The sequence below is a fragment of the Streptomyces lacaronensis genome (assembly GCF_047337785.1).
Classification (GTDB): Bacteria; Actinomycetota; Actinomycetes; order Streptomycetales; family Streptomycetaceae; genus Streptomyces; species Streptomyces lycopersici.
Window position 1 is genome coordinate 1765813 of sequence record NZ_JBLHDK010000003.1, and the last position, 57671, is coordinate 1823483.

Here is a 57671-nt window from a genome sequence, read left to right on the forward strand (position 1 = left end):
ACCGCGCCGGTCGTGGCCCGGGGGAAGCCGTCCGGCACGGTGTTGACGACGAACGAGGTGGCCGCCACGGACACCAGCGCCCAGACGGTCGGCAGCAGCACCAGCGCCTGGAGGAACCCGGTGGCGGCGAACAGCATGAACACCTGGTCCCGCGCGATCAGCGCGGCGGAGAGGGCGAGCAGCCCCGCGAAGTAGACGGCCGTGCGCACCGTCCCGTACGGCTGTCTGCTGCGGCGGCCCGTGGGCAGGGTGTAAGTGCCCAGGATCCAGACGGCGGCCACGGCCGCGAGGCCGAGCGTGGTGAGCAGCCGCCGGGCCGGTGGCGGGCCGTGGACCAGGCTCAGGGCCGTGGACAGAAACAGCAGAAGGTAGGGCAGCCCTCCGAACAGGATGTCGGAGTGCCGCTCCCACCGTCCGCCGTCGTCCTTGGACGCGCTCACCTCACTCCCAGCGGAACAGCTTGGCCGCGGCCGCGGTGGCGGCCACCGCGATCACTCCGAGGACGGTCAGGTGCAGCGTCTGCGGCCACTGGTTCTCCCAGGAGTCGCGCAGCGCCTGGAGCGCGGCGCCCAGCGGGGTGTAGTCGCCGATGGTGGACACCGTCTCCGGCAGGTCTTCCTTGGGGAGGAAGGCGCCGCCGAAGAAGAGGCTGGGGAAGAGCAGGGACAGGCCCATCGCGGTGGCGGACTTGCTGCTCGGCGCCACGGCCGCGATCACCAGGCCGATGGAGAACAGCGCCCAGGTGCCCAGGACGAAGCTCACCAGGAAGGCGGGGACGTCGCCCGGGAGTTTGGTGTCGAAGGCGGTCTTGCCGACGATGAGCACCAGCACCGCGGAGACCGCCGCGGTGACCAGGTTGATGAAGAGCTGGGCGAGCAGCAGGTTCCCCGGGTGGATGGGGCTCGCGGCCATGCGCCGCAGGATGCCCTTCTCGCGGTAGGTCGCGAGGGTCGTGGGCAGCAGGTTGAGGGCCAGCATCGTCAGACACAGCGACATGGCCATCGCGGGGACGAAGGCGGCCATCGACGCCTTGGTGGCGGCGTCGTCGTCGGACTTGGTGGTGACGAAGTGGAAGATGGCCAGCAGCATGATCGGCAGTGCGATGACGAAGAACACCGCGGTGGGATCGCGCAGGAACAGCTTGCTCTCGACGTAGGTGAGCTTGGTGCGCCCGGACATGGCAGAGGTCTCCTCGGCGGCTTTAGTTGGCGGGCTTGGAGCCGGTCAGGGCGACGAAGGCGTCATCGAGACTCGCCTGCTCCAGGCGGAGTTCGTTCGCCACGATCTGATTGCGGGCCAGGACGGAGATCACGGCGTAGACGACATTGCCCTTGCCGACCACCGTCACCTGGGACTTGGACCGGGTCACACTGCTCACCTCGGGCAGCGAGGTGAGCAGTTCGTCGTCCATCGGGACGGACGGCTTGAAGCGGATGATCTGCTGCTCATCGACCCGGGACACCAGTCCGGAGGGGGTGTCGAGGGCGACGACCCGGCCGGATTCGATGATGGCGATCCGGTCGCAGAGCCGCTCGGCCTCCTCCATGAAGTGGGTGACCAGCAGCACCGTCACATCCTGCTCCCGGACCTTCTCGATCAGCTTCCAGGTCTCGCGCCGGGCGTGCGGGTCGAGCGCGGTGGTCAGCTCGTCGAAGACGGCGATCCTGGGCTTGCCGACGAGGGCGAGCGCGATGGACAGCCGCTGCTGCTGGCCGCCGGACAGCGATCCGTACGCCGTGTCGGCCTTGCCGGACAGGCCCCAGTCCTTGATGAGCTCGCGCCAGTCGACGGGGTCGCGGTAGAAGGTGCTGTAGAGCTCGAGCGCCTCCCACACCTTCATCTTGGGGGGCAGTTCGCTCTGCTGGAGCTGGATGCCGATGGACTCGCGCAGCTCGGCGAGGTCCTTGTCCTTCAGCGGGTCGAGACCCATCACGGAGATCTCGCCGCCGTCGCGCTTGCGCATGCCCTCGATGCACTCCACGGCGGTGGTCTTGCCCGCGCCGTTGGGGCCGAGGATGCCGAAGATCTCGCCCTCCTCCACGGAGAAGGACACGTCCTGTACCGCCACGTGATTGCGGTACTCCTTGCGCAGGTTACTGACCTCGATCAGCGGCATCGGCCCGGGTCCTCCTCGCTTTTGTTCCTTCACTCTTCCACCGTAGGAAGCGGATATCCCCGGGGGATCGGCCCATCGGCTGCCCACCGGGCTGATCCTCCCTCCACCGACCGGCCGATCGGCCGCATCAACCGATCGGTGGATGGGGGTACGCCGGGCCGGGTCAGCCGCGCCGGGCGTGCAGCGCCCGGCAGACCTCGTAGGACGGCAGCAGACCGGCCCGTTCGGCCTCGGCCAGTCCCGGGGCGTTCCGGTCGCGCGCGGAGACCAGGTATTCCAGATCCTTGGGCCAGGGCAGGCCGAGCGCCGGGTCGAAGGGGTCGATCTCGTGCTCGGCGCCCGGGTTGTACTCCTCCGAGTTGAGGTAGGCCGCCACGGTGTCGTCCCGCAGCGCGATGAACGCGTGGCCGAGGCCCTCCGCCAGATACACCGCCCGGTACGAGACGGGGTCGAGACGCACACTGTCCCAGCGGCCGAAGGTGGGCGAGCCCACCCGCAAGTCCACCACCACATCGAGGAGTTCGCCGCTGACACAGGTCACCATCTTGGCCTGGCCCGGGGGTACGTCCGCGTAGTGCACCCCGCGGACGGTGCCGCGCCGGGAGACGCTGTGGTGGTTCTGGCCCAGGCGCAGCGGATGGCCGACGGCCGCGGAGAAGGCCGATTCGGTGTAGTGGGCGACGAACGCGCCGCGTTCGTCGCGGTGGACGTCCGGGCTGAACTCGTAGGCGCCGGACACCGCCAGCTCGCGCACCTTCATCGGCCGTGCTCCACGGTGAGCTTCTCCAGCATCGGCACCACATCGTGCGGGGTGGGGGTGTGCAGGTTCTCCTCGCGCAGCCGCTCGGCGGCCTCCTTGTACGACGCGTCCTTCAGCAGCCGTTCGACGCTCTCCCGCAGCACCTCGGCGGTCAACTCCGAGGCGTGGACGACGAGTCCGGCACCGGCCTCGTGCAGAGTGGTCCCCTTGTTCCACCAGTCGGCGTAGCGGATGGTGGGGATGAACTGCGGTACGCCGCTCACCAGTGCGGTGCCCCAGGAGCCGAAGCCGCCGTGGTGGATGAGGACCGAGGCGCCGGGCAGCAGGGCGTGCAGCGGAACGAAGTCGACGACGCGGGTGTTGGCGGGGACCTCCTCCAGCGCCTCGACCTCCTCGGGCGGCAGCGCGGCCACCACGTCGATGTCCATGCTCCCCAGGGTCTCGATCATGTCGGCCACCGGCATGAAGGTTCCGCCCAGGGCCGCGCGCGCCGAGACCCCGGAGGTCAGCACGACCCGCGGCCGCTCGGGGGTCTCGCGCAGCCAGCCCGGGATGTCGGAGGGGCCGTTGTAGGGCAGATAGCGGACCGGGACCCGCTGGAGGGACAGCGGGAGCTGGAGGCTGGTGGGGATCTGGTCGATGGTCCACTGGCCGACCACGACCTCCTCGTCGAAGGTGCGGTCGTAGCGGGCGAGGATGGAGCCGAGCCAGTCGGCCATCGGGTCCTCGCGGCGCTCCTCGGGCTGCTCGGCGAGGCGGGCCAGGAACACCTCGCGCATCTTCGCGTAGATGTCGACGCACCACAGCAGCCGGGCGTGGGCGGCGCCCACCACCCGGGCGGCCACCGGGCCCGCGTAGCTGACGGGGTCCCAGATGACCAGGTCGGGCTGCCAGTGGCGGGCGTAGTCCACCAGCTCGTGCACCATGCAGTCGTTGTAGGTCTGGTACGCGAACATCACGCTGATCTTGAACTTCATCAGCACCTGTTCCCAGGAGTGCTGATCGAGCTCGGGGGTGGACCAGTCGGAGAGCGGGTTCTCCAGCGACTCGCGGTTCTGCGTCAGCATCTCGTGGAGATTGTGGTCCTTGCCGACCGAGACGGCCGTCAGCCCGGTGCTCTTGATGGCCTCGGTCAGCGCGGGGTTGCTGGCGACATGCACCTCGTGGCCGGCCGCGGCCAGCGACCAGGCGAGCGGGACCATGGTGAACAGGTGCGATTTCTCGGACACCGTCGCGAAAAGGATACGCATCGTCGGTTTCTCTCTCAGTCGATGGGTCGTCGGGGGCGGGCGGTGGCCGCCCGCAGGGTGTCCGTGATGACTCCGGCCACCGCTGCCTTCTGCTCACCCAGGTAGAAGTGGCCGCCGGAGAAGACCTCCAGCCGGAAGGAGCCCGAGGTGTGCTCCCGCCAGCCCGCCACTTCCGGGGCGGTGACGCGGATGTCGCTGTCACCGGTGAGCCCCACGATGTCGCAGGCCAGCCGGGCGCCGGGCCGGTATTCGTAGGTCTCGGCCGCCTTGTAGTCGCTGCGGATGGCGGGCAGGGCCAGCCGCAGCAGTTCGGTGTCGCCGAGGATCCGGGAGTCGGTCCCGCTGACCAGCTGGAGCTCGGCGATGAGCCCGGCGTCGTCGCGCCGGTGGATGCCGAGGCTGCGGTGGTGGGAGGGCGCGGGCCGGCCCGAGGCGAAGAGCGCCACGGGCACGGTCCCCATCTCCCCTTCGAGCAGTCTGGCCAGCTCGAACCCGACGCTCGCGCCCATGCTGTGGCCGAACAGCGCGATCGGCCGGTGTGCCGTGAGCGGCCTCAGCGCCTCGTAGATCGCGCGCGCCAGCTCGTGGATGTCCTCGATGGGCGCGTCATGGCGGCGGTCCTGCCGCCCCGGGTACTGGACGGCCAGCGCCTCCACGGTCGGCGGCAGCAGCTCGGAGATCGGGAAGTAGAAGCTGGCGGCTCCTCCCGCGTGCGGCAGGCAGACCAGGCTGACCTCGGCCTCCGGGCGCGGATGGAACCTGCGGAACCACAGGCTCTCATCGGTGACGGGCAACACCATGGTCGTCGTTCCTTGTCTGATGCGGGGATGGCGCCTGAAGCGAGGTGTCCGGAGGGGTCAGGCGCCCTCGCGCGGCAGTCGCTCCAGCCAGTCCTCGATGGCCTGGGCGGTGGGGAGGGAGTGGTCCTCCATCATGGTGAAGTGGTTGCCGCGCACATCGACGATGTCGTGCGGCAGCTCCCAGAAGGACCGCCAGTCGGGCAGCTCCTCCAGCTTGAGCGATCCGGTGGACAGCGGCTCCAGCGCGCGCACCAGGAGGGTGGGGGTCTCGATCGGCTCGGGGTCCCAAGCGCCGAAGAGGTTGAGATACCAGCCCATGGCCGACAGCCGGGCGTCGTCCATGGTGACGAACACGCCCTCGCGCTCGGTCATCCCGTCCATGAGCGAGAGCCCGAACTGGTTGAGGATGCTGCTCTTGGGCACGTAGGTGTCCACCAGGACCACCGCGGTCGGCCGGACGCCCATCCGCTCCAGGTGTCCCGCCGCCGCATGGGCGAACCAGCCGCCCGCCGAGGAGCCCAGGAGCACGATGGGCTGCCCGTCGGCGGCCTTCGCCACCGCCTCGGCCTGCGCGGCCACCACCGCGTCCGCCGTCTCCGGAAGGGGCTCACCGCGGCCGAAGCCGGGCAGCGCGAGGGCCGACACATCGCGCCGGCCCCGCAGCGAGGCCGCGAACCGCGCGTACTGGTGGATGCCCGCGACCGCCAGGCACGAGGAGAAGCAGAACAGGTGCTGCTCGGCCGGACCCTTGCTGAGCCGGACCGGCATCGGAAGCTTCTCCAGCTCGGAGGGGGCGCTGAACCGGGGCCGCAGCGCCGCCGTGGCGTGCAACAGGTCGAAGATCTCCTTCCATTTCCCGGTCTCGAACGCCTCGGTGTACAGCGTGCTCAGCGTGGTGGACTCCCCCACCGCGGCGGGCGCCGCACCCGAGGGCGTCGCCTCGGACGGGCCCGACTGCCGGGCCGTGGCCAGTTCGGAACGGAGCCGGGCGGCCAGATCGGTGGGCGTCTCGTGGTCGAAGACGAGCGTGGCGGGCAGCCTCAGCCCGGTGGCCGCGTTCAGCCGGTTGCGCAGTTCGACCGCGGTGAGCGAGTCGAAGCCGGAGTCCACGAACTCATGGGCCGGGCCGACGGCGGACGGGTCCGGGTGGCCGAGCACGGTGGCCACCTGCGTGCACACCAACTCCACCAGTACGGCGTCCTGTTCGGCCTCGGGCAGGGCGGCGAGCCGTTCCCGCAGCGCGGAGCCGCCGCCCGACGAGCCACCGCGTGTGGTCGCACCCGCCCGGCGTGCCGGTGTCCGCACCAGCCCGCGCAGCAGCAGCGGCACCGAGCCGGAACCGGCGCCCGAGCGCAGCGCCGCCAGGTCGATCCGCATCGGGATCAGCAGCGGAGTGTCCAGGGCGAGGGCGGTGTCGAGAAGTTCCATGCCCTGTTCGGAGGAGAGCGCGGCCACGCCCGAGCGGGCGGCCCCGGCCGTGTCCGCCGTCCCGGTCATCGTGCTGGCCTGGGCCCACAGTCCCCAGGCGAGGGAGTGGGCGGGCAGCCCCTGGGCCCGGCGGGCCTGCGCGAAGGCGTCGAGGAAGCCGTTGGCGGCCGCGTAGTTGCCCTGGCCCGCGCCGCCGAGCACACCGGCCGCCGAGGAGAAGAGCACGAACGCGGCCAGGTCCAGCCCCCTGGTGGCCTCGTGGAGATGGAGTACGGCGTCGACCTTGGGCCGCAGCACCGTGTCCAGCCGCTCGGGGGTGAGCGAGGAGATCACCCCGTCGTCCAGCACCCCGGCGGTGTGGAACACCCCCGTGAGCGGATGGTCTGCGGGCACCTGGGCCACCAGGGCGGCCACGGCGTCCCGGTCGGCGGTGTCACACGCCGCCACGGTCACGGTCGCGCCGAGCGCGGTCAGCTCCTCGCGCAGCCGCCCGGCCCCCTCGGCGGCCGGTCCCCGGCGGCTGGTCAGCAGCAGATGGCGGACGCCGTGGTGGGTCACCAAGTGGCGGGCGAGCAGCCCGCCGAGCATACCGGTGGCGCCGGTGATCAGCACGGTGCCCTCGGGGTCCAGCGCACGGGTGGCGCCGGTGGCGCCCTGGGCGCGGGCGAGCCGCGGGGTGTGCGCCTGTCCGGCGCGCAGCGCGAGCTGCGGCTCCCCGGAGGGGAGTACCGCCGGGAGGGCCCGTACGGACTTCTCGTGCTCGTCGAGGTCGACGAGGGTGAACCGGTCGGGGTTCTCCGACTGCGCCGAGCGCACCAGGCCCCAGACGGCGGAGCCCGGCAGATCGGTGACCTCCGCGCCGGGCGCGGTGGCCACCGCGCCACGGGTGACGAACACCAGCCGGGAGTCGGCGAACCGCTCGTCGGCCGACCAGTTCTGGGCCAGCTCCAGGGCGGTGCGCAGGGAGTCCCGCACCGCGTCGGCCGGTGCGCCGGGCCCGGCGGCGCAGGACACCAGGACCGCCGCGGGGGCGGCCGTACCGGCGTCGACGGCCGCGCCCAGCGACTCCAGGTCCACATACGACTCCAGGTGGACCCCGGCCGCGAAGAGGCTCTCCGTCACCTCCAGCCCGTCGTCGCCGACCAGCGCGGCCCGGGTCAGCGGGGTGGGCTGATCGGAGCCCGCGAGCGCGGGCCAGTCGAGCTGGAACAGCGACTCGCTGCTCGCGGCGCGGGCGCCGCTGAGCTGGTCGCCGGTCATCTTCCGCAAGCGCAGACCCCCGACGGTGGCCACCGGGCGGCCGGTGGGGTCGGCCACCGCGAGCGCCACGGTGTCCTCCCCGGCCGGGGAGATCCGCACCCGCACCTCGTCGGCCCCGGCGGCGTGCAGCGACACCCCGGTCCAGGAGAACGGCAGCCGCTCCTGCGCCGTCTCGGGGTCCTCCCCGGCGAAGAGGGTGCCGAGCGCGATGCCGTGCAGGGAGGCGTCGAGCAGGGCCGGGTGGATCCCGTACCCGGCGGCGGCCGGCCGCTGCTCCTGGGCCAGCCGCACCTCGGCGAACACCTCGTCACCGCGCAGCCAGGCGGCGCGCAGGCCCCGGAAGGCCGGGCCGTAGCCGAAACCGCCCGCCGCGTACCGCTCGTACATGTCGCTGACGTCGAGTTCGGTGGCGTCCGCCGGAGGCCACGCGGTCAGCTCCGCCGGGGCACCCGGCGGAGCGGTGGCGAGCGTGCCGGTGGCGTGCGGGGTCCACGGTTCGCCGAACCCGGCGCCCTCGGGGCGGGAGTGGACGTTCAGCGGGCGCCGTCCGCTCCCGTCGGATTCGCCGACCGTCACCCGGAGGGCGAGCGCGCCGCGCGCGGGGAGGATCAGCGGCGCCTGGAGGGTCAGCTCCTCGACCTGGTCGCAGCCGACCTGGTCACCGGCCTGGATGGCGAGCTCGAGGAACGCGGTGCCGGGGAAGAGGACCGTGCCGGAGACGGCGTGGTCGGCCAGCCAGGGCTGGGCGGCCAGGGACAGCCGACCGGTGAGCACCAGGCCGTCGGTGTCGGCGAGTTCGACGGTGGCGCCCAGCAGCGGATGCCCGGCCGAGCCCAGCCCCGCCGAGGTCACGTCGCCCGCCCGGTCCGAGCCGTCGAGCCAGTAGCGCTGCCGCTGGAAGGCGTACGTGGGCAGTTCGACCCGGCGGGCGCCACGGCCCGCGAACACCTTCTCCCAGTCCACCGCCCCGCCGTGGGCGTGCACCCCGCCCACCCCGGCCAGCAGCGACTCGGCCTCGTCGCGGTCCTTGCGCAGCAGCGGGATGAACGCGGCGGCGGGGTCGGCGACGCACTCCTGCCCCATCGCGGACAGCACACCGGACGGGCCCACCTCCACATAGCGGGTCACACCCTGGTCCTCGAGGAACCGCACCCCGTCCCGGAACCGCACCGGCTGTCGCACATGGCGCACCCAGTACTCGGGCGAGCACAGCTCCTCGGCCACCGCCTCGCCGGTCACATTGGACACCACCGCGATCCGGGGGGCGGCGTAGGTCAGCTCACCGGCGACCTTGGCGAACTCCTCCAGCACGGGGTCCATCAGCGGCGAGTGGGCGGCGACGCCGATCCGCAGCCGCTTGCTCCTGGCCCCGACCGCGTCCGCGATCCGCAGGACGGCCTTCTCCTCGCCGGAGATCACCGTGGCGGCCGGGCCGTTGACCGCGCCCAGGGACACCTCCTCCTCGCCCTCCAGATGCGGCAGCACCTCGGCCTCGGCCGCCTGGAGCGAGACCATCGCGCCTCCGGCGGGCAGCGCGTCCATCAGCCGGCCCCGGGCCGCGACCAGCGCACACGCGTCCTCCAGCGAGAACACGCCCGCCACATGGGCGGCCGCCAGTTCGCCCACCGAGTGGCCGACCAGGAAGTCCGCGGTCACGCCCCAGGACTCCAGCAGCCGGTACAACGCCACCTCGACGGCGAAGAGACCGGTCTGGGTGTAGAGGGTCCGGTCGAGCAGCTCGGCGTCCTCGCCGAAGACCACGTCGCGCACCGCGTGCCCGACATGGCCGTCCAGGTGGCGGTCGAGCTCGGCGCAGACGGTGTCGAACGCGGCGGCGAAGACCGGGAAGGCGGTGTGCAGGGCGCGTCCCATGCCGAGCCGCTGTGCGCCCTGCCCGGTGAACAGGAACGCCGTCTTGCCCGCACCGGCCACCGCGCCGGGGGTGACGCCGGAGGCCAACCGGTCGAGTTCGCCGAGCAGTTCGGCACGGCTCGCCCCCACGACCACCGCGCGGTGGGCGAAGGCGGAGCGGGTGAGCGCCAGCGAGTAGCCGATGTCCACGAGGGACGGCCCGGACGCGCCCGCCACGTAGGACCGCAGCCGCGCGGCCTGGGCCCGCAGTGCCTCCTCGGTCCGCCCCGACAGCGGCCACGGCACCAGGTCGGACGACACGGCGGCGGGCGCGGTGTGCGCGGGTGTTTCGTCAGCGGGCGTTTCGTCCGCGGCGTCCTCGGCGGGGGCCTGCTCCAGGATCACATGGGCGTTGGTGCCGCTGAATCCGAAGGCGGACACGGCGGCGCGGCGCGGCCGTGTCGCCTCCGGCTCGGGCCACGGCCGGGCCTCGGCCAGCAGCCGTACCGCGCCCGACGCCCAGTCCACGTTGGGCGTCGGCTCCTCGGCGTGCAGGGTCTTGGGCAGCACGCCGTGGCGCAGCGCCAGCACCGTCTTGATGACGCCGCCGACGCCCGCGGCGGCCTGGGTGTGGCCGATGTTGGACTTCAGGGAGCCGAGCCACAGCGGCCGGTCCTCGGGGCGGTCCTGGCCGTAGGTGGCGAGCAGCGCGCCCGCCTCGATGGGGTCGCCGAGCGGGGTGCCGGTGCCGTGTGCCTCGACCGCGTCCACATCGGCCGTGCTCAGCCCGGCGTCGGCCAGCGCCTGCCGGATGACGCGCTGCTGGGAGGGGCCGTTGGGGGCGGTGAGCCCGCTGCTGGCGCCGTCCTGGTTGGTGGCGGAGCCCGTGACGACCGCGAGCACCTGGTGGCCGCCTGCCCGCGCGTCCGACAGCCGCTCCACGAGCAGCATGCCCACGCCCTCGCCCCAGCCGGTGCCGTCGGCGGACGCGGCGAACGCCTTGCAGCGGCCGTCGGAGGCGAGCCCGCGCTGGCGGCTGAAGTCCACGAAGGCCACCGGTGTGGACATCACCATCGACCCGCCGACCAGGGCCAGGGAGCACTCCCGCCGGCGCAGCGCCTGCGCGGCGAGGTGCAGGGCCACCAGCGAGGACGAGCAGGCGGTGTCCACGGTGACCGCGGGCCCTTCGAGACCGAAGGTGTAGGCGATACGGCCGGAGGCGATGCTGCCGGAGCCACCGCTGCCGACGTACGCCTCGACATCGTCGGGCACCTGGCGCAGCCGGGTCGCGTAGTCCTGGTACATCACGCCCGCGAAGACCCCGGTGCGGCTGCCGCGCAGCGTGGCCGGGTCGACCCCGGCGCGCTCCATGGCCTCCCACGCGGTCTCCAGCAGCAGCCGCTGCTGCGGGTCCATGGCGAGGGCCTCGCGCGGGGAGATGCCGAAGAAGGCGGGGTCGAAGTGGTCGGCTTCGGTGACGAAGCCGCCTTCCCTGGCGTAGCTCGTCCCCGGCTTGTCCGGGTCCGGGTCGTACAGGGCCTCCAGGTCCCAGCCCCGGTCGGTGGGGAACCCGGTGACCGCGTCACGGCCGTTCGCCACCAGCTCCCACAGATCCTCCGGCGAGGCCACGCCACCGGGGTAGCGGCAGGCCATCCCGACGATGGCGATGGGCTCGTGGTCCTTTGTCTCGGCCTCCTGGAGGCGCTGGCGAGTGCGGTGCAGATCCGTGGTCACTCGCTTGAGGTAGTCGCGGAGCTTTGCCTCGCTCACCGTTTACCGCCCATCTCTGTGAATTCCAACTCCGTGCCCTACAGGCCGAGTTCGTTCTCGATGAAGTCGAAGATCTCGTCGTCCGAGGCGGCGTCGATGCGGCCGGCGACCGCGTCCTCCGCGTCCTCCGGGCCCTGGCCGAGCCGTACCAGCAGGTCCTGCAAGCGCGAGGCGAGCGTGGTGCGGGCCTCGTCGTCGGCGGCGACCTCGGCCAGGTTGCCTTCCAGGGCGTCGAGTTCCGGGAAGGTCATCGACGCGGCGGTGAATGCCTCCGGGGCGATTTCCGCTTCCAGGTACGCGGCGATCGCCGTGGAGGTGGGGTAGTCGAAGAGCAGGGTCACCGGCAGGCGCCGGCCGGTGGCCTTGCCCAGCTGGTTGCGGAGTTCGACCGCGGTGAGCGAGTCGAAGCCGAGGTCCAGCAGACCGCGCTCCGCGTCGACGGCCGCCACCGACTCGAAGCCCAGCACCCCGGCCACGGTGGTGCGGACCAGGTCCAGCAGGAACCGGCCGCGCTCGGCCTCCGGCAGGCTCGTCAGATGCTGCTTGAGCCCCTCGGGCCGCGCGGGCGCGGCCCCGGCTCCGGCGGCCGTCCGCCGGGCGGGCCTGGTGGCGGGCGCGGCCCTCACCAGTCCGCGCAGCAGCGCCGGTACGTCACCGGGCCGCGCCCCGAGCCCCGCGGTGTCGAGCCGCATGGGCAGCACGACGGCGGTGTCCACGGCGCGTGCGGCGTCGAAGAGCCCGGCGCCGTCCTCCGAGGAGAACGGGACGATGCCACCGCGCGCCAGCCGGTTCAGATCGGCGCCTTCCAGCTTGCCGGTCATCTCGCTGCGCTGGGCCCACAGCCCCCACGCGTGTGACTGGACGGGCCGGCCCTGGGCGCGGCAGTGCTGGGCGAAGGCGTCGAGGAAGGCGTTGGCCGCCGCGTAGTTGCCCTGGCCCATTCCGCCGAAGGTGCCGGCGATGGAGGAGAACAGGACGAGCGCGGACAGGTCCAGGTCGCGGGTCAGTTCGTGCAGGGTGAGCGCGGCGTCGACCTTGGGCCGCAGCACCGTGTCCAGCCGCTCGGGGGTGAGCGAGGAGACCACGCCGTCGTCCAGGACGCCCGCCGTGTGCACGACGGCCGTCAGCGGATGTGCGGCGGGGACGGTGGCCAGCAGCGCCGCCAGCGCCTCCCGGTCGGCCACATCGCATGCGGCGAGGGTGACGTGGGCGCCCAACTCCTGAAGCTGCGCACTCAGTTCGGCCGCCCCCTCGGCGTCCGGGCCACGGCGGCTCGTGAGCAGCAGATGCCGTACTCCGCCCTCGGCCGCCAGATGGCGGGCGATGACCCCGCCGATGGTGCCGGTGGCCCCGGTGACCAGCACCGTGCCCTCGGGGTCCCAGGCGGGCGGGGCGGTGTCGGGGACGGGGGTGGTGGTGAGCCTGGCCACCGCGATGTCGCCCTGGCGGACGACGAGTTGTGGCTCGTCCAGGGCGAGCGCGGTCGGCAGGGCGAGCGCCGACTCCTCGTGCTCGTCGAGGTCGACGAGGTCGACGAGGACGAACCGGCCGGGGTTCTCCGACTGCGCGGAGCGCACCAGGCCCCAGACGGCGGCGTGCGCCAGATCGGGCACGTCCGCGCCGGGCGTGGCGGCCACCGCGCCCCGGGTGATGAACACCAGCCGGGAGTCGGCGAACCGCTCCTCGGTCAGCCAGGCCCGGAGCAGCGCCAGCGCCCGGTGGGTCGCGGCCCGTACGGCGTCGGCCACGCCCTGGGGCTCCGGTGCGCAGGGCACCAGTACGGTGGCGGGCACGGCGGCCGGGTCGGCGGGCAGCGCCTCCAGGTTCGGATAGGTGCGCACATCGAGTCCGACGAGCTTGAAGTCGTCGTCGCCGAGCAGGGCCCACTGCCCGGAGGGTGGTTCGGGCGTGGCCGCGGAGGTGTCGGCGGCCACCCAGTCGAGCCGGTAGAGCGAGTCGCCGCCGGTGGCGGCGTCGCCGAGCCGTTCGGGCCGCTTGCGCAGCACCAGCGATTCGACGGTGGCCACCGGCCGTCCGATGGTGTCCGCCACGGTCAGGGCCACCGTGTCGGTGCCGCTCGGCGTGAGCCGCACCCGTACCTCACCGGCCCCGGAGGCGTGCAGCGTCACCCCGGTCCAGGAGAACGGCAACCGGCCCTCGTCCGCCTGGAGCATCGGGCCGAGCGCGATGGTGTGCAGCGCGGCGTCCAGCAGGGCGGGGTGCAGTCCGTAGCCGGTGGCGGCGGACTGCTGCTCCTGCGCCAGCCGTACCTCGGCGAACACCTCGTCGCCGCGCAGCCAGGCCGCGCGCAGCCCCTGGAACGTCGGGCCGTAGCCGAAGCCGCCCGCGGCGAACCGCTCGTACAGGTCCTCGACCTCGATCGGCTCGGCGCCCGGCGGCGGCCACGCCCCGCCCAGGTCGTACGAGCCCTCGGCGGCACCGTCCGCCAGCACACCCGTGGCGTGCCGGGTCCACGGCAGCTCACGGTCCGCGTCCTCGGGGCGGGAGTAGACGTTCAGGGCGCGCCGGCCGTCCTCCTCGGGCGGGTCCACCACCAGTTGCAGGGTGACGGCGCCACGCTCGGGGAGGACGAGCGGCGCCTGAAGGGTCAGCTCGTCGACCCGGTCGCAGCCCACCCGGTCACCGGCCTGGACCGCGAGCTCCAGGAACGCGGTGCCCGGGAAGAGGACCACACCGGAGACCGCGTGGTCGGCCAGCCAGGGCTGGCCGCGCGTGGACAGCCGCCCGGTGAGCACCAGGGCATCGCTGTCGGCGATTTCGACGGCGGCGCCCAGCAGCGGATGCCCGGCGGCGCCCAGACCGGCCGAGGCCACGTCGCCCACGGTGGCGGGCGCGTCCAGCCAGTAGCGCTGCTGCTGGAAGGCGTACGTGGGCAACTCCACCCGGTGGGCGCCACGGCCCGCGAACACCTGCTCCCAGTCCACCGCGCCACCGTGGGAGTGCACCCGGCCCACCCCGGCCAGCAGCGACTCGGCCTCGCCGCGGTCCTTGCGCAGCAGCGGGACGAACGCGGTCCCGGTGCCGGTGTCGGCCTCGGTGTCGGCCTCGGCCAGGCACTCCTGGCCCATGGCGGAGAGCACACCGGCGGGGCCGATCTCGACGAAGCGGGTCACATTCCGCTCGGTGAGGTAGCGGATGCCGTCCCCGAAGCGCACCGCCCGGCGGACGTGGCGCACCCAGTACTCCGGCGAGCACAGTTCCTCGCCCGCCGCCTCACCGGTGACGTTGGAGACCACCGCGATGCGCGGCGCGGAGTAGTCGATCCCGGCGGCCACCGTGCCGAACTCGGCGAGCATGGCGTCCATCAGCGGCGAGTGGAAGGCGTGGGAGACGGTGAGTCGCTTGCTCTTGGCCCCGGTCGCTTCCGCGATCCGCAGGACGGTGTCCTCGTCACCGGAGATGACGGTCGCCCGCGGCCCGTTGACCGCCGCCACGCTCACCCGGTCCTCGTGGCCTTCGAGATGCGGCAGCACCTCGGCCTCGGCCGCCTGGAGCGACACCATCGCACCGCCCTCCGGCAGCGCCTGCATCAGCCGGCCCCGGGCCGCCACCAGCGCACAGGCGTCCTCCAGCGAGAACACCCCGGCCACATGGGCGGCCGCCAGCTCGCCCACCGAATGGCCCACCAGGAAGTCCGGTCGCAGCCCCCAGGACTCGACCAGCCGGAACAGCGCCACTTCAAGGGCGAACAGCGCGGTCTGGGTGAACACGGTCCGGTTCAGCGGCTCCGCGTCCTCGCCGAACACCACCTCCCGCACCGAACCGTCCAGATGGCGGTCCAGCTCCGCGCACACCGCGTCGAACACCGCCGCGAACACCGGGAACGCGGCATACAACTCGCGTCCCATGCCGAGCCGTTGGGCGCCCTGGCCGGTGAACAGGAAGGCCGTCCTACCGGCGTCGGCCACCGTCTCCCGCGCCGTCCCCGAGGCCAGCTCCGCCAGACCCCGCAGCAGTTCCTCCCGCTCGGCGCCGACGACCACGGCGCGGTGGCCGAAGGCCGAACGGCCCGTCGCCAGCGCGTACCCGACATCCACCGGGCGCAGCTCCGGCCGCTCCTCCAGATGGGCGCGCAGCCGCCCGGCCTGCGCCCGCAGGGCCGTCTCGCCGCGCGCGGAGAGCACCCACGGCACCACGTCCGAGTCAACCGTCCGCTCGGCCACCGGCGCGGTGTGCTCGGGGCCCTGCTCCAGCACCACATGGACGTTCGTGCCGCTGACGCCGAAGGCGGACACGCCCGCGCGCCGCGGCCGTCCCGTCTCGGGCCATTCCCGGGCCTCGGTCAGCAGTTCCACCGCACCGGCCGACCAGTCCACGTCGGGCGAGCGCTCATCGGCGTGGAGGGTCTTCGGCAACAGGCCGTGGCGCAGCGCCAGCACCGTCTTGATGATCCCGGCGACACCCGAAGCGGCCTGGGTGTGGCCGATGTTGGACTTCAGCGCGCCCAGCCACAGCGGTCGGTCGGCAGCCCGCCCCTGGCCGTAGGTGGCCATCAGGGCCTGCGCCTCGATGGGGTCGCCGAGCCGGGTGCCGGTGCCGTGGGTCTCGACCGCGTCCACATCGGTGGCCGACAGACCCGCACCGGCCAGCGCCTGGCGGATCACCCGCTGTTGGGAGGGGCCGTTGGGCGCGGTGAGGCCGTTGCTGGCGCCGTCCTGGTTGACGGCCGAGCCACGCACCAGCGCCAGCACCTCATGGCCGTATCTCCGCGCGTCGGAGAGCCGTTCCAGCAGCAGCATGCCGACGCCCTCGGCCCACCCGGCGCCGTCGGCGTCCGCCGAGAACGCCTTGCAGCGGCCGTCGGGGGCCATGGCCCGCTGCCGGCTGAACTCGATGAAGGTGTCCAGCGTCGACATCACCACGACACCGCCCGCGAGCGCCAGCGAGCACTCCCCCTGCCGCAGCGCCTGGGCCGCCTGGTGGAGGGCGACCAGCGAGGACGAGCAGGCGGTGTCCACGGTGACCGCGGGCCCTTCGAGGCCGAAGGTGTACGAGATGCGCCCGGACGCCACGCTGCTCGCGCTGCCGGTGGCCAGATAGCCCTCGAACTCCTCGGGCGCGCGGGTGAAGCGCGAACCGTAGTCGTTGTAGCTGGCGCCGATGAAGACCCCGGCCTGGGTGCCCTTCACCGAGGCCGGGTCGATCCCGGCCCGCTCGAACGCCTCCCAGCTGGTCTCCAGCAGCAGCCGCTGCTGCGGGTCGATGGCGAGCGCCTCGCGCGGTGAGATCCCGAAGAACTCGGGGTCGAAGTGGTCGGCCTGGTGGAGGAAGCCACCGCCGGTGGCGTAGAAGGTGCCCGGCTTGTCGGGGTCCGGGTCGTAGTGGCCCTCGATGTCCCAGCCGCGGTCGGTGGGGAAGTCCGAGATGGCGTCCCGGCCGTCCATCAGCAGCCGCCACAGCTCCTCGGGGGTGGTCACCCCGCCGGGGAGGCGGCAGCTCATGGCCACGATGGCGATCGGGTCGTCGTCCACCGCGACGGCGGCGGGCACCGGGCCCGCCGGGGCGGTGGCCGCGGTTTCACCGGCGCCGCTCTCGGCCAGCAGGAAGCGGGCCAGCGCGGTGACTGTCGGGTAGTCGAAGACGAGGGTGACCGGCAGCCGCAGCCCGGTGGCCGCGTTCAGCCGGTTGCGCAGATCGACGGCGGTCAGCGAGTCGAAGCCCAGCTCGCGGAAGGCGCGCCCGGCCTCGACCGCCGCGGTGTCGGAGTAGCCGAGCGCGGCGGCCACTTCGGTGCTGACGAGGCCGGCCAGCGCGTCCTCGGCCTCCTGCGGCGACAGCCCGGCCAGCCGCTGGGCCAGGGGCGTGTCCTGCTCGCCCGTGGTGGCGGCCGCCGTCTCCGCCCGCCGGGCGTCGGGGAGTTCGCCGAGCACGGCGGCCCCGTCCAGGGAGGGGGTGGCGGCGATGAGCCGGTCCCACTCGACATCGGCGACGGCCACATGGGTGTCGGCCACGTCCAGGGCGCGCTGGAGGGCGGCGATCGCCAGGTCGGGCGCCATCGCGGGCATACCGGTGGCGCGCAGCCGCGCCTCGACGGCCTCGTCCACCAGCCCGCCACCGGACCACGCGCCCCAGGCCACGGAGGTGGCGGGGAGGCCCTGGGCGCGGCGGGCGTGGGCGAGCGCGTCGAGGAAGGCGTTGGCGGCCGCGTAGCTGCCCTGGCCGGGGCCGCCGAGCGTGCCCGCGAAGGAGGAGAAGAGCACGAAGGCGGACAGCTCACGGCCACGGGTGAGCTCGTGCAGATGGAGCGCCGCGTCCACCTTCGGGCGCAGCACCCCGTCGGCGCGCTCGGGGGTGAGGGTGTCGAGCACCCCGTCGTCCAGGACACCCGCGGTGTGGACGACCGCGTCGAGCGGTGCCTCGTCCGCGTCCAGCGTGGCAAGGAGGTCGGCCAGCGCGTCCCGGTCGGCCGCGTCGCACGCGGCCACGGTCACCCGGGCCCCCGACTCCCTTATCTCGTCCGCGAGTTCGGCCGCCCCGGGGGCGTCGGGGCCCCGGCGGCTGGTGAGCACCAGGTGTTCGGCGCCGCCCCGGGCCAGCCAGCGCGCCACATGGGCGCCCAGGCCGCCGGTGCCGCCGGTCACCAGCACGGTGCCGCGCGGCCGCCACGGCTCGGTGGCGTCGGCCGCCGCCGAGGCCCTGACCAGCCTGCGCCCGTGGACCCCGGAGGCGCGCACCGCGACCTGGTCCTCATCGGTCAGCCGGCCCGCGAGCACACCGCACAGCCGCGCGATGGCGCGGTCGTCGAGGGTGCCGGGCAGATCCACCAGACCGCCCCGGCGCCGCGGGTACTCCGCGGCCGCGATCCGGCCCAGGCCCCAGCTGAGTGCCTGCAGCGGGTGGTCCAGCGCGTCCGCGCGGCCCACGGACACCGCGCCGCGCGTGGCGTACCACACCGGGACGTCGGCGCCGGTGTCGCCGAGCGCCTGTAGCAGGGCGAGGTTGAGGGCCAGGCCGAGCGGCTGTGCCGTGCCCGGTCGGTACGGGTCCTCGACGAGCGCGAGGAGCGAGAGCACCGCGGTCGGTGGCGTATCCGCCGTGGCCTCGCCGAGCCTGCGGGCGAGCGCCTCGCGTACGGCGTCGGCCTCGGTCAGCTCCACCAGCCGTACCTGGGCCCCGCGTTCCCGCAGCGCCTCCGCGACGCGCGGGCCCTCCGGCGCTCCGACGGGCGCGGCGATCAGCCAGGTGGCACCGCCCGACGACCGGTCGTGGGGGGAGGTGAGAGCGTCGCCCAGGGGCTTCCAGATGACGTGGTGGCGCCAGGAGTCGAGCACGGACCGCTCGCGGCGCGCCCGGCGCCACGCGGCCAGCGCCGGAACCACCATGGCCAGGGACGACTCCTCGGCGTCCACCTCCAGCTCGGCGGCCAGCGCGGCCAGGTCCCCACGCTCCACGGCCTCCCAGAAGTCCGTGTCCACCGCCTCGCCTTCGGCGGATGGGGAGACGGCTGCGGAGGAGCCTTCGAGCCAGTAGCGCTGCCGCTGGAAGGCGTACGTGGGCAGTTCCACGACCGCGGCCCCGGCGCACACCGCCGCCCAGTCGACGGCCACGCCCCGGACGAACGCCTCGCCCAGCGAGGCCAGGAACCGCTCCGGACCACCCTCGTCACGCCGCAGCGACCCCACGACCACCGCCTCCTCGGCGGTCGCCTGGAGCGGCAACGTCAGCACCGGATGCGGGGACATCTCCAGGAACGTCCCGAACCCGGCGGCCGACAGGGCCCGCACCGCCGACTCCAGCTCGACCGTCTCCCGCAGATTGGTGTACCAGTACCCGGCGTCCAGACCGGCGGTGTCGATGGTGTCGCCGGTGACCGTCGAGCAGAACGGCACCTCGGCGCGGCGCGGGGCGATCGGGGCCAGCACGTCGAGGAGTTCATCGCGCAACTCCTCGACATGGGCCGAGTGGGACGCGTAGTCCACCGGGATCAACTTCGCCCGTACGTCCTCGGTCTCGCACTCGGCCTGGAGTTCACGCAGCGCCTCCGGGTCACCGGACACCACGATCGAACCGGGACCATTGACCGCCGCCACCGATATACGGCCACCCCAAACGGTGATCCGCTCCCGCACCCGACCAGCGCCCTCCGAAACCGACATCATCCCGCCACGACCCGCCAGCCCACGGGCAATGGCCTGCGAACGCAGCGCCACCACCCGCGCCCCGTCCTCCAACGACAACGCACCCGCCACCACCGCAGCCGCGATCTCCCCCTGCGAATGCCCCACCACAGCAGCCGGAACCACCCCACACGCCCGCCACACCTCCGCCAACGACACCATCACCGCCCACAACGCCGGCTGCACCACATCCACCCGCCCCAACGCCTTCTCATCCCCCAGCACATCCGTCAACGACCAGTCCACGAACCCCGACAGCGCCACCTCACACTCCGCCAACCGACCCGCGAACACCGGCGACGAATCCAGCAACTCCACCGCCATCCCCACCCACTGCGACCCCTGCCCCGGAAACACGAACACCGGACGGGCGTCGGTCGCCGCCACTCCCTCGCCGCGCACCACACGCGGGGACTCGCCGCCCGACGCCAGTGTGCCCAGTGCGTCGATCAGCTCGTCACGGTCGCCGCCCAGGACCAGCGCCCGGTGGTCGAAGCGGCCACGGGTGGTGGCGAGTGAGTGGCCGACGTCGGCCGGGGACAGCCCGGGGCGCGCGGTCACATGCGTCAGCAGCCGTTCGGCCTGCGCCCGCAGACCCGCCGCGCTCTTCGCCGACAGCACCCATGGCACCACTCCCCGGCCCACCGGGGCGTCCCCCTCGGCCGCGCTCTCCGCATGCTCCTCCTCGGGCGCCTCCTCGAGGATGGTGTGCACATTGGTGCCACTGGCGCCGAAGGCCGAGACGGCGGCCCGGCGTGGCTCCTCGCCGCGCGGCCACTCCCTGGCCTCGGTCAGCAGTTCCACCGCCCCCGCCGACCAGTCGATCCGCGAGGAGCGCTCCTCGGTGTGGAGGGTCCTGGGCAGCAGGCCGTGGCGCATGGCCTGCACCATCTTGATGACACCGCCGACACCACCGGCTGCCTGCGGATGGCCGATGTTGGACTTCAGCGAGCCGATCAGCACGGGGCGGTCCGGCGTGCGGTCCTTTCCGTACGTGGCGAGCAGCGCGCCCGCCTCGATCGGGTCGCCCAGCGGGGTGCCGGTGCCATGGGCCTCGATCGCGTCGATCTGCTCCGCCGTGAGTGCGGCGTTGGCGAGCGCCTGGCGGATCACCCGCTGCTGGGAGCGGCCGTTGGGCGCGGTGAGGCCGTTGCTGGCGCCGTCCTGGTTGACGGCCGAGCCACGCACGACGGCCAGCACCTTGTGGCCGTTGCGCCGCGCGTCCGTGAGGCGTTCCAGCAGCAGCATGCCGACGCCCTCGCCGAGGCCCATGCCGTCGGCTCCCTCGGCGAACGCCTTGCAACGGCCGTCCTGCGCCAGCCCGCGCTGCCGGGCGAAGCCGATGAGCCCCATCGGGGCGCCCATCACGGCGGCGCCGCCCGCGAGGGCGAGCGAGCAGTCGCCCTGGCGCAGCGACTGGCAGGCCAGGTGGAGGGCGACCAGCGAGGACGAGCAGGCGGTGTCGATGGTGACGGCCGGGCCCTCCAGGCCCAGGGTGTAGGCGACGCGTCCGGACATGATGCTCGCGGAGATGCCCGTGACCAGGTGTCCCTCAAGACCCTCGGGCATATGGGGCCAGTCGGGGATGTAGCCCTGGTAGGCGGCGCCCACGAAGATGCCGGTCTTGCTGCCGCGCAGCGCCGCCGGATCGATTCCGGCGCGCTCGAACGCCTCCCAGGAGGTCTCCAGCAGCAGCCGCTGCTGCGGGTCCATCACGGTGGCCTCGCGGGGCGAGATGCCGAAGAACGCGGGGTCGAACTGGTCGGCGTCGTGGAGGAATCCACCCTCGGTGGCGTAGACGGTGCCCTGCCGGTCGGGGTCCGGGTCGTAGAGGTTCTCCAGGTCCCAGCCGCGGTTGCCGGGAAATCCGGAGATGGCGTCGCGCCCGCCGGTGACGAGCTCCCACAGATCCTCGGGGCCGCGCACATCGCCGGGGTAGCGGCAGCTCATCGCCACGATGGCGATGGGTTCCCGGGAGGCGGCGGTGAGTTGCTGATTGACCCGGCGCAGCCGTTCGGTCTCCTTCAGAGACTCCCGCAGCGCGCCAACGATCTTGTCGGTTGGGTTTGCCATTGTCAGCTCCGCAGTCGAGTCTCGTCAGAGGTCGTTCTTGTCGTAGGCCATGCGCACGAGGTCATCCACGTCCAGGTCGTCGATGGACTCGGCGGGCTCCTCGTCCGCCGGTGCGGTGGCGGGGTCGTGGGAACCGGCCAGCCGCAGCAACTCGTCCAGCAGTCCGGATTCGCGGAGCCGGAGCAGGGGGATGGAGGTCAACGCCGCTCGGACGCCGGCCTCTTCGGGGTCGAGGGTGGTGTCGTCAGTGGCGGCGGTGTCATCGGGGAAGAGCTCTGCGCCGATGTGTCCGGCGAGCTCCTCCGCGCTCGGGTAGTCGAAGACGACGGTGACGGGGAAGCGGAGCCCGGTGGCGGTGCCCAGGCGGTTGCGCAGGTCGACGGCGCTCAGGGAGTCGAAGCCCAGCTCGCGGAAGGCGCGCGTGGCGTCGACGGCCTCGGGGCCGGGGTAGCCGAGGACGGTGGCGATCTGCGAGCGCACCAGCGACAGCACGGCCGCCCGCCGGTCCGCCGGGGCCAACTCGGTCAGCCGGTCGCGCAGCGAGGAGGACTCACCGGTCGCGTCCGCCCGGGTGTCGGCGTCGGCGGCGAGGATCCGCGCCACGTCGGGCACCTGGCCGATGAGCGGGCTGGGCCGGGCCGAGGTGAAGACGGGGACGAACCGCTCCCAGTCCACGTCGGCGACCACCACCACGGTCTCGTCCCGCTCCATCACCTGCCAGAACGCGTCGATGGCGAGCCGGGGGGACATGAACGGGATGCCACGGCCGCGCAGTTGCTCCTCGGCGAGGTTGGCCGCCATCCCGCCCTCCTCGGGGCTCCAGATGCCCCACACCACCGAGGTGGCGGTGAGGCCGCGGGCCCGGCGGTGCTCGGCGAGCCCGTCGAGATAGGCGTTGGCGGCGGCGTACGCGCCGTGTTCGCCACTGCCCCAGACGGCCGAGATGGACGAGAAGAGCACGAAGGAGTCGAGCGTGTCCCGGTCGAAGAGGGCGTCCAGGTTCGCGGCGCCCGCGACCTTGGCCTCCGCCGTGTCCGCGAACTCCGCCAGATCGGTGTCGGCGAGCGGGACGAGCACACCGGCACCGGCGATGTGCAGTACGGAACGGATCGGCGGGCCCTCGGCCTCCACCTGCCGTACGAGCGCCTCCAGCGCGGCGCGGTCGGCCACATCACACGCGGCCACGGTGACCTTGGCGCCGAGCTCGGTCAGTTCGGCCTTGAGCTTGTCGGCGCCGGGCGCCTCGGGGCCACGGCGACTGGTGAGCACCAGGTGTTCGGCACCGGCCTGGGCCAGCCGGCGGGCGATCTGGGCTCCGACGCCGCCGGTGCCGCCGGTGAGCAGCACGGTGCCCTCGGGGGTCCACGCGGGGCCGCTCCCCCGGTGCTCCGCGGCCCGTACCAGCCGCCGGACGAACACCCCGGAGGGCCGTAGGGCCAGCTGGTCCTCGTCGTCGAGGCGGCCCGCGAGCGCACCGCACAGCCGGGTGGTCACCCGGCCGTCGACGGTGTCCGGCAGGTCTACCATGCCGCCCCAGCGCTGGGGGTGTTCGAGTGCGGCGACCCGGCCCAGTCCCCATACGGCCGCCTGGGCGGGGCTGTCGAGTGCGTCGGTGCCGCCGATGGACACGCCGCCACGGGTGGCCAGCCACAGCGGGGCGTCCAGCCCGGTGTCGCCGAGGGCCTGGACGAGGGCGAGGGTGAGCGCGAGTCCCATGGGCACGCCCGTGTGTGCGGGGTGCGGTGCGTCGGGGAGCCCGAGCAGCGAGAGCACTCCCGCCGGGACAGCCCCGGCGGTGGCCTCGGCGAGCCGCGCGGCGACCGCGGCGCGGTCGGCCTCGGCCACCTCGACGGTGACGACCGTGGCGCCGTGGGTCTCCAGGCCACCGCGTACGGCGTCGATGAGCTCGGTGCCGGGGTGTCCGGCGGGGTATTCGGCGGGGTGTCCGACGAGGTGTCCGGCCGGGACCGCGAGCAGCCAGGTGCCGGTCAGGGCCGCCGATGCCGGGTCCGGCACCCGGTTCCAGGTCACGTGGTAGCGCCAGGAGTCGAGTACGGACCGCTCGCGGCGGCCGCGCCGCCAGGAGGACAGCGCCGGGAGCACGGTCCGCAGCGACGACCGCTCCTCGTCGGCGTCCACTTCCAGCGCGGCGGTCAGCGCGGCCAGGTCCCCGCGCTCGACGGCGTCCCAGAACTCGGCGTCCATCGGGTCGCCCTCGGCGGCGGCCGCCCGCGTCGCGGGCCGCTCCAGCCAGTAGCGCTGCCGCTGGAAGGCGTACGTGGGCAGGTCCACCACGGACGCGCCCAGCCCGGCGAACACCGCGGCCCAGTCGACGGCCACGCCCCGGACGAACGCCTCGCCCAGCGAGGCCAGGAACCGCTCCGGACCACCCTCGTCACGCCGCAGCGACCCCACGACCACCGCCTCCTCGGCGGTCGCCTGGAGCGGCAACGTCAGCACCGGATGCGGGGACATCTCCAGGAACGTCCCGAACCCGGCGGCCGACAGGGCCCGCACCGCCGACTCCAGCTCGACCGTCTCCCGCAGATTGGTGTACCAGTACCCGGCGTCCAGACCGGCGGTGTCCAGGGGCGTGCCCGTGACGGTGGAGTGGAAGGTGATGTCCGAGGTGCGCGGGCGGATCGGGGCGAGCAGTTCGAGCAACTCCTCATGGAGCGCTTCCACATGGGCCGAGTGGGACGCGTAGTCCACCGGGATCAGCTTCGCCCGTACGTCCTCGGCCTCGCACTCGGCCTGGAGTCCACGCAGCGCCTCCGGGTCACCGGACACCACGATCGAACCGGGGCCATTGACCGCCGCCACCGATATACGGCCGTCCCAGGCAGTGATCCGCTCCCGCACCCGACCGGCGCCCTCCGAAACGGACATCATGCCGCCACGACCCGCCAGCCCACGGGCAATGGCCTGCGAGCGCAGCGCCACCACCCGCGCCCCGTCCTCCAACGACAGCCCACCCGCCACCACCGCAGCCGCGATCTCCCCCTGCGAATGCCCCACCACAGCAGCAGGCGCCACCCCACACGACCGCCACACCTCCGCCAACGACACCATCACCGCCCACAACGCCGGCTGCACCACATCCACCCGCCCCAACCCCGGACCCACCCCCCGCAACACCCCGCTCAACGACCAATCCACAAACCCCGACAGCGCCACCTCACACTCCGCCAACCGACCCGCGAACACCGGCGACGAATCCAGCAACTCCACCGCCATCCCCACCCACTGCGACCCCTGCCCCGGAAACACGAACACCGGCTTCCCGGCATGGCCCGCCACACCCTGGACCACGAGGCCACCGGGCTCGGCCCGGGTGAGCGCCGTCAGTCCGGCGCGGAAGTCCTCGACGCCGCCACCGACCACCACCGCTCGGTGGTCGAAGCGGGCGCGGGTGGTGGCCAGCGAGAAGCCCACATCGGCCGGGGACGGCTCCGGACCCTCCGCGAGACGCGCCAGCAGCCGCTCCGCCTGCCCCCGCAGGCCCGACTCGGTCTTGGCCGACAGCACCCACGGCACCGCCGCGCCGCCCACGGGTGCCACGTCGTCGGTTGACGTGTCCGCGGGCCGGGTGGCCTCGGGGGCCTGCTCGATGATGGCGTGGGCGTTGGTGCCACTGGCGCCGAAGGCGGACACCCCGGCGCGGCGGACCCGCCCGGTCTCCGGCCACGGCCGGGCCTCGGTGAGCAGTTCGACGGCGCCCGAGGACCAGTCCACATTGGGCGAAGGCTCCTGGATGTGCAGGGTGCTGGGCAGCACCCCGTGGCGGATCGCCTGCACCATCTTGATCACGCCGCCGACGCCCGCGGCGGCGGCCGTGTGGCCGATGTTGGACTTCAGCGAGCCGAGCCACAGCGGCCGGTCGGCCGGGCGGTTCCTGCCGTACGTGGCGAGCAGGGCGTTCGCCTCGATGGGGTCGCCCAGCGACGTACCCGTGCCGTGTGCCTCGACCACGTCCACATCGGTCCCGGAGAGGGTGGCGTTGGCCAGCGCCTGGCGGATCACCCGCTGCTGGGCACGGCCGTTGGGCGCGGTGAGGCCGTTGCTGGCGCCGTCCTGGTTGATGGCGGAGCCTCGTACGACCGCGAGCACGGTGTGACCGTTGCGGCGGGCGTCCGAGAGCCGTTCCAGCAGCAGCACTCCGACGCCCTCGCCCCAGGCGGTGCCGTCGGCCGTCGAGGAGAACGCCTGGCAGCGGGAGGAGGTGGACAGCGCCCGCTGGCGGCTGAACTCGATGAAGCCGCTCGGCGTGGACATCACGGTGGTGCCGCCGGTGAGCGCCATCGAGCAGTCGCCCTGGCGCAGCGCCTGGCACGCCATGTGCAGCGCCACCAGCGACGACGAGCACATGGTGTCGACCGTGACGGCCGGTCCCTCCAGGCCCAGGGTGTAGGCGACCCGGCCGGAGAGGATGGCGCCCGAGGCCCCCATGGACATCTGGCCTTCGAGCCCTTCGGGGAGCTCGGTCAGATCGCGGGCGTAGTCGAAGTCGGTGGCGCCCATGAAGATGCCGGTGTCGGTGCCGCGCAGGGTGCCCGGGTCGATCCCGGCCCGTTCGAAGGTCTCCCAGACCACTTCCAGCAGCAGTCGCTGCTGCGGGTCCATGGTGAGGGCCTCGCGTGGCGAGATGCCGAAGAACGCCGGGTCGAACTGGTCGGCGTCCTGGAGGAATCCGCCCTGGCGGGCGTAGGTGCGGCCCTCGCGGTCGGGGTCCGGGTCGAAGAGGTTCGGCAGGTCCCAGCCCCGGTCGGCAGGGAAGTCGGCCATGCCGTCCCGGCCTTCGGCCACCGCCTGCCACAGATCCTCGGGGGAGCGGATGTCGCCCGCGTAGCGGCAGTTCATCGCCACGATGGCGATGGGCTCGGGGGCCTGCAGCTCCTGGATGCGGCGGTGTGCGGCGCGGAGGTGGCCGGTGGCCCGCTTGAGGTAGTCGCGCAGCTTCTTCTCGTTGTCCATGGTCGTCAGCTCCTCAAGAGGGCCGGAACGTCGGTGGCGGCCGGGGCGGTGGCGCGGCGGTTCATGGGGCCGTCAGATCCCGGCCCAACAGCTCGAACATCCCGTCGAGCAGCTCGAACATCTCGTCGTCGGTGGCCGATTCGATGTCTTCCAGCTCCAGGGCGGCGAGGGTGGACTGGACGCGGTCGAGCTCGGCGAGCGCGGCGGTGTCCACGGACTCCCCGCCCGACGGCAGGAGTTCGTCCCGCAGCAGCACGGCGAGGTCGTCGGCGGTCGGGTAGTCGAAGACGAGGGTGACCGGCAGCCGCAGCCCGGTGGCGGCGTTCAGCCGGTTGCGCAGATCGACGGCGGTGAGCGAGTCGAAGCCGAGCTCCTTGAAGGCCCGTCCAGTCTCGACCGCGCCCGCGTCGGCGTAGCCGAGGGCCGCGGCCGCCTGCTCGCTCACCAGCTCCACGAGGGCGGTGTGGCGGTCGGCCGGGCTGAGCTCCGCGAGCCGCGTGCGCAGCGCGGCGGCGCCACCGGCCTCCTCCCGCTCCGCCCCGGCCTGATCCTGCCCGGTGCCGCCCGTCTCGGGGAGGTCGGCGAGCAGCGGCAGCGGGCGGGTGGCTGACAGGGCGGGCGCGAAACGGCCCCAGTCGATGTCGGCCGCGACGAGGAAGCCATCGCCCTGCGCGACCGTCTGCCGCAGCAGTTCCAGCGCCCGTGCGCCGTCGATGGGCGGCGCGCCGCGGCGCCGCAACTGGTCCGCCACCTCGCCGTCGATCATTCCGCCGCCCGCCCAGGCGCTCCAGGCCACCGAGGTGGCGGGCAGGCCGTCCGCGCGGCGCAGTTGGGCGAGCGCGTCGAGATACGCGCTGGCCGCCGCGTAGTTGCCCTGCCCGGCGGCGCCCACGGTGCCGGCGATCGAGGAGATCAGGACGAACGCGTCCAGGTCCCGGCCCCGGTCGCGCGTGAGCTCGTGCAGATGGCGCGCGCCCGCCACCTTGGGACGCAGTACGGCCTCGATCCGCTCGGGGGTGAGCGCGTCGATGGTGGCGTCGTCCAGCGCGCCCGCGGCGTGCACCACGGCGGTCAGCGGGTGGTCCGCGCCGTCGCCCACAACCTGGTCCAGCAGATGTGCCAGCGCCTCGCGGTCGGCCACGTCGCACGCGGCGACGGTCACCCGGGCGCCGCGCTCGGCCAGTTCGGCCTCCAGCTCGGCCGCACCCGGGGCCAAGGGCCCGCGACGGCTGACGAGCACCACGTGTTCGGCCCCCTCGTCGACCAGCCCGCGGGCGATCTGGGCGCCGACGCCCCCGGTGCCACCGGTGATCAGGACGGTGCCGCGGGGCTGCCAGCGCTCACCGGAGCGGCTGGTCCCGGCCCGCCTGAGCCGCCGGGCGAGCGTGCCCGAGGCGCGGATGGCCAACTGGTCCTCGCCATCCTGGCCGGTCAAGGCACGGGCGAGGGCCAGGAAGGCGCCCTCGTCGAGCTTGCCGGGCAGATCGATCAGACCACCCCAGCGCTGCGGATGCTCCAGGGCGACCGCGCTGCCCAGGCCCCAGACGAGGGCTTGGGCCGGGGCTTCGAGGCGGTCGGCACCGCGGGTGGAGACGGCCCCGCGGGTGACACACCACAGGGGCGCGTCGACACCCGCCTCGCCCAGCGCCCGCACCAGGTCGAAGGTGGTGGCGAACCCGGTGGGGACGTCGGGGTGTTCCGGGTGCGGAGCCTCGTCGAGAGCGAGCAGGGACACCACGCCACCGGGCGCCCCGGCGTCCCCGAGGGCCTCGGTGATACGGGCGGCGAGCCGGGCGCGGTCGGTGTCGTCCGGGCCGACGCGTACGAGGACGACCTCGACGCCGAGCGCGGCGAGCCCGGCGGTGATGGCCTCGGTGGTGATGGCCTCGGCGGTGGCGGGTCCGGTGAGAGCGGCCGCGGTGGTGGCGGGCTCGGAGGTGGCGGGCTCGGAGGTGGCGGGTCCAGCCCCGACGGCCCCGGTCACGGTGGTCCCGGAGTTGGCGGCCCCGGCCTCAGCGGGGAGCACCACCAGCAGGCGGGCGGGGAGCCTGGCGGTCCGCTCGCCGTCGAGCGGCTGCCAGCCGATGCGGTAGCGCCACGAGTCGAGCATTGCCTGGTCGCTCAGCCGGGACCGCCACGTCGAGAGCAGCGGAAGCACCTCGCTGAGCGGTGTGTCGGCAGCCGCGCCCAGTGTGGCCGTCAGCGCGTCCAGGTCGGCCTTCTCGACCGAGGTCCAGAATTCCGTCTCCGCCGGGCCGGTGGCCGCCTCGGTGACGGGCCCGGTCTGGGGCTCGACCCAGTAGCGGCTGCGCTGGAACGCGTACGTGGGAAGGTCGACGCGCCTCGCTCCCCGCCCCGCGAACAGCCCCCGCCAGTCCACCTCCGCGCCGTGGACGTGGCCCTGGGCGAGCGAGAGCAGCATCCGCTCGGGACCGCCCTCCTCGCGGCGCAGGGTGCCGATGACGGCGGCCGAGCCCTCGGCGGCCTCGACGGTGGCCTCGATGGCGGCGGCCAGCACGGGGTGCGGGCTCACCTCCACGAACAGCCGGTGGCCGCTGGTGAGCAGCGCCCGGGTGGCCGCCTCGAGCCGTACGGTCTCCCGCAGGTTGCGCGCCCAGTAGGCGGCGTCGAGCCCAGCCGTGTCCAGGGGTTCACCGGTGACGGTCGAGTGGAAGACGATCCGCGAGGTGCGGGGGCGGATGGGGGCGAGGATCCGCAGCAGCTCGTCGTGGATCTTCTCCACCTGCGCGGAGTGCGAGGCGTAGTCCACCGGGATCAGCTTCGCCCGTGCGCCCTCGGCCTCGCACTCGGCCAGCAGTTCGCGCAGCGCCTCCGGTTCGCCGGAGACGACCACCGCACCGGGGCCATTGACGGCCGCCACGGAGATACGGCCGTCCCAGGCGGCGATCCGCTCCGACACCTCCTCGACCGGGAGCGACACGGACATCATGCCGCCGTGTCCGGCCAGCCCACGGGCGATGGCCTGCGAGCGCAGCGCCACCACCCGCGCCCCGTCCTCCAACGACAGCCCACCCGCCACCACCGCAGCCGCGATCTCCCCCTGCGAATGCCCCACCACAGCAGCAGGCGCCACCCCACACGACCGCCACACCTCCGCCAACGACACCATCACCGCCCACAACGCCGGCTGCACCACATCCACCCGCTCCAACCCCGGACCCACCCCCCGCAACACCCCGCTCAACGACCAATCCACAAACCCCGACAGCGCCACCTCACACTCCGCCAACCGACCCGCGAACACCGGCGACGAATCCAGCAACTCCACCGCCATCCCCACCCACTGCGACCCCTGCCCCGGAAACACGAACACCGGACGGGCCTCCGGCAACGCCGCGCCCTCGCCGCGCACCACGCCCGCGGACACCCCGCCGGAGGCCAACGCCTCCAGATGGCCCAGCAGTTGGGAGCGGTCCGCGCCCACCGCCGTGGCGCGGTATTCGAAGGCCGACCGTCCGGTGGCGAGTGAGTGGCCGACATCGGCCGGGGACGCCTCGGGGCGCTCGCGCAGATGGGCCAGCAGCCGCTCCGCCTGCGCCCGCAGGGCCGCTTCGCTCCTGCCGGAGAGCACCCAGGGGACGGCGGAGCCACCGAGCGCGGTCCCGTCGAGGGCGGGGGCGCCTTCTTCGTCGTCCTCCCCCTCGGCCGGGGCCTGTTCGAGGATGACATGGGCGTTGGTGCCGCTCACGCCGAACGCGGACACCCCGGCGCGGCGCGGACGGCCACGCTCGGGCCACTCCCGGGCCTCGGTCAGCAGCTCCACCGCGCCGGAGGACCAGTTGACGGCCGGGGACGCCTGCTCGACATGGAGTGTCTTCGGCAGCGTGCGGTGGCGCAGCGCCATCACCGTCTTGATCACGCCGCCGACCCCGGCCGCCGCCTGAGTGTGGCCGATGTTGGACTTGAGCGAGCCGAGCCACAGCGGCTGGCCGGAGGTGCGGCCCTTGCCGTACGTGGCGAGCAGCGCACCCGCCTCGATGGGATCGCCGAGCGCGGTGCCGGTGCCGTGGGCCTCGACGGCGTCGACGTCGTCCACGGTGAGCCCGGCGGCCGTCAGCGCCGCCTCGATGACCCGGCGCTGGGCGGGGCCGTTGGGCGCGGCGAGGCCGTTGCTGGCGCCGTCCTGGTTCATGGCGCTGGAGCGCAGCACGGCGAGGACGGGGTGGCCGTTGCGGCGGGCGTCGGACAGCCGCTCCAGCAGCACCATGCCCGCGCCCTCGCCCCAGCCGGTGCCGTCGGCGCCCGCGGCGAAGGACTTGCAGCGGCCGTTGGCGGCCAGTCCCCGCTGATGGCTGAACTCGACGAAGACACCAGGGGTGGCCATGACCGCCACCCCTCCGGCCAGCGCCAGTGAGCATTCGCCGCGGCGCAGCGCCTGGGCCGCCAGATGCATGGTCACCAGCGAGGACGAGCACGCGGTGTCCAGGGTGATGGCCGGCCCTTCGAGGCCGAGGGTGTAGGAGATCCGGCCGGAGGCCACGCTGGAGACGTTGCCGATGAGCAGATGGCCCTCGACGCTCCGCGGGGCGTACTGCGGGTCCCCGCCGTACTGGAACGAGGCGAGCCCCACATACACCCCGGCCCTGGTGCCCTTCAGCGAGAGCGGGTCGATGCCCGCGCGTTCGATCGCCTCCCATGACACCTCCAGCAGCAGCCGCTGCTGCGGATCCATGGCCAGCGCCTCGCGCGGGGAGATGCCGAAGAAGGCCGGGTCGAACTGGTCGGCTTCGTGGACGAATCCGCCTTCGCGGGTGTTGCAGGTGCCGGACCGGCCCGGGTCGGGGTCGTAGAGGCCCTCGACGTCCCAGCCCCGGTTGGCGGGGAACTCCGAGATCGCGTCCCGGCCCTCGGCCACCAGCCGCCACAGATCCTCCGGCGAGCGGACACCGCCGGGGAAGCGGCAGCCCATCGAGACGATGGCGATCGGCTCCCGCTCGTCTGCCTCGATCCGCTCCAGCCGGTCACGGGCCTGCTTGAGGTCGGAGGAGACCCGCTTGAGGTAGGTGAGGAGTTTCTCTTCGTTCTCGTTCGCCATCAGGAAGCCCCGAATTCGTTGTCGATGAAGTCGAAGACCTCGTCGGCGGTGGCGGAGAGGAGGCCGGTGTCGGGAGACGGCCCGCCGGTGGGTTCCCCGGGCGTGCCGCCCAACTTCGCCATGAGGTCGTTCAGACGCCCCGTCAGCCGCTCCCGCACGCCGTCGTCGGCCATCAGCTCCGGCAGCGCGGACTCCCACCGGTCCAGGTCGTCGAGGAGGGCGCGCGCGTCCGCCGGGCGGGCCGACGGCAGCTCGCCACGGAGGTATTCGGCCAGGGGCACGGGCGCCGGATAGTCGAAGACGAGAGTGGCGGGCAGGTCCAGTCCGGTGACCGCGGCCAGCCGGTTACGCAGTTCGACGGCGGTGAGCGAGTCGAAGCCCAGCTCCTTGAACGGGCGGCCGCCTGCGACCGCGTCGGACGAGGAGTGGCCGAGCACGGCCGCCGCCTGGGCGTGCACCAGGTCCCGCAGCGCCCGGTCCAGGTCATCGCCCGTCAGGCCCGCGAGGCTCGCCAGGAAGGTGTCCGCCACGTCGTCCGGCCCGGCGGTGTCGGGGGCCGCGGTGGTGGCGAGGGCGTCGCGCACCTCCGGCAGCTCGCCGATCAGCGGCCGGGGGCGCGCGGCGGTGAAGCCGGGGACGAAGCGGTCCCAGCGCACATCGGCGAGGACGACGGAGGTCTCGCCGGTGTGCAGCGCCTCGCTCAGCGCGTTCACCGCCAACTCCGGTGCCATCGCGGGCAGTCCACGGCGGCTGAGGTGCTCCGCCACCTCGCCGTGCTCGATCATGCCGTGGTCGGCCCAGGGGCCCCAGGCCACGGAGGTGGCGGGGAGACCGCGTGCCTCGCGGTGCTCGGCGAGGGCGTCCAGGTAGGCGTTGGCGGCCGCGTAGGCGCTCTGCCCGCCGCTCCCCCAGGTGGCGGCGATGGACGAGAAGAGCACGAACGCCTCGAGGTGGTCCTGGTCCAGCAGCGCGTCCAGATGGGCGGCGCCCAGTACCTTGCCGTCGGCCATCTCCGCGAAGTCGGCCACCGTACTGTCGGCGAGCTGCGAGAACTCCACGACGCCCGCGGCGTGGAAGACGGCGTGCACCGGATCGCCCCCGGTGGTGATCCGGCGCAGCAGCGCCGCCACCTCGTCGCGGTCGCGGACGTCGCACGCCGCCACCGTCACCCGGACACCGCCCTCGCCCAGCGCGACCAGTTCGTCGCGCAGTTCGGCTGCTCCGGGCGCCGCCGTGCCACGGCGGCTGGTGAGCACGAGGTGTTCGGCACCGGAGCGGGCCAGCCAGCGGGCCACCTGGGCGCCGAGCCCGCCGGTGCCCCCGGTGATCAGCACGGTGCCATGCGGCTTCCAGCTCTCCCGGCCCGGTGTGCGCAGCGGCGCCCGGACCAGCCGCCGGACGAACGCCCCGGCGTCGCGAAGGGCGAGTTGGTCCTCGGGACCGCTGTCGCCTGCGATGCCGGAGAGCGCGGCGCACAGCCGGTCCGCCGTGCGCTCGTCGAGGTCGCCGGGGAGGTCGATCAGACCGCCCCACCGCTGGGGGTGCTCCAGGGCCACGACCCGGCCGAGGCCCCAGGTGGCGGCCTGCGCGGGGCTGCCGAGCGGATCGGATCCGCTCACCGAGACGGCGCCGGTGGTGGCGAACCACAGCGGGGCGGCGATCCCCGCGTCGCCCAGCGCCTGGATCAGGCCGACGTTGAGCGCCAGACCGGTGGTGAGCGCGGAGTGTTCGGGGTGCGGATCGTCGTCGAGGGCGAGCAGCGAGAGCACACCGGCCGGTGTGCCACCGGTGTCCGCCTCGTGGCGCAGCCGCGCGGCGAGCGCGTCACGGCCGGTCGTGGCCACGGTGAGGGATACGACGCGCGCACCGCGCCGGTCGAGGGCGGCCACCACGGCGGCGACCCGCGCGCGGTCCGCCCGGCCCTCGGGCACGGCCACCCACCAGGTGCCGGACAGCGGCGCCGTACGTTCCTCGACGGCCACCGGGGACCAGGTGACCCGGTAGCGCCAGGAGTCCACGGTGGCGCGGTCGCTCTGGCCCCGGCGCCAGGAAGAGAGCGCGGGCAGCAGCTCACCGAGCCGCGCCTGCTGGTCGATCTCCAGGGTGGTGGTCAGCGCCTCCAGATCCTCACGCTCGACCGCCTCCCAGAAGCGGGCCTCCACGGAGGACGCGCCCGTGGTGGCGGCGACGGTCGGCGTTCCCGGCGTGGCGGGGTCGAACCAGTAGCGCTGCCGCTGGAAGGCGTACGTGGGCAACTCCACCCGATGCGCACCGCGCCCGGCGAACACCGCCTCCCAGTCGACCTCGCCACCGTGGGCATGCACCTGCGCGACACCGGACAACAGCGCCTCGACCTCGTCGCGATCCTTGCGCAGCAGCGGTACGAACGCCGCCGGGCCCGAGACACACTCGCGGCCCATGGCGGAGAGCACACCGGCCGGGCCGAGCTCCACAAAGCGGATGACACCCTGGGCCTCGAGGAACCGTATGCCGTCCCCGAAGCGGACCGCCTGACGCACATGGCGCACCCAGTACTCCGGCGAGCACACCTCCTCACCCGCCAACTCACCCGTGACGTTCGAGACGATCGCGACGCGCGGTGCGACGTAGCCGATCCGGCCCGCCACCTCGGCGAACTCGGCCAGCATCCCCTCCATCAACGGCGAGTGAAACGCATGCGAGACCCTCAGCCGCTTGCTCTTGCCCCCCACCGCCTCCGCCACCGCGAGGACCGCCGACTCCTCACCGGAGATCACGGTCGCCGACGGGCCATTGACCGCGGCGACACTCACCCGATCCTCGTAACCGGCCAGATGCGGCAGCACATCCGCCTCCGGAGCCTTCAGCGACACCATCGCACCGCCCTCCGGCAGCGCCTGCATCAGCCGACCCCGCGCCGCCACCAGCGCACAGCCGTCCTCCAGCGAGAACACCCCCGCCACATGCGCGGCCGCCAACTCCCCCACCGAATGCCCCACCAGGAAGTCCGGCACGAGACCCCAGGACTCCACCAACCGGAACAGCGCCACCTCCAGGGCGAACAACCCGGCCTGAGTGAACACCGTCCGGTCCAGCACCCCGGCGTCCTCGCCGAAGACCACCTCACGCACCGAACCATCCAGATGACGGTCCAACCCGGCACACACCTCGTCGAACGCCGCCGCGAACACCGGAAACACGGCATACAACTCCCGCCCCATGCCGAGACGTTGCGCACCCTGCCCGGTGAACAGGAACGCCGTCCTGCCCTCGTCGTCGGCCACCGCGCCCGGGGTGATGCCCGTGGCGAGCTGCTCCAGTCCGCTCAGCAGCTCCTTCTGGTCGCGGCCGACGACCGCCGCGCGGCGGCCGAAGGCGGACCGGGTCAGCGCCAGCGAGTAGCCCACGTCCACCGGGTCCAGCTCCGGCCGCGCCGCCACATACGACCGCAGCCGCTCCGCCTGGGCGCGCAACGCGCCCTCGGTGCGTCCGGACACCACCCACGGCACCACATCGGTGCGCACCGACGGCTCCGGCTCCGGTTCGGCGGCCGGTTCGGCGGGCGGGGCGGCGGGGGGCTCCTCCAGGATGAGGTGGGCGTTGGTGCCGCTGATGCCGAAGGCGGACACTCCGGCGCGCCGCACCCGCTCGCCCGCGGGCCATTCCCTGGCCTCGGTCAGCAGCTCGACCGCCCCGGCCGTCCAGTCCACATGCGGGGTGGGCTCCTTGACGTGGAGCGTCCTGGGCAGCAGGCCGTGGCGCATCGCCATGACCATCTTGATGACACCGGCGCCGCCGGCCGCGCCCTGGGTGTGGCCGATGTTGGACTTCAACGCGCCCAGCCTCAGCGGCCGTTCGGCCTCCCGGCCCTGGCCGTAGGTGGCGAGGATGGCCTGGGCCTCGATCGGGTCGCCGAGCGTGGTGCCGGTGCCGTGGGCCTCGACGGTGTCCACCTCGGCGGCCGACAGCCCGGCGTTCGCCAGCGCCTGCCGGATCACCCGCTGCTGGGAGGGGCCGTTGGGGGCGGTCAGGCCGTTACTGGCGCCGTCCTGGTTGACGGCCGAGCCGCGTACCAGCGCCAGCACCTCGTGGCCGTATCTCCGGGCGTCGGACAGCCGCTCCAGGAGCACCATGCTGACTCCCTCGCCCCAGCTGGTGCCGTCGGTGTCGGAGGAGAACGCCTTCGACCTGCCGTCGGGGGCGAGCCCGCGCTGCCTGCTGAACTCGATGAAGAGACTCGGCGTCGACATCATCGTCGTGCCACCCGCCAGAGCCATCGAGCATTCGCCCTGGCGCAGCGCCTGCGCCGCCTGGTGGATGGCGACCAGGGACGAGGAGCAGGCGGTGTCGATGGTGAGCGCCGGGCCCTCCCAGCCGAGGGAGTAGGCGATGCGGCCGGAGACCACGCTGGCGGCCTTGCCGGTCAGCAGATACCCCTCCATGTCCTCGGGGATCTCGCCCAGCCGCGAGGCGTAGTCCTGGCCGGTGGAGCCGATGAACACGCCCGCCGTGCTGCCCTTCGTGGAGTGCGGGTCGATCCCGGCGCGCTCCAGCGCCTCCCAGGAGGTCTCCAGCAGCAGCCGCTGCTGCGGGTCCATGGCGAGCGCCTCGCGCGGGGAGATCCCGAAGAACTCGGGGTCGAAGTCGTAGGCGTCGTAGAGGAAGCCGCCTTCCTTGGCGTAACTCCTGCCCGGTGTATCGGGGTTGGGGTCGTAAAGTTCCTCGACGTTCCAGCCGCGGTCGGTCGGGAAGGCCGAGATCACATCGCGGCCGTCCGCCACCAGCTCCCACAGATCCTCGGGGCCGCGGACCCCGCCGGGCAGTCGGCAGCTCATGGCCACGATGGCGATCGGATCGTCGTCGGCGGGGCGGACGGCGGCCACCACGGCCGCCACTTCGGCCTGCTCGCCCAGTGCCTCGCGCCGCAAGTGGTCCACCAGCACGGCGGGGGTCGGGTAGTCGAAGAGGAGGGTGGTCGGCAGCCGCAGCCCGGTGGCGGCGCCCAGCCGGTTGCGCAACTCCACGGCGGTCAGGGAGTCGAAGCCGACCTCCCGGAAGGCGCGGGTGGCCTCGATGTCGTCCGGGGCGGCGAGCCCCAGCACGCCCGCCGAGTGTTCCCGCACCAGGTCCAGCAGGAACGGGTCCCGGTCCGCCGCCGGCAGTGCGGCCAGCCGCCGCCCGAACGAGCTCTCGTCGGTGTCCGCGGCCCCGCCTCCGCCACCGGTCCGTACGACGCGGCGGACCGGCGTCCGGACCAGGCCGCGCAGATAGGCCGGTACGGCGTCCTGGCCGGGGGTGGCGGCGCTCGTGGCGCGCTTGCGCAGATCGGCCAGGTCGAGCCGGACGGGCACGAGCGTGGCGTCGCCCGCCGCCCGCGCCGCGTCGAAGAGCTCCATGCCCTCCGCGCTGGGCAGCGGACGGATGCCGGAACGCGCCATGCGCCGCACATCGGCGTCGTCCAGATGCCCGCTCATGCCGCTGCGCTGCTCCCACAGGCCCCAGGCGAGGGACTGGGCGGCCAGGCCGCGGGCCCCGCGGTGCTGGGCGAGGGAGTCCAGAAAGGCGTTGGCCGCGGCGTAGTTGGCCTGTCCGGCGTTGCCGATGGTGGCGACGACGGAGGAGTAGAGCACGAACGCGGCCAGGTCGTGGTCCGCGGTCAGCTCGTGCAGATTCCATGCGGCGTCCACCTTGGGCCGCAGCACCCGGTCCAGCCGCTCGGGGGTCAGCGCGTCCACCACGCCGTCGTCGAGCACACCCGCCGCGTGGATCACGGCCGTCAGCGGATGCGCGGCGGGTATCGCACCGAGAAGCCCGGCGAGCGCTTCCCGGTCGGCGGCATCGCATGCGGCGACGGTGACGGTGGCCCCCAACTTGGCCAGCCCGGAGCGGAGTTCACTCATACCGTCGGCCGCGGGCCCACGCCGACTGACCAGCAGCAGATGCCGTACGCCGTGCTCGCCCACCAGATGGCGGGCGACGAGCCCCCCGAGGGTCCCGGTGGCGCCGGTGATGAGAACGGTGCCTTCGGGGTCCAGCGGTCGGCGGCTGCCGACGAGCCCGGCGGCCCGGACGGCGACCCCGGTACGCCCGATGGCGGTGGCTCCGATGGCGGCAACCTCGGTGGGCTCGGTGCCCCCGGAGACGGCGGGCTCGGCGGCCCCCGTTCCCCTCGCCACCCGCCCCAGCCGGGGCGCCCGCACCCGGCCCTCGCGGACCGCGCACTGGGGTTCGCCGGAGGCGATCGCGGCCGGGAGGGCGGTCGCCGACTCCGCCTCGGCGTCGAGGTCCACGAGGACGAAGCGGCCGGGGTGTTCCGACTGGGCCGAGCGCACCAGGCCCCATACGGCGCCGTGGGCCACATCCGGGACCTCTTCGCCGGGGGCGGCCGCGACGGCGCCGCGGGTGACGAACACCAGCCGGGAGGAGGCGAGGCGTTCATCGGAGATCCAGCGCTGGATCAGCGCCAGCGCGCGGTGGGTGGCGGCGTGGGCCGCCTCCGCCACATCGCCGTCGCCCTCGGCGACGCACGGCACCAGCACCGCGTCCGGCGCGTCCGCCGTCTCGTCGTAGGGCACCGCCTCCACCGCCGCGGACAGCCCGAGCGGATCGTCACCGAGCGTCGCCCAGGACACCGGAGTCCCGGTCGCGGTGGTGTCCGCGGCGGACACCGCGGGCCACTCCAGGCGGAACAGCGACGGGTGGAGGGCGGAGTGGCCACCGATCGGTTCGGGCGTGGCCACCGCGCGCAGCACCAGCCGGTCCACCGAGGCCACCGGGGCGCCGCTCGGGTCGGCCGCGACGACCGCGTACGTATCCGGACCCGTCGGCGTCAGCCGCACCCTCAGCGCCGTGGCGCCCGTGGCGTGCAGGGCGACACCGCTCCATGCGACCGCCAGCCGCGCTCCGCCGCCGTCGCCGCCGACATCGCCGTCACCGTCGCCCGGGGTTTCCACCGCGTCGAATGCCGACTCCAGCAGCACCGGGTGCAGTCCGTAGCGCCCGGCGTCGGCCTCCTCGGCCTCGGTCAGCCCGACCTCGACGTAGCGGTCCTCACCGAGCCGCCAGGCGGCGACCGCGCCGCCCGCCACCTCCACCGGGACGGCGTCGGCCGGGGGCCACGCGGCGAGGCCGACGTCGGCGGCCTGGGCACCGGTGCCCAGGACCGCCGTGGCGTACCGCGTCCAAGGCTCGTCGGAGTCCGCGCCCTCGGCCCGCGCGTGGACGCTGAGGGCGCGCGAACCCCCGCCGTCCGGGGCGCCGACGCGCACCTGGATCACCGCGGCGCCCTTCTCGGGCAGCACCAGCGGCGCGTCCAGGGACAGTTCCTCGATCCGGTCGCAGCCGACCTGGTCGCCCGCCCGGATCGCCAGTTCGGCGAGTGCGCTGCCGGGGAGCACGGCCGCGTCGGGCCCGGTGCGCTCGGTCAGCCAGGGGTGGTCCTGTGCGGAGATCCGGCCGGTGAACAGGTGGTCGTCCGCGCCCGCCAGCGGGACCGCCGCGCCGAGCAGCGGATGCCCGGCGGCGTCGAGCCCGGCCGCCGCCACATCGCTCGCCGCGACCGGCTTGTCCAGCCAGTACCGCTGCCGCTGGAACGGATACGTCGGCAGTTCCAGGGCGCGCTCACCGCGCCCCGGCGCGCCCCCGAACACCACGTCCCACGCCGGTTCGACACCCTGGACGTACGCCTCGGCGAACGAGCCGGCGAAGCGCTCCGGGTCGCCCTCGTCCCGGCGCAGCGTGCCGACGACGGCCGCGCTTCCGCCCGCGTCCTCGATGGTCTGCTGGAGCGACATGGCGAGCATGGGGTGCGGGGAGCATTCGATGAACGCCGTGTGGCCGTCGGCCAGCAGCGCCCGGGTGGCCCGCTCGAAGTCCACCGGCTCGCGCATGTTCCGGTACCAGTAGTCGGTGTCAAGCTCGGTGGTGTCCAGCGGCCCGCCGGTCACCGTGGAGTAGTACGCGATCCGCGAGGCGCGCGGCCGCACCCCCGCCACTTCGCGCAGCAGCCGCTCGCGCAACCCGTCGACCTGCGGGGAGTGTCCGGCGGTGTCCACGCCCGGCACCCGGCGGGACTTCACCCCGTCGGCGGCGAGCTCGGCCATGAAGGCGTCCAGGGCCTCCGGGTCGCCGGAGACGGTCACGGTGGCGGGGCTGTTGACGGCGGCGATGCCGAGCCGTTCGCTCCACGGCCGCAGCCGCTCCGCGACCGTCCCGGCGGAGGCGAGCACCGAGAGCATGCCGCCCTTGCCGCTCAGCTCGGCCCACGCCTGGCTGCGCCGGGCCACCACCTTGGCGGCGTCCTCCAGGGAGAGCCCTCCGGCCACGTACGCGGCGGCGATCTCGCCCTGCGAATGCCCCACCACCGCGGCCGGTTCGATGCCGTGACTGCGCCACAGCGCCGCCAGCGACACCATCACCGCGAACAGCGCGGGCTGCACCACGTCGATCCGGGACAGCGACGGCGCGCCCGGCTCTCCGCGCAGCACATCGCGCAACGACCAGTCCAGGAACGGCTCCAGGGCGTCGGCGCACTCCTCCAGCCGCTCCGCGAAGACCGGCGAGGCGTCCCACAGCGGGAGTGCCATTCCGATCCACTGCGAGCCCTGCCCGGGGAAGACGAACACGGTCTTCCGCCGCCCGCCCGCCGTGCCCTGGACCACATGGGGCGCCGGGGTGCCCTGCGCGAGCGCGCCGAGACCGTCCAGGAGCCGTTCCCGGTCCCGGCCGACGATCACCGCCCGGTGGCCGAAGGCCGTACGGGTGGTGGCGAGGGCGTGGCCGAGTGCGGCGAGGTCGGTGCCGGGGTGGTCGGACAGGTGGTCCCGCAGCTGCTCGGCCCGGGTGCGCAGGGCCTGTTCGGTGCGCCCGGACAGCACCCAGGGCAGCACGGGCAGCCCCGGGGCCGCCGGGCGCGGCTCGTCGTGGCCGGCGGCCGGTTCGGCCGGGGCCTGCTCCAGGATGGCGTGTGCGTTGGTGCCGCTGATGCCGAAGGACGACACGCCCGCGCGGCGTGGCCGCTCGCGCTCGGGCTCCGGCCACGGCCGGGCCTCGGTCAGCAGCTCCACGGCCCCGGACGACCAGTCGACATGCGGCGAGGGCTCGTGTACGTGCAGGGTCCGTGGCAGTACGCCGTGGCGCAGCGCCATCACCATCTTGATGACCCCGGCCACGCCCGCGGCCGCCTGGGGGTGGCCGACGTTGGACTTCAACGAGCCCAGCCACAGCGGCCGGTCCTCGGCGCGGTCCTGACCGTACGTGGCCAGCAGGGCACCCGCCTCGATGGGGTCGCCGAGCGCGGTGCCGGTGCCATGTGCCTCGACCGCGTCCACATCGGCCGTGCTCAGCCCCGCGTCGGCCAGCGCCTGCCGGATCACCCGCTGCTGGGCCGGGCCGCTCGGGGCGGTGAGGCCGTTGCTCGCGCCGTCCTGGTTGGTGGCGGAGCCACGGACCAGCGCCAGCACCTGGTGGCCGCCTGCCCGCGCGTCCGACAGCCGCTCCAGCAGCACCATGGCCACGCCCTCGCCCCAGCCGGTGCCGTCGGCGTCGGACGAGAACGCCTTGCAGCGGCCATCGGGCGACAGCGCCTTCTGACGGCTCAGCTCCACGAAGATCCCGGGGCTGGACATCACGGTGGCGCCGCCGGCCAGCGCCAGCGAGCACTCGCCCTGGCGCAGCGACCGTACGGCCATGTGCAGGGCCACCAAAGAGGACGAGCAGGCCGTGTCGACGGTGACCGCCGGGCCCTCCAGACCCCAGGTGTAGGCGATCCGGCCGGAGGCGACGCTGGTGGTGCCGCCGGTCAGCAGATAGCCCTCGAACCCTTCCGACGCCTCGTCCATCCGCGGCCCGTAGTCCTGCGGCATGGCCCCGACGAAGACACCGGCGTCGCTGCCCTTGAGCGTGGTGGGGTCGATCCCGGCGCGCTCGAACGCCTCCCACGCGGTCTCCATCAGCAGCCGCTGCTGGGGATCCATCGCCTGGGCCTCGCGGGGGCTGATGCCGAAGAAGGCCGGGTCGAACTGGTCGGCCTCGTGGAGGAATCCGCCCTCGCGCACATAGCTGGTGCCGTGGCGGGCCGGGTCCGGGTCGTAGAGCCCGTCCAGGTCCCAGCCCCGGTTGGCGGGGAAGCCCGCGATGGCGTCCCGGCCCTCGCTGACCAGCTGCCACAGCTGCTCGGGGGTGCGCACCCCGCCGGGGAGGCGGCAGCTCATCGCCACGATGGCGATCGGGTCGTCGTCGCCCGTGGTGGTCCGGGTGGCGGCCGGGCGCGGGACCACGGCCGCCGGGGAGCCCGCCACCGCGTCCCGGAGGTGGTGGGACAGGGCCAGCGGGGTGGGGTGGTCGAAGAGGACGGTCCCGGCGAGCCGTGTTCCGGTGGCGGTGCCGAGGAGGTTGCACAGCTCGACGGACATCAGCGAGTCGAGGCCGAGATCCTTGAAGACCTTCTCGGGGTCGACGGCGTCGGGTCCCGGGGAGCCCAGGACCCAGGCGGTGTGCGTACGGACCAGCTCCAGCGCCACGCGCTCGCGCTCGGCGGCGTCGGTCAGGGCCGCGAACTCCTCACGCCACGAGAGGGGTTCATCGGTGGCGGTGTCCTCGGTGCCGGGGAGGTCGGTGTCCAGCCAGTAGCGCTGCCGCTGGAAGGCGTACGTGGGCAACTCCACCCGATGCGCACCGCGCCCGGCGAACACCGCCTCCCAGTCGACCTCGCCACCGTGGGCATGCACCTGCGCGACACCGGACAACAGCGCCTCGACCTCGTCGCGATCCTTGCGCAGCAGCGGTACGAACGCCGCCGGGCCCGAGACACACTCGCGGCCCATGGCGGAGAGCACACCGGCCGGGCCGAGCTCCACAAAGCGGATGACACCCTGGGCCTCGAGGAACCGTATGCCGTCCCCGAAGCGGACCGCCTGACGCACATGGCGCACCCAGTACTCCGGCGAGCACACCTCCTCACCCGCCAACTCACCCGTGACGTTCGAGACGATCGCGACGCGCGGTGCGACGTAGCCGATCCGGCCCGCCACCTCGGCGAACTCGGCCAGCATCCCCTCCATCAACGGCGAGTGAAACGCATGCGAGACCCTCAGCCGCTTGCTCTTGCCCCCCACCGCCTCCGCCACCGCGAGGACCGCCGACTCCTCACCGGAGATCACGGTCGCCGACGGGCCATTGACCGCGGCGACACTCACCCGATCCTCGTAACCGGCCAGATGCGGCAGCACATCCGCCTCCGGAGCCTTCAGCGACACCATCGCACCGCCCTCCGGCAGCGCCTGCATCAGCCGACCCCGCGCCGCCACCAGCGCACAGCCGTCCTCCAGCGAGAACACCCCCGCCACATGCGCGGCCGCCAACTCCCCCACCGAATGCCCCACCAGGAAGTCCGGCACGAGACCCCAGGACTCCACCAACCGGAACAGCGCCACCTCCAGGGCGAACAACCCGGCCTGAGTGAACACCGTCCGGTCCAGCACCCCGGCGTCCTCGCCGAAGACCACCTCACGCACCGAACCATCCAGATGACGGTCCAGTTCGGCACACACCTCGTCGAACGCCGCCGCGAACACCGGAAACGCTGCGTACAACTCCCGCCCCATGCCGAGACGTTGCGCGCCCTGCCCGGTGAACAGGAACGCCGTACCGCCACTACCCGCCACCGCACCCGGGACCACGCCCGCGGCGAGCTGGTCAAGGCCGTTCAGCAGCTCATCACGGTCGCGGCCGACGACCGCCGCGCGACGGCCGAAGGCGGACCGGGTCAGCGCCAGCGAGTAGCCCACGTCCACCGGGTCCAGCTCCGGCCGCGCCGCCACATACGACCGCAGCCGCCGCGCCTGGGCGCGCAACGCGCCCTCGGTGCGTCCGGACACCACCCACGGCACCGTGTCGAGGGCTGTCGGCGGTTCCTCGGCGGGGTCGTCGGCGGGTGCCTCCTCCAGCACCATGTGCACATTGGTGCCGCCCATGCCGAACGAGCTGACGCCCGCGAGCCGTGGGGCGTCCGCCTCCGGGGCCCAGGCGTCGAGGGTGGTCTGGACCGTGAGACCCAGGGTGTCCAGGGGGATCGCGGGGTTCGGTGTCTCGTGGTTGAGGCTCGGGAACAGCTCGCGGTGGGCGAGCGAGAGCACCGTCTTGATGAGGCCGGTGATTCCGGCCGCGCCTTCGAGGTGGCCCACGTTCGTCTTGGCGGAGCCGACCCGCAGGGGCGTGCCGTCCGCCCGGCCGGCGCCGAGGACCGCGCCCAGCGCCGCGGCCTCGACCGGGTCGCCGACCTTGGTGCCAGTGCCGTGCAGTTCGACGTACTGGACCCGGGCGGGGTCGACCCCGGCGCGCTCGTAGGCGGCGCGCAGCATGGCCTCCTGCCCGTGGACGGCGGGGGTGGTGAGGCTGTCGCCGCCGCCGTCGTTGTTGGCGTCGGAGCCGCGGATCACACACAGCACGGGGTCGCCGTCGCGCAGCGCGTCCGGGAGCCGCTTGAGCACCACGAGGCCGCCGCCCTCGCCGCGCACATAGCCGTTGGCGCGGGCGTCGAAGGTGAAGGAGCGGCCGTCCGGGGAGAGGGCGCCGAACCGGGATGCGGCGATGAAGCCGTCGGGGGCGAGGTTGAGCTGGACGCCGCCCGCGACGGCGGTCCCGGTCTCGCCGCGCCGCAGGCTCTCGCAGGCCAGGTGCACGGCGGCCAGGGAGGAGGACTGCCCGGTGTCCACGGCCACGCTCGGGCCGCGCAGCCCGAGGGCGTAGGAGACCCGGTTGGCGATGATGCCGCGGTTCAGCCCGGTGAGCGTGTGCTGGGTGATGGCGGCCGGTTCGCCGCGGTGCACCAGGGCCGCGTAGTCGTCGGCGATGGCGCCGATGAAGACGCCGGTGCGGCTGCCCCCGAGTCGCGCCGGGACGAGTCCGGCGTTTTCCAGAGCCTCCCAGCACAGTTCCAGCGCGAGCCGCTGCTGAGGGTCCATCGCCCGTGCTTCTCGGGGTGAAATCCCGAAGAACTCCGGATCGAACTCGGCTGCCCTTTCGACGAACCCGCCGAATCGAATACCGGCGTCCCGGAGCTCATCGGCATACCGGTCCGCCGGGATCTGGGTGATGGCGCTCTCTCCATTGCGCAGCAACTGCCGGAACTCATCCGGGGTCGATGCGCCCGGTACGCGGCATGCCATACCGACGACCGCGATGTGCCCGTCACGCACCAGGGAGTTCTCCGACATCACGACCTCAGACTCTTCTCTCAGTTGAGATTCCGACGCGACTGGACTGACCATGATCCGGAAGTCGACGGTATGGGGCGGGAGTCGACTCAACCACCCCTAACCGCATCCACCCCTAACCCCGGGGGTAGGGGTGGTCACGTCTTCTTGAGCGGTTCCCACCAACCGCGGTGTGTCATGTACCACTTGGCGGTTTCCGCGAGGCCGTGCCCGAACGACATCTCCGGGCGGTAGCCGAGTTCCGTGGAGATTTTGGCGATGTCCACCGAGTAACGGCGGTCGTGGCCCTTGCGGTCGGGCACCCGCTCGATCAGGGACCGGTCGGCGCCGAGCAGTTCGAGCAGCCGTTCCGTGAGTTCCAGATTGGTCAGCTCGGTGCCGCCACCGATGTTGTAGACCTCTCCCGGGCGGCCGTTCTCGGCGACCAGGGCGATACCGCGGCAGTGGTCGTCCACATGCAGCCAGTCCCGGACGTTCCCGCCGTCGCCGTAGAGCGGCACCGGTTTGCCGTCCATGAGGTTGGTGACGAAGAGCGGAATGACCTTCTCGGGGTGCTGGTACGGGCCGTAGTTGTTGGAGCAGCGGGTCACACAGACGGGCAGTCCATGGGTGCGGTGGAAGGCCCGGGCCAGCAGGTCGGAGGACGCCTTGGAGGCGGAATACGGGGAGTTGGGTTCGAGGGGTTCCTCCTCGCTCCAGGAGCCGCTTTCGATGGAACCGTAGACCTCGTCCGTGGAGATGTGGACGAACTTTCCGACCTCCGCGTTCGCGGCGGCGTTGAGGAGGGTGTGGGTGCCCAGGACATTGGTGCGCACGAATTCCTCGGCGCCGGATATCGAGCGGTCGACATGTGATTCCGCGGCGAAGTGGACCACCAGATCGGTGTCCCGCAGCAGCTCGCCGACGAGTTCGCCGTCGCAGATGTCACCGCGCACGAAGCGCAGCCGGGGGCTGTCGGCGACCTCGGCCAGGTTGGCCTCGTTGCCCGCGTAGGTGAGCTTGTCGACCACCATGACCTGGGCGTCCGCCCAGGCCGGGTACGCCCCCGTCAAGGTCTGCCGGACGAAGTGGGAGCCGATGAAGCCCGCACCGCCGGTCACAACTATGCGCACTGGAGACAACCCTTCAGCGGTTATTGGCCGCGATATCCATCAGATATTGTCCGTAGTCCGTCTTGCTGAGCTCCGCACCGAGCTCATAGCAGGCGGCGGCGCCGATGAACCCCATGCGGAAGGCTATCTCCTCGAGACAGGCGATCCGCACGCCCTGGCGCTGTTCCAAAAGCTGCACATACTGGCCCGCCTGGAGCAGCGAGTCATGGGTTCCGGTGTCCAGCCAGGCGAATCCGCGGCCGAGCCCCACCAGTCTGGCCTTTCCGCGTTCCAGATAGACGCGGTTGACGTCGGTGATCTCCAGTTCGCCGCGCGCGGAGGGCCGTACGTTCTTGGCGATGTCCACGACGTCGTTGTCGTAGAGATACAGACCGGTGATGGCCAGATTGGATCTGGGGACGGCCGGCTTCTCCTCCAGGGAAATCAGCCGACCCTGCTCATCCATTTCCCCGACGCCGTAGCGCTCGGGGTCCTTGACTCCGTAGCCGAAGAGCACACAGCCGTCGACATGGCTTGCCTCATGGTGCAGCATCTTCGAAAACCCGGGCCCGTGGAAGATATTGTCGCCGAGGACCAGCGCCACCTGGTCGTCGCCGATGAACTCGGCTCCGATGATGAATGCCTCGGCGATTCCATTGGCCTCGGGCTGCTCGGCGTACTCGATCGAAAGACCCAGTCGGCCGCCGTCGCCGAGAAGCGCGCGGAACAGCTCCACATGGAGCGGGGTCGAGATGATCTGGATTTCCCTGACACCGCCGAGCATGAGCACCGACAGCGGGTAATAGATCATCGGCTTGTTGTAGACGGGAAGGATCTGCTTCGACACCGCATGTGTCAAAGGATGCAGTCGGGTACCGCTTCCTCCGGCGAGGACTATTCCCTTCATGCGGCCAGAAGCTATCAACGCGGTCAGCCCGCGCTCCAGGTCTGCCGCCGCGATAGGGGGGTAATCAGGGGTGGGCATGGAACAGGGGTGGCCGCATGCGGCCACCCCTTCCACGGGACATCGCCCCCGTCATCGCTCAGGCGATTTCGTCCACCTGGGCCCGGAGCGCGGTCGGCAGCTGCTGCCGACTCCTGATATTCAGCTTGCGGTACACCCGCGTCAAATGCTGTTCCACCGTGCTGATGGTGATGAACAGGCTGGCGGCTATTTCCCGGTTCGTATAACCGTCCACCGCCAGGGCGGCCACCCGGGCCTCGGATTCACTGAGCTTGGTGCCCAGGGACGGCGGCACCGCCGGTTTCGGGCCGAGCGGTCCGGACACCGGCCGCACCACCGGCCGTGGATCGCGGGCCTCCAGACCGGAGTCGAGGCGGATCCGGGCGCACAGCTCCTCGGCGCCGCACTCCTTGGCCATCCGCCAGGCCCGGCCCATGATGGCGTCGGCCCGCCCCAGCTCCCCGGATCCGCGCAGCGTACGTCCCAGATCGTCCAGCGCCCGGGCCAGCTCCAGGCGGTCGCCTGAGCACTGCAGCTCCTCGACGGCCTGGCCGAGCAGCCGGGACCGGTTCTCGATGTCTCCCGCCGCGGCAAGTAACCGCAGGGAGACACCGCGGACCCGGGAGTCCCCCGCGCCGTTCCTGGCCAGCTGCTCGGAGACCAGGTTGGCGGCCTTCTCCCGGTCGCCGAGCTCCAGCCATGCCTCGGCGGCGTCCGACCGCCAGGGCAGCAGCGCCGGCTGGTCGAGCTCCCACAGCTGGGCGAGCCGGCCGGCCATCAGGAATTCGCCGAGCGCCGCGTTGATGCGGTTGGTGGCCAGGTAGTAGCGGCCACGGGCACGGGTGTAGCCCAGTCCGTAGATGCTCTTGAACAGCGCCTCGGGGACCGGGCGGCTCAGATGCCGCGCCGCCGCGTCGTGCTTGCCCATCTCCGTGTACGCCAGGATCTGGCTGGCCAGGGGGCCGCCGATGAAGACGCTTCCGTCGCGGCCGGGCACTATCTCCAGGGCGGTGGTCGCATAGGCCGCCGACTCCACGAGATTGCCCTGCCGCAGGGCGATTTCGGCGCGGATCGAGGCGAAGATGGCCCGCCAGCCCGGCGCCCGGCGCCGCTCGGCCTCCTCCATCAGCGCGTCGCACCACGGCGCCGCCTTGTCCGGGCGGCCCGCGTACACCAGCGCGTTCACCGAGTTGACGATGGGCTCGAAGGTGGCGTCGGTGAGCGGCGAGACCTCGAGCACCTTCTCCGCCGCGGCCACCGGCGACTCCTCACTCCCCCCGCGCCCGAAGAAGCCGCTGAACGCCGCGGTGATCGTCGACAGCGAGGAGGGCCTGCGGGATCGGAGCTGCGTACGGGAAGCGCCGCCGTCCTCGCCGTGGCGCGCCGCCGCTCCGGGGGCCCGGTCCTGCGCGCCGGACTCCTGGGCCCAGCGGGCGGTCAGCCGGAACTGGGACATCGAGGTGGGTCCCGCGTTGCTCATGACGGCGTTGAGCCGGCCGATCGCGCCGCGCGCCTCCTCGATCCGGCCGTGGGCGAGCAACAGCTCGATCAGCCGCCCGATATGGGAGGCGGGCAGCCGGTCGGCGCACAGCGCGGCCAGCGGCTCCTCCAGCATCCGCTCGGACGCCGAGGGGTTGAGCCGCCACATGATCCCGGCGGTGCCGATCCTGATCCCGGCCTGCAGCTCCTCGTCCGCGCAGGCCGCGTACGCCAGCTCCAGGCAGGCCACCGCCAGTTTGGCGTCGTCCTCGGCGAGCGCCTGTTGCGCGGCGTCCCGCAGCAGCGGCACCGCCCAGGGCTCGTCGGCGGCCTGGGCGGCGAGCAGATGGCGGGCCACGGCGAGAGTCGCCCCACCGCCCTGGTGCAGCAGGACGGCGGCGCGCCGGTTCATGTCCAGCCGGACCTCGGGGTCCATGTCCTCCAGCACCGCGGCCTCGACATACGGGTGGCGGAAGGCGAGACCGTCGACGAGGCCCGCCGCGTCCAGCGCGGCGACTCCGCGCCGGGTTCCGGCGGGGCCGATGCGCAGCAGCCGGCCGAGGAGTTCGAGGGAGGCGGACGCCCCGAGCACCGCGATGCCCTCGGCCAGCCGGGAGACGGTGCGCCCGCTGCGGTAGACACAGGTGAGCACGGCCTGCACAAACATGTCGCCCACCACGGGCTCCACTGCGCGGCTGCGCCGTGGGGGCGCCCCCGCGGTGCGGTAATCGTCTATCACCGCGCGTAGCAACAACGGATTACCGCCGCTTACCTCATACCAGGTGTAGGCGACATCGATGGAATCCGGAAGTCCGAGACGAGTGGTGAGCAGATGTGCCGTCTCATCCCAGGACAGCCGCTCCAGCCGCAGCCGCTGGAAATTGGGCTGGCGGAGCAGTTCGGTATTGAAGACGGCGTCTTGTCGTTCGCTGTCCGTCGCCTGTGCGAACACCATGAGGAGTTTGGCGGAGCGCGAACGGGTCGCCAGGTACAGCAGGTACTGAAGTGACGCCGCGTCGACGAGCTGGAGTTCGTCGACGCAGATCACCACCGGTTCGCGGGAGGCGAGTTCATGGAGTGCGGCGCGGAACTCCCGGGCTCCCTGGACATGGGTGGGGTTCGCGCCGGTGGGGTCGCCACCAGGGGTTTCCCGGGGCGGTGCGGCGTCGAGGGCGCCGTGGTCGAGTGCCCGGCGCAGATGGTCGGCGGTCGCCTTGGGCAGCCGGGGCGAGTCCAGGAGCTGCCGCAGGGTGCCGAGCGTGGCCCGGTCGGCCGAGCTCCCGTATGCCTTGAGGACGAGGGCTCCGGCCTTCGCCGCATGGGCCGTGACGGCTTCGAGCGTATGGGTCTTGCCACAACCGACCGCGCCCTCGACAAGTACGATGCCCGCCTCCCCGGACAGACATCTGGAAAACGCTCGCCGAAGTCTCTCGAATTGCGCGTCGAATTGTCTGGCTCTGGTCGATGAAAACACCATTGCTCGCACCCCCGAATGCGACGCGAAGCACTGCTCACGGCAGTCCGAACGCCTTCCAGCAAGCTATACGCCCACCAGTTGCGCCACCATCGCCGCACGTAAAATCATCGTTAACGAACTACTAATTCTGAGCGGGCTGCCGACGATCGACAAAAGCGATGTGAGCGGGACGCCCCTATGTGGGGCAGCACGTTGAAGCCGAAGTACACCGACACCCTGACAACCTGCGCCACCCCCCGTTCACGTGGGCATTTGTTCGGAAGGGCCAGCATACACGAGACCCCCTAGCCATACCCGGGGTAATCCATGACATCCTTGCCCGCGACACCAAGTGGTCATCGACAGGGGCGCGCCGGGATCTGTTTCGAACATTTATTTGCCCGTTTTGATCGCTAATGCGATTCTTATGTCTGTTGCCCTCGGTAACCGCAAGCGATTCGCCAAGAATTCTCCTGCCATAAAGCGGACAGCGAGATGCCCACGCCTATTCCCGTACCGATGAATTCCGAGGCCACCCACCGGCCGTTGGACTATTCCAATGTCATCTGCATCCGCACACCCATTGTCATCGCTCGTGGCGGTGCAGCCCCCTCCCGCCCTTGCGGCCCAGGTGCCCCGCCTCGACCAGCCGCCGGAGATGACGGGCCGGGGTCAGGGCCGGATCCCGGAAGGTGCCGTGCAGAGTGCGCTGGATGGCGAGGGACACATCCAGGCCGATCACATCCAGCAGCCGCAGCGGGCCCATCGGATAGCCCTGCCCGGCCGCCATCACCGTGTCGATGTCATCGGCGGTGGCCCAGCCCTCCTCGAGCATCGTCACCGCGCTGTTCAGATAGGGGAAGAGCAGGGCGTTGACGATGAAGCCCGCCCGGTCCGGGCAGTCCACCGCGCGCTTGCCGAGCGCCGCGGCCACCGCGTGCGCCGTGCCGAGCGCCTCCTTGGAGGTCAGCACGGTGTGCACCACCTCGACCAGCCGCATCACCGGGGCGGGGTTGAAGAAGTGCATCCCGATGACGTCCTCGGGCCGCCGCGTCGCCATCGCGCACTCGATCACGGGCAGGCTGGAGGTGGAGGTGGCGAGCACCGCGCCCGGTGCGCACATCCGGTCCAGATCGGCGAAGACGGCCCGCTTGACGTCGATGTCCTCCGCCACGGCCTCGACCACCAGATCACAGGCGCCGAGCGCCTGGAGTTCACCGCCCGCGGTCAGCCGGTCCATCGCCTCGGTGAGCAGTTCGGGCGCCAGCTTGCCGCGCCGCACCCCGCGCTCCAGCGAGCGCTCCACGGCGGCCGTGGCCTCCTTCGCGCGCATCTCGCTGCGGGCCACCAGCACAGTCGGATAGCCGGAGCGCGCGCACACCTCCGCGATCCCTACGGCCATCGTGCCCGAGCCCACCACCCCGATCCGCCGCACCGCACGGGCCGGTACGGGCTCGCCCAGACCGTCCGTCTCCCCGCCCCGCGCCGCGCCGCCCGCCCCGTACTCGTAGAAGCCGCGGCCCACCTTCACCCCGAGCAGACCGGCGGTCACCATATGGGCCAGGGTGGGCGCGGGCGCGTACCGCGGATCGCCGGTGCGCTCGTACAGCGCTTCCAGGGAGTCCCGCGCGGTGTCCAGGCCCATGGCGTCCAGCTGGGCCAGCGGCCCCATCGGCAGCCCGCAGCCCAGGGTCATGGCGGTGTCGATGCTGTCGCGCGAGGCGTAGCGCCGCTCGTACATGGCCACCGCGTTGTTGAGGTACGCCATGGTGAGCGCGCCCCCGACGAAGCCCGGCCGGTCGGCCACCCGCACCGGGATCCGGCCCAGGTCGCGGACCAGCTCCCGGACGTCGGCCAGGACCGCGTCCGCGGTGAGCGGGGTGCCCACCACCTCCACCGCCTGCTGCTCGCGGTCGGGGCCCAGCGGGAAGAGGTGCAGGCCCACCGTGCGGTCGGTCCGTCCGGAGCCGACGGCGATCTCGGTCACCGGCAGCCCGGTGGTCGTGGTGGCGAACACCGTCTCCGGCGGGCAGTCGGCATGGGCGCGGACGAGCAGCCCGCGCTTCGTCTCCAGCCGTTCGGGGACCGCCTCGACCACCAGATCGGCCCGGGCGGCCGCCGCCGGGTCGGTGGTGAACTCGACGGCGGATTCCGGCGCGGCCACCCCCGCCCGGCCGCGCCGCAGGGCCGGTTCGTCCCGCTCCACGGCGATCACCCGCCGACCGCCGCGGACCAGGGCGTCCACGAGGTGGCGGCCGGTGGTGCCGAGCCCGAACACCGCGACGGTGGGGAAGCACTGTGCCATGCCGATGAGTCCTTTCGCTGGCTGGGACCTTGGGTTGGTCACGGACCGCGGTGGCCGTCCTGCCATGTGAGCAGCGCGGCGCCGAGCGACATCCCGCCGCCGAAACCGGCCAGCAGCAGCAACTCCCCGTCGCCGAACACGCCCTGCCGCCGGGCGTCGTCGAGCGCCAGCGGGATGGAGGCGGCGCTGGTGTTGCCGTGCTCGGCCACCGTCAGATGAGTGCGCGCCCGCGGCAGTCCGAGGTCCGGAAGCGCCTTGGCCAGCAGCACGCCATTGGCCTGATGGGGGATGAAGTGGTCCACGCGCGCGGGGTCCGTGCGGTGCTCGGCCAGCAGGCGCCCTATCGCGCGCGGCAGCTCGGCCAGGACGTATTCGCTGACCGCGCGGCCCCGCATCCGGAAGAAGTGGCCCCCGTCGGCGAGGGTCTTCTCCGACGCCGGGGCCCGGCTGCCGCCCGCCGCCACCTCGATCAGCTCGTGGAGCGCGCCGTCACTGGTGAGCAGCGATCCGCTGAGGCCGTAGCCGGGTCGCACCGGTCCGAGCACCACCGCCCCGGCCCCGTCGCCGAAGAGCACGGCGGTGCGCCGGTCGGTGCGATCGATGATGCGGGAGTAGACATCGGCGCCGATCACCAGGGCATACCGGGTGGGGGCGCCGGACCCGGCGGACAGCAGCCCGGCCGCCGTCACCAGGGCGAAGACGAAGCCGCTGCAGACCGCGTTGAGGTCGAAGGCGGCGGCGTCGGTCGCGCCGATCCGGTGCTGCACCAGACATGCGGTGGCGGGCTGGGGGTGATCGGGGGTCGAGGTGGCCACCACGATCCAGCCGAGCTGATCGGCGCGGATCCCGGCGTCCGCGAGGGCGGCACGGGCGGCCTCCACGGCCAGATCGGAGGTGGCCTCGTGATCGGCGGCGTAACGGCGGCGGTGGATCCCGGTCTTCGCCGAGATCCAGTCCGGGGTCACCCCCGCGCGCTCGGCCACCAGCTCATTGGACACGGTCTCGGCGGGCAGATACGAGCCGGTGCCGAGGATCCCGATGGGCCGCCCGCCGGATGTCCGGACCGGCTGCTCGATCATCTGGATCTCCCGGCCCGCGCGGCCCCCGCCGCCGCTGCCGGTGCCATCGCTGTCGTCGCTGTTCGCGGGGTGCGGCGGTGCTCGAGAAGAAGCATTGGGTGGTTCCCTCCGGGTCCATACCGGGCTTCGACGCTACGGACCGGGCACGGCACGGATAACCCCTAACCCATCACCCCCCTAGGCCCCCTACCGAATGAACCCGGTCCGCCGTATGACTCCGCGCATGACGGGCACCCGTCGGAGGTGGTACCGGATACATGCAGGCCGAAGACACACCGGCCCAGGGAGCGGTCCCCATGGAGTGGTTCACCTCATCCGACTACTGGCTGAGCCGGCTGGTCTTCCAACGGGGGCTGGCCGCCGTCTATCTGATCGCCTTTGTGGTGGCGGCCCGGCAGGGGCGGGCGCTGCTCGGCGAGCGGGGGCTGACGCCGGTGCCGCGCTTCCTGGACCGGGTGCCGTTCCGCCGCTCGCCCAGCCTGTTCCATCTGCACTACTCCGACCGGTTCTTCGTCTGCTGCGCCTGGCTGGGGGCCGCGCTGTCGGCCGCGCTGCTGGTGGGGGCGGCGGATCGGGCGCCGCTGGCGGTCGCGATGGTGGCGTGGCTGGTGCTGTGGCTGCTCTATCTGTCGATCGTCAACGTGGGCCAGGTGTGGTACGGCTTCGGCTGGGAGTCCCTGCTGCTGGAGTCGGGGTTCCTCGCCGTGTTCCTGGGCAATGAGCACACCGCGCCGCCCGTGCTCATCCTGTGGCTGACGCGCTGGCTGCTGTTCCGGGTGGAGTTCGGTGCCGGGCTGATCAAGATCCGTGGAGACCGCTGCTGGCGGGACCTGACCTGTCTGTACTACCACCATGAGACCCAGCCGATGCCGGGGCCGCTGAGCTGGTACTTCCACCATCTGCCGAAGCCGCTGCACCGGGTGGAGGTGGCGGCCAACCATGTGGCGCAGCTGATCGTGCCCGTGGTGCTGTTCACCCCGCAGCCGGTCGCGAGCGTGGCCGCGGGGATCGTCGTGGTCACCCAGCTGTGGCTGGTGGCCTCGGGGAACTTCTCCTGGCTCAACTGGCTGACGATCCTGCTGGCGCTCCCGGCGGTCGACGGCCGCCGGGCCGCCGAGGTGCTGGGGCTGCCCGGGCCGCCGGACCTCGCCGCTCCTCCGGTCTGGTACGAGGTGGTGGTGCTGGCCGCGACCGCTCTGGTGCTGGTGCTCAGCTACTGGCCGGCCCGCAATCTGCTGTCGGGCCGTCAGCTGATGAACTTCTCGTTCAATCCGGTCCACCTGGTCAACACCTACGGGGCGTTCGGCAGCGTCAACCGCAGCCGGCAGGAGGTGGTGATCCAGGGCACCGACGACGCGGTCCTGACCCCGGACACGGTCTGGCGTGACTACGAGTTCCGGGGCAAGCCGGGCGATGTGCGCCGGTTGCCGCGCCAGTACGCCCCGTACCATCTGCGGCTGGACTGGATGATGTGGTTCGCGGGGCTCTCACCGGGCTACGCCGGGTCCTGGTTCACCCCGCTGATCGGCAAGCTGCTGGTCAACGACCGGGCGACGGTGAAGCTGCTGCGGGCCAATCCGTTCCCGGGGACGCCGCCCACCCATCTGCGGGCGCGGCTGTACCTCTACCGCTTCACCACCCGGGCGGAGCGGCGGGCCACCGGGGCCTGGTGGCACCGCACCCTGCTGAGCGAGTTCCTGCCGCCGGTCAGACTGGAGGATCACGGCTCGCCACGGGGGTGAGGGTCCGTGCCGCCCATCACGACGCTCACCGGCCTCGTCTCCGCACCGTCCCGCGCGATGAACGGTCTGCGGCTGCGGCTCGCGGACATCACCGACGTCCTGCGGGACACCGGCGACCGGCGCACCGGCCCGGACGGTGTGGGCGCGTCCGGGCCGGCCCATGGAGAACGCCGTGGTGCACGCCCATGGACATTCAGGGCGTTTCCCACCCAGATCTTTCCGTCCGTTAACCCGCCGCTCACCCGATGTGCGCCGTCCGCTTTCCGGCCCCGGTCAGGCTATGGCACTGGAAGCGGATGCCTCGCTTCCGCTCGTGTTCCATCCAGTGAGGTACTCATGGCCGACATTTTCACGACCGTCCTGGTCAAGCTGGCCCAGCTCGCGCTGGAGGCGTTCGTCGCCCAGCTCGCGAAGACGCTGCTGACCGCCGTCCTCAGGCCGACCGCCGCCCCGGCCGCGGCCTGACACATCCGGCCCGCCGGCCGTTCCCGGATCCCCGCCGCCCGTTCCCGGGCCGCCCCGCTCAGTGGCCGTACGACGCGGCCCGGTGCACCGGTCCGTGAGCGGTCGGACAGTGCTCCCCGTCCGGACGTCCGCGCTCGGCGGGCTCGTCCAGATGGTCCACCTGCAACGTGGTGTGGGTGATCCCGTACTCGCCGCTCAACACCGACTCCAGATCCCCCCGGACGGCGTGGCAGTCGCCGCCCGCCGCCACCAGGACATGGGCGGAGAGCGAGACCTCGCCCGAGGTGATCTGCCAGACATGCAGATCGTGCACCTCGGCCACCTGTCCATGGGTGACCAGCCGGCCGCCCACCTCATCGGGCTCGACGCCGGTGGGGGCGGCCTCCAGCAGCACCCGGCCGGAGGCCCGCAGCAGTTCCACGCCCGCCTTGATCATGAGGAGCACCACCAGCAGACCGGCGATCGCGTCGGCCCGGGCGAAGCCCGTCGTCACCACCACCAGTCCCGCGACGGCGGTGGCGATGAAGGCGTAGAGATCGTTGAGCACATGCTGGAAGGCGCCCTCGACATTGAGCGAGGAGCGGTTCGCCTTCGACATGCACCACGCGGCCGCGAGATTCACCACCACACCGGCCAGCGCGGTGATCAGCACCAGACCACCGGTCACCTCGGGTGGATCGATCAGCCGTCCCACACTCTCATAGCCGAGATAGGCGCCGAGCAGCAGCAGGGAAAGCCCATTGGCCTGGGCGGAAAGGATTTCCGACCGCTTGAGCCCGTAGGTGTATCCGCCACGCGCGGGGCGCGCGGAGAGCCGGATCGCGATGAGCGCGAGAACGATCGAGGCGGCGTCGGTGAGCATATGGGCCGCGTCGGACAGCAGCGCAACGGAGCGGGCGACGATCCCGACGATGACCTCCACCGCCATGAAGCCGCTGATCAGCGCGAGGGCGAGGGTCAGCCACCGGCGGTCGGCGTTCTCCGCCACCCCGTGGGTGTGGCCGCCGTGGCCAGGCCCGCCGTGCCCCTCGTCGGGTCCGTGCGCATGAGCTCCCACCGGCTCCTCCTCGGATCGTCTATCGGGACAGCGCAATTGAAACAGGCCCGAGGGGAATTCACCAAAGGCTGCAATGGACACGGTTATCAATAAACTCTTGCCCCGGCCGCGAATGAGCTTTATGAATGCGGGAATGCTTTTCATTTCGCGCCGCGAAAAGGGAACGGCCCGGTCGCCCGGGCGGGTCCCCGTGGCGCCGTCAGGTCGGGCCCAGGCAGTCGCTGACATGTGCGACACCACGCCGATGCGGGTGAGACCGGCGCACGGAAGGTGACCCGGCGGGGCGCGGCGCGTTGTCCGAATATGACGACGACGATGCGACGCCGTTCTCTCTCGCAGCCGAGCAGAGCGCTGGACCGGAGCACCGAAGGCGACGGAACGGTTCATCAGACCGTTCACACATCCACATCCGTACCGATCTACGCGGCCCTGGTCGAGCGCTGGGCCTCCGCGGGGCGCGCGGTGCCCGGGGCCTACGACCGCGAGTGGACCGAACTGGTCAACTGTCCCCCCTGGCCGGACCGGATCCGGGCGGCGACCCGTCCGGCGGCACGCCCGTCCGCCGACTGAGCCACCGCCGGACACACGGGGAAGCCGCGGACGCGCCTACTCGTCGTCCCCGCCCTCCAGGCCGCCCTCCGTCTCCAGGTACAGCTCCCGCACCCGCTCCAGCACCTCCGGGTCGGGCTCGTCCCACAGCCCGCGGCTCTCGGCCTCCAGCAGCCGCTCGGCCATGCCGTGCAGCGCCCAGGGGTTGGCCTCCTCCAGGAAGGCGCGGTTCTCCGGGTCGAGCAGATAGGTCTGGGCCAGCTTGTCGTACATCCAGTCGGCGACCACGCCCGTGGTCGCGTCGTAGCCGAAGAGGTAGTCGACCGTCGCGGCGAGCTCGAACGCGCCCTTGTAGCCGTGGCGGCGCATCGCCTCGATCCAGCGCGGGTTGACCACCCGGGCCCGGAAGACCCGTGAGGTCTCCTCGTGGAGGGTGCGGGTGCGGACCGTCTCGGGGCGGGTGGAGTCGCCGATGTACGCGGCGGGCGCGGTGCCCTTCAGGGCGCGCACGGTGGCCACCATGCCGCCGTGGTACTGGAAGTAGTCGTCGGAGTCGGCGATGTCGTGCTCGCGGGTGTCGGTGTTCTTGGCCGCGACCGCGATCCGGCGGTAGGCGCTCTCCATCTCCGCCCGCGCCGGGCGCCCCTCAAGCCCGCGGCCGTAGGCGTAGCCACCCCAGACCGTGTAGACCTCGGCGAGGTCGGCGTCGGTGCGCCAGTCGCGGCTGTCGATGAGCTGGAGCAGTCCGGCGCCGTAGGTGCCGGGGCGGGAGCCGAAGATCCGGGTGGTGGCGCGGCGCTCGTCACCGTGTGCGG

General features: G+C 72.7%; 21 protein-coding genes (2 of these 21 only partly in view). 3 read left to right on the plus strand and 18 right to left on the minus strand.

Annotated elements, in window-relative coordinates; translation table 11 throughout:
- The 16 genes from ACMTAK_RS07875 to ACMTAK_RS07950 all read right to left on the minus strand — a co-directional run.
- Positions 1–440: the 5' portion of a sensor histidine kinase gene (locus ACMTAK_RS07875; protein WP_413805514.1), read on the minus strand. Its footprint begins 823 nt before the window's first position; the window shows 440 of its 1263 coding nt (coding positions 1–440); it begins with the start codon at positions 438–440; its stop codon lies beyond the left edge, outside the window.
- Position 441: 1 nt separating this feature from the next.
- Entirely contained in the window at positions 442–1179 is a 738-nt protein-coding gene (locus tag ACMTAK_RS07880) for an ABC transporter permease (protein WP_037962594.1), read from the minus strand.
- 22 nt (positions 1180–1201) lie between these two features.
- On the minus strand, positions 1202–2116 hold the full coding sequence (locus ACMTAK_RS07885) for an ABC transporter ATP-binding protein (protein WP_020866317.1): 915 nt from the start codon (positions 2114–2116) through the stop codon (positions 1202–1204).
- Positions 2117–2279: 163 nt separating this feature from the next.
- Positions 2280–2876: a dTDP-4-dehydrorhamnose 3,5-epimerase family protein gene (locus ACMTAK_RS07890; protein ID WP_413805515.1), complete on the minus strand. Its 597-nt coding sequence runs from the start codon at positions 2874–2876 to the stop codon at positions 2280–2282.
- Entirely contained in the window at positions 2873–4126 is a 1254-nt protein-coding gene (locus ACMTAK_RS07895; protein ID WP_413805516.1) for an activator-dependent family glycosyltransferase, read from the minus strand. Before ACMTAK_RS07895 ends, ACMTAK_RS07890 begins: the two co-directional genes overlap by 4 nt.
- Before the next feature lie 14 nt (positions 4127–4140).
- Positions 4141–4926 carry a thioesterase II family protein gene (locus ACMTAK_RS07900; protein WP_413805517.1) on the minus strand — a complete coding sequence of 262 codons (786 nt, stop codon included), beginning with the start codon at positions 4924–4926 and terminating at the stop codon, positions 4141–4143.
- Between the two features lie 57 nt (positions 4927–4983).
- Positions 4984–11235: a type I polyketide synthase gene (locus tag ACMTAK_RS07905; protein WP_413805518.1), complete on the minus strand. Its 6252-nt coding sequence runs from the start codon at positions 11233–11235 to the stop codon at positions 4984–4986.
- A 38-nt stretch (positions 11236–11273) separates the two neighbouring features.
- Positions 11274–21446 (minus strand): type I polyketide synthase, encoded by a 10173-nt coding sequence (locus tag ACMTAK_RS07910; RefSeq protein ID WP_461773808.1) that lies wholly within the window; start codon positions 21444–21446, stop codon positions 11274–11276.
- A 24-nt stretch (positions 21447–21470) separates the two neighbouring features.
- Entirely contained in the window at positions 21471–26420 is a 4950-nt protein-coding gene (locus ACMTAK_RS07915) for a type I polyketide synthase (RefSeq protein ID WP_413805519.1), read from the minus strand.
- A 61-nt stretch (positions 26421–26481) separates the two neighbouring features.
- Positions 26482–31476 carry a type I polyketide synthase gene (locus tag ACMTAK_RS07920; protein ID WP_413805520.1) on the minus strand — a complete coding sequence of 1665 codons (4995 nt, stop codon included), beginning with the start codon at positions 31474–31476 and terminating at the stop codon, positions 26482–26484.
- Positions 31476–44669 (minus strand): type I polyketide synthase, encoded by a 13194-nt coding sequence (locus tag ACMTAK_RS07925; protein WP_413805521.1) that lies wholly within the window; start codon positions 44667–44669, stop codon positions 31476–31478. Before ACMTAK_RS07925 ends, ACMTAK_RS07920 begins: the two co-directional genes overlap by 1 nt.
- A gap of 137 nt (positions 44670–44806) precedes the next feature.
- Positions 44807–45781, minus strand: a complete 975-nt coding sequence (gene rfbB, locus ACMTAK_RS07930; RefSeq protein WP_413805522.1) for a dTDP-glucose 4,6-dehydratase — start codon at positions 45779–45781, stop codon at positions 44807–44809.
- Positions 45782–45794: 13 nt separating this feature from the next.
- Positions 45795–46667, minus strand: a complete 873-nt coding sequence (rfbA, locus tag ACMTAK_RS07935) for a glucose-1-phosphate thymidylyltransferase RfbA (RefSeq protein ID WP_413812822.1) — start codon at positions 46665–46667, stop codon at positions 45795–45797.
- A 136-nt stretch (positions 46668–46803) separates the two neighbouring features.
- Positions 46804–49680, minus strand: coding sequence for a helix-turn-helix transcriptional regulator (locus ACMTAK_RS07940; protein ID WP_413805523.1), 2877 nt, complete (start codon positions 49678–49680; stop codon positions 46804–46806).
- A 565-nt stretch (positions 49681–50245) separates the two neighbouring features.
- Positions 50246–51964: a 3-hydroxyacyl-CoA dehydrogenase family protein gene (locus ACMTAK_RS07945; protein WP_413805524.1), complete on the minus strand. Its 1719-nt coding sequence runs from the start codon at positions 51962–51964 to the stop codon at positions 50246–50248.
- A gap of 38 nt (positions 51965–52002) precedes the next feature.
- Positions 52003–53043, minus strand: coding sequence for a 3-oxoacyl-ACP synthase III family protein (locus ACMTAK_RS07950; protein ID WP_413805525.1), 1041 nt, complete (start codon positions 53041–53043; stop codon positions 52003–52005).
- Between the two features lie 296 nt (positions 53044–53339).
- Here ACMTAK_RS07950 and ACMTAK_RS07955 point away from each other — a divergent pair, with 296 nt between their 5' ends.
- Both ACMTAK_RS07955 and ACMTAK_RS07960 read left to right on the plus strand, forming a co-directional pair.
- Complete coding sequence (locus ACMTAK_RS07955) at positions 53340–54785, plus strand: lipase maturation factor family protein (RefSeq protein WP_413812823.1); 1446 nt, start codon at positions 53340–53342, stop codon at positions 54783–54785.
- A 336-nt stretch (positions 54786–55121) separates the two neighbouring features.
- Entirely contained in the window at positions 55122–55250 is a 129-nt protein-coding gene (locus ACMTAK_RS07960) for a hypothetical protein (protein ID WP_413805526.1), read from the plus strand.
- 58 nt (positions 55251–55308) lie between these two features.
- Here ACMTAK_RS07960 and ACMTAK_RS07965 read toward each other — a convergent pair whose 3' ends face one another.
- A complete protein-coding gene (locus ACMTAK_RS07965) occupies positions 55309–56307 on the minus strand; it encodes a cation diffusion facilitator family transporter (protein WP_413805527.1) in 999 nt (332 codons plus the stop codon).
- Between the two features lie 315 nt (positions 56308–56622).
- Here ACMTAK_RS07965 and ACMTAK_RS07970 point away from each other — a divergent pair, with 315 nt between their 5' ends.
- On the plus strand, positions 56623–56877 hold the full coding sequence (locus ACMTAK_RS07970) for a hypothetical protein (protein ID WP_262705689.1): 255 nt from the start codon (positions 56623–56625) through the stop codon (positions 56875–56877).
- 36 nt (positions 56878–56913) lie between these two features.
- On the opposite strand, the gene cobN is transcribed toward ACMTAK_RS07970, so the two are convergent.
- Positions 56914–57671, minus strand: the 3' end of a protein-coding gene (gene cobN / locus ACMTAK_RS07975; protein WP_413812824.1) for a cobaltochelatase subunit CobN. 2887 nt of this gene lie beyond the right edge of the window; 758 of the gene's 3645 nt are visible here — the last part of the coding sequence; the start codon falls outside the window, past its right edge; it ends in the stop codon at positions 56914–56916.

Bases quoted from the DNA above. Each gene is read 5' to 3' on its own strand.
- ACMTAK_RS07880 (WP_037962594.1), bottom strand. From the start codon at position 1,179: ATGTCCGGGCGCACCAAGCTCACCTACGTCGAGAGCAAGCTGTTCCTG.
- ACMTAK_RS07885 (WP_020866317.1), bottom strand. From the start codon at position 2,116: ATGCCGCTGATCGAGGTCAGTAACCTGCGCAAGGAGTACCGCAATCAC.
- ACMTAK_RS07890 (WP_413805515.1), bottom strand. From the start codon at position 2,876: ATGAAGGTGCGCGAGCTGGCGGTGTCCGGCGCCTACGAGTTCAGCCCG.
- ACMTAK_RS07895 (WP_413805516.1), bottom strand. From the start codon at position 4,126: ATGCGTATCCTTTTCGCGACGGTGTCCGAGAAATCGCACCTGTTCACC.
- ACMTAK_RS07900 (WP_413805517.1), bottom strand. From the start codon at position 4,926: ATGGTGTTGCCCGTCACCGATGAGAGCCTGTGGTTCCGCAGGTTCCAT.
- ACMTAK_RS07910 (WP_461773808.1), bottom strand. From the start codon at position 21,446: ATGGCAAACCCAACCGACAAGATCGTTGGCGCGCTGCGGGAGTCTCTG.
- ACMTAK_RS07915 (WP_413805519.1), bottom strand. From the start codon at position 26,420: ATGGACAACGAGAAGAAGCTGCGCGACTACCTCAAGCGGGCCACCGGC.
- ACMTAK_RS07920 (WP_413805520.1), bottom strand. From the start codon at position 31,476: ATGGCGAACGAGAACGAAGAGAAACTCCTCACCTACCTCAAGCGGGTC.
- ACMTAK_RS07925 (WP_413805521.1), bottom strand. From the start codon at position 44,669: ATGTCGGAGAACTCCCTGGTGCGTGACGGGCACATCGCGGTCGTCGGT.
- rfbA (WP_413812822.1), bottom strand. From the start codon at position 46,667: ATGAAGGGAATAGTCCTCGCCGGAGGAAGCGGTACCCGACTGCATCCT.
- ACMTAK_RS07940 (WP_413805523.1), bottom strand. From the start codon at position 49,680: ATGGTGTTTTCATCGACCAGAGCCAGACAATTCGACGCGCAATTCGAG.
- ACMTAK_RS07945 (WP_413805524.1), bottom strand. From the start codon at position 51,964: ATGGCACAGTGCTTCCCCACCGTCGCGGTGTTCGGGCTCGGCACCACC.
- ACMTAK_RS07950 (WP_413805525.1), bottom strand. From the start codon at position 53,043: ATGATCGAGCAGCCGGTCCGGACATCCGGCGGGCGGCCCATCGGGATC.
- ACMTAK_RS07955 (WP_413812823.1), top strand. From the start codon at position 53,340: ATGGAGTGGTTCACCTCATCCGACTACTGGCTGAGCCGGCTGGTCTTC.
- ACMTAK_RS07960 (WP_413805526.1), top strand. From the start codon at position 55,122: ATGGCCGACATTTTCACGACCGTCCTGGTCAAGCTGGCCCAGCTCGCG.
- ACMTAK_RS07970 (WP_262705689.1), top strand. From the start codon at position 56,623: ATGCGACGCCGTTCTCTCTCGCAGCCGAGCAGAGCGCTGGACCGGAGC.